This is a genomic window from Xanthomonas translucens pv. undulosa, assembly GCF_017301775.1.
Lineage (GTDB): Bacteria > Pseudomonadota > Gammaproteobacteria > Xanthomonadales > Xanthomonadaceae > Xanthomonas_A > Xanthomonas_A translucens.
Genome location: NZ_CP063993.1, coordinates 4,405,027 through 4,460,620 on the forward strand (window position 1 = coordinate 4,405,027; position 55,594 = coordinate 4,460,620).

Here is a 55,594-nt window from a genome sequence, read left to right on the forward strand (position 1 = left end):
AGGGTGTAGGCGTAGTCGGGCAGGTCGTGTGTCAGCTGCATGATGGCACCGGCAAGCTGATCAGCCGCGCGGCAGCACGATCTGGCGGTCTTCCTTGGCCGGGCGGTACAGGATCGCGGTGTGGCCGATGCGCTGCACCAGCACGCTGTGCGATTGCTCCACCAGGCTGGCGATGCTCGCGTCGCGGGCCTCGCGGTCGTCGCCGCCGACCTTCACCTTGACCAGCTCGTGGCGCTCCAGCACCTCGTCCAGTTCGGCCAGGAAGGCCGGCGTGACGCCCTTGCCGCCAATCTGCAACAGGGGTTTGAGGTCGTGTGCCAGGCCGCGCAGGAAGCGGTTCTGGGACGGAGTCAGGCTGATCGACATGCAGGCGAGAACAGGGTTGCCAAGGGCGATCAGGGTATCATGGCCGCCCACCCCGACCGCGCTCCCATGGCAACCCGCAGCAAAAGCAGCCAACGCTGGCTCCGCGAACATTTCGCCGACCCCTTCGTGAAGAAGGCTCAGGCCGAAGGCATGCGGTCGCGTGCCGCCTACAAGCTGGAAGAGCTGCTGCAGCGCGACAAGCTGCTCAAGCCGGACATGCTGGTGGTCGATCTCGGCGCCGCGCCGGGCGGCTGGTCGCAGCAGGTGCGCAAGTCGCTGGGCGAGCGTGGACGGGTGCTGGCGCTGGACATCCTGGAGATGCCGCCGCTGGCCGGCGTGGAGTTCCTTCACGGCGACTTCAGGGAAGAGGAGGTGCTATCGCAGTTCGAGGCTATGCTCGGCGACAACCGGGTAGACCTTGTGCTGTCGGATATGGCCCCCAATAAAAGCGGCATGGATGCGGTGGACCAGCCGCGGATGATGCACTTGGCCGAATTGGCGATGGCGTTCGCCGATAGCCACCTCAAACCGGGCGGGGCGTTCCTGATCAAGCTGTTCCAGGGCGTCGGGTCCGATGATTACATCCGCCAGATGCGCCGCCGTTACGAAAAGGTGTCCATCCGCAAACCGGCCGCATCGCGCAAGCGCTCGCCGGAGGTCTATGTCCTCGGACAGGGCAAGCGTGCCCAGATCAAGTAAGCTGAAACCGTCGCATCACGCATCGAGAAAGAGTTGAAGGGACACCGGAGCCAATGAGGATGAACGACTTGACCAAGAATCTGTTGCTGTGGGTAGTCGTCGCCGTCGTGCTGATGGTGGTGTTCCAGAGCTTCTCCCCACGGCTGGCCGGCGGTCCCGGCAACGACACCGTGACCTATACCCAGTTCCTGAAGGAAGTGGACGGCGGACGGGTGAAGACGGTCGATTTCACCGACGACACCGGGCTTTCGGTGACCGCCATCCGCTTCAAGCGCAACGACGGCAGCGAGAGCATGGTCTACGGGCCGCGCGACGACAAGCTGGTCGACGTGCTGTACAGCAAGAACGTTGAGATGACCCGGCAGAAGCCGGCCAACGGCCCGAGCTTCTGGTCGCTGGTGCTGAACTTCCTGCCGGTCATCCTGATCATCGGCTTCTGGCTGTTCATCATGCGTCAGATGCAGGGCGGCGGTGGCGGCGCCAAGGGCGCGATGTCGTTTGGCAAGTCGCGCGCCAAGCTGCAGGGCGAGGACCAGATCAAGATCACCTTCGCCGACGTCGCCGGCTGCGACGAGGCCAAGGAGGAAGTCAGCGAGCTGGTCGATTTCCTGCGCGATCCGACCAAGTTCACCAAGCTCGGCGGCAAGATCCCGCGCGGCGTGCTGATGGTCGGCCCGCCCGGCACCGGTAAGACGCTGCTGGCCAAGGCCATCGCCGGCGAGGCCAAGGTGCCGTTCTTCAGCATTTCCGGTTCCGACTTCGTCGAGATGTTCGTCGGCGTCGGCGCCAGCCGCGTGCGCGACATGTTCGAGCAGGCCAAGAAGCACGCGCCGTGCATCATCTTCATCGACGAAATCGATGCGGTCGGCCGTCACCGTGGCGCCGGCCTGGGTGGCGGCCACGACGAGCGCGAGCAGACCCTGAACCAGTTGCTGGTGGAGATGGACGGGTTCGAGGGCGGCGAAGGCGTGATCGTGATTGCCGCGACCAACCGCCCCGACGTGCTCGACCCGGCGCTGCTGCGTCCGGGCCGTTTCGATCGCCAGGTGGTGGTGGGCCTGCCGGACGTGCGCGGCCGCGAGCAGATCCTGAAGGTGCACATGCGCAAGCTGCCGCTGGCCGACGATGTCGAGCCGATGGTGATCGCGCGCGGCACCCCGGGCTTCTCCGGCGCCGACCTGGCCAACCTGTGCAACGAGGCGGCGCTGTTCGCCGCGCGCGAGACGGTCAAGGAGGTCCGCATGGACCACTTCGACCGCGCCCGCGACAAAATCCTCATGGGCTCCGAGCGCCGCTCGATGGCGATGAGCGAGGAAGAGAAGACGCTCACCGCCTACCACGAGGCCGGCCATGCCATCGTCGGCCGCCTGGTGCCGGAGCACGATCCGGTCTACAAGGTCACCATCATCCCGCGCGGGCGGGCGCTGGGCGTGACCATGTACCTGCCGGAAGGCGACAAGTACTCGATCAACCGGGTCGCGATCCAGTCGCAGCTGTGCTCGCTGTACGGCGGCCGCGTCGCCGAAGAGCTGATCTTCGGCACCGATAAGGTCACCACCGGCGCCTCCAACGACATCGAGCGCGCCACCAAGATGGCGCGCAACATGGTCACCAAGTGGGGCCTGTCCGACGAGCTGGGGCCGATCGCCTACGGCGAGGAAGACGACGAAGTGTTCCTGGGCCGTTCGGTGACCCAGCACAAGAGCGTGTCCGACGATACCGCGCGCCGCATCGACGAAGTGGTGCGTTCGATCCTCGACAAGGCCTATGCCAAGACCACGCATATCCTGACCGAGAACCTGGACAAGCTGCACGTGATGGCCAAGTTGCTGCTGGAGTACGAAACCATCGACGTGCCGCAGATCGACGCGATCATGGAAGGCCGCGATCCGCCGCCGCCGATGGGCTGGAACAAGTCCGGCAAGGACGGCGGCAACGACAAGGGCAGTTCGCGCCCGCTGCCGCCGATCACCGGGCCGGCCGAGCAGCTGTAAGCGCGCGCTCGGTTCGATCAGAAAGCCAGGGAGCGATCCCTGGCTTTTTTGTTGCCGGTGCTTTTGTAGATCCGGCGGTGCAGGGCAGGCAGCCGGAGCAGGGGTCGCATCGCTGCGGCCGACCATTTGGACGCAGCGCGCCGCCACGTCGTCGTAGGCACTGCGACTGGGCGACAATGGCGCTCCGTCATCACCGTCCGCTGCCCATGCCATCGCTCGCTCGTCCATCGCTGCTGCCACTCGCTAACGCCGTCGTCGCCACGACGCTTCGCGCTGCAGCCCCGGTTGCAACCAAGGACACCCGCAGCCTCCCCATGTACCGCGGCAACACGCAGGAGCAGCACTGATGTTCGAGACCTCGCCGAGCCTGGACTGTGGCGGACGCCGCCTGTTGCTGGATCGTCCGCGGGTGATGGGCATCGTCAACGTCACCCCCGACTCGTTTTCCGACGGCGGTGCGCATGCGACGGTGGAGGCGGCCGTGGCACACGGCCTGCGCCTGGTGGAGGAGGGCGCCGACCTGCTCGACATCGGCGGCGAATCGACCCGTCCCGGCGCTACCCTGGTGTCGGTGGAAGAAGAATTGCGCCGCGTCATCCCGGTGATCGAGCGGCTGGCGGCGCAGACCGCGGTGCCGCTGAGCGTGGACACCTTCAAGCCGGAAGTGATGCGCGCGGCGGTCGCCGCCGGCGCCGGCATGATCAACGACATCCAGGCCCTGCGCCGTCCCGGCGCACTGGACGCGGCGGCGGAACTGCGGGTGCCGGTGGTGCTGATGCACATGCCCGACGACGCCTATACCGCCGGCAGCGCGCCGCACTACGATGACGTGGTCGGCGAGGTGCACCGGTTTCTGGCCGAGCGCCTCTTCGCCGCGGAAATGGCCGGCATCGACAAGCGCCGCCTGCTGGTCGATCCGGGTTTCGGGTTCGGCAAGGGCACCGCCGACAATCTGCAGTTGCTGGCGCAGCTCTCGCGCCTGGTCGAACTGGGCGTGCCGGTGCTGGCCGGTCTGTCGCGCAAGCGCAGCATCGGCGAACTGACCGGGCGCACCGCGCCGGAGCAGCGCGTGGCCGGCTCGGTGGCGGCGCACCTGCTGGCGGCGCAGCGCGGTGCGCTGCTGCTGCGCGTGCACGACGTCGCCGCCACGGTCGACGCGCTGAAGGTCTGGAATGCGCTGGCGGCGGTGCCGCTGCCGCGCAGCGGCGCCGCGCCCGCCGCGCTCCGCTGGCCGGACGAGGACTGATGCCGGCCGACCGGCGCCCGCGCGCCCTCGCGCTGATGGGGCCGACCGCGTCCGGCAAGACCGCCGCGGCCATCGCCCTGGCCGAGCGCTACGGCGGCGAGATCGTCAGCGTCGATTCGGCGCTGGTGTACCGCGGCCTGAACATCGGCGCGGCCAAGCCCGACGCCGCGCAACTGGCGCGCGTGCCGCACCATCTGCTGGACCTGCGCGATCCGTGGCAACCCTATTCGGCCGCCGAATTCGCGTTGGACGCGCGTGCCGCGCTGGATGCGATCGTCGCCCGCGGCCGCCTGCCGATCCTGGCCGGCGGCACCGGCCTGTATTTCCAGGCATTGCTGGAAGGCCTGGCGCCGATGCCGCCGGCCGATCCGCAACTGCGCGCGGCGCTGGGCGCGCGTGCGCAGGCCGAAGGCTGGGCGGCGCTGCACGCGCAGCTGCAGCAGGTCGATCCGCTGGCCGCGCGGCGGATCCGGCCCGGCGATGCGCAGCGCATCCAGCGTGCGCTGGAAGTGTTCCAGCTCAGCGGCCGCCCGATCAGCGAGTGGCAGGCGCAGCCCGGGCCGCCGCGACTGCCGTTGCGGGTACTGAAACTGGTGCTGGCGCCGCCCGACCGCGCGCTGCTGCACCGGCGCATCGAACTGCGCTTCGACGCGATGCTGGCGCAGGGCTTCCTCGACGAGGTGCGCGCGCTGCGCGCCTTGCCGGCGCTGCGCCAGGTGGCGCGGCCGCTGGAGCTGCCGGCGGTGCGCGCTGTCAGCTACCGCCAGGCTTGGGAACACCTGGACGGCGCCAGCGATGCGGCGACGTTTCGCGATCGCGCGATCTTCGCTACTCGCCAGCTGGCCAAGCGCCAACTGACCTGGCTGCGCGGGGAACTGGACGCGCGCTGGTTTGACCCCGAATGCGACGGCGCGCGCCTGGATGCCGCAGTAGCGGACTTTCTTCGCTGATTTGGCTACACGCCGCGCTGTGCTGGAGCCCGCGGTTGTGTAACATCGACGGTCCGGGCCACGGCAGGGGAGCTGCAGTGCCGTCCCGGGCACATAAAAACAATAAACGGGAGTGAAGCATGTCCAAGGGGCAATCCTTACAGGATCCTTTCCTGAACGCGCTGCGTCGCGAACGGGTGCCGGTGTCGGTGTATCTGGTCAACGGCATCAAGCTGCAGGGTACCATCGAGTCCTTCGACCAGTTCGTGGTGCTGTTGCGCAACACCGTGAGCCAGATGGTCTACAAACACGCCATTTCCACCGTGGTGCCGGCGCGCAACGTGCGCGTCGGACCGGGCGGTGGCTATGTGCAGCAGAACGAGGGTGGCAGTGCGGACGATGACGAAGCCGAGTAGCACGCTGTTGAAGACCGGAGCCGCGGGTGTTTGATCGTTCCCGCCGCGGCGAACACGCACTGCTGATCCAACCCTATGCCGGTGGACCGTTGGAGGACGACGTGCTGGAGGAGTTCGCCGACCTGGCGCGCTCCGCCGGCGCCAGCATCGCCGCCACGCTGACCGCGCGCATCGACAAGCCCAGCCCGTCGACGCTGATCGGCAGCGGCAAGCTGGAAGAGGTCAAGGCCGTGGCCGAGGCCAGCGGCGCCGACCTGATCCTGGTCAACCATGCCTTGAGTCCGGGCCAGGAGCGCAACCTGGAAAAGTACCTGGAGCGGCGCGTGATCGACCGCACCGGGCTGATCCTGGACATCTTCGCGCAACGCGCGCGCAGCCACGAGGGCAAGCTGCAGGTCGAGCTGGCGCAGCTGCGCCACATGGCCACGCGGCTGATACGCGGCTGGACCCATCTGGAGCGCCAGCGCGGCGGTTCGATCGGCCTGCGCGGCCCCGGCGAAACCCAGCTGGAAACCGATCGCCGGTTGCTGCAGAAGCGCGTTGAACAGTTGCAGAAGCGGCTGGAAAAGGTCGAGGTGCAGCACACCCAGATGCGCCGTGCGCGGGTGCGCAGCGAACTGCCGCGGATCGCGGTGGTCGGCTATACCAATGCCGGCAAATCGACCCTGTTCAATGCCTTGACTGGCGCCGAGGCCTACGCCGCGGACAAGCTGTTCGCGACGCTGGACCCGACCGTGCGCCGCATCGCGCTGCCCGGTGGCAATGCGATGCTTGCCGACACCGTCGGCTTCGTGCGCAACCTGCCGCACGAACTGGTCGCCGCGTTCCGCTCGACCCTGTCCGAGGCGCGCGAAGCCGACTTCCTGCTGCACGTGGTCGATGCTGCCGATCCGCTGCGCGAAGAGCGCATCGCCCAGGTCGACGAGGTATTGCACGCGGTCGGCGCCGGCGATCTGCCACAGCTGCTGGTGTTCAACAAGATCGACCGCATCGAAGGCGCCGACGTGCGCCACGATGCACAGGATGGCGTGCCGGATGAGGCGCGCCGCGAGCGGGTGTGGATTTCGGCGCGCGACGAACGCGGCCTGGCACTGCTGCAGGGCGTGCTCGGCCAGCGGCTGGGACTGCAGCACGTGCAGGGCAGCCTGCGCCTGCCGCCCAGCGCCGGGCGCCTGCGCTCGCAGCTGCACCAACTGCAGGTGATCCGCAGCGAGCAGGCCGACGAAGACGGTTGGCTGCTGCAGGTGGACATCCCGATCACCGAGGCCGAACGCCTGGCCGCCAGCGCCGACGGCGCGCCGATCCGCACGCTGCTGCCGCCGCGCGAGGAAGAGGAGTGGCAACGGCGTTAGCTGCCGCGTGCGATGACGCTGTCGCCACCGTCGCCTGGGCATCTCCTACTCAGGCGCATATAGCTTGCGCAGGTGCTGTAGGAGCGGCTTCAGCCGCGACAGACCGTACCGGTAACGCCCGTCGCGGCTGAAGCCGCTCCTACAGATGGCGTCCTCTCAATCGGCGAGTCGCTGCTCTTCATCGATGCGGCACGAAGCCAACGCTGGCGCAGCGATGCAAGCTAGGCTGTATCTGACGCACCGGCGACAGCACAGCCACCCCGCTTGCACCACCATCGCTGAAGCCACGCCTCGCCCCACGGCGCGCAAGCGCGACAGCTGTGGCGAATTGGGCTACAAAGCGCATTGGTTTCCCGAGCAGCGCCATGACCGTCCCTACCGATCCGCAACTCCTGCAACTCGCCACTGCGCTCAGCGACCAGTTGCGCACCACGCGCGAGCGCCTGGTCACCGCCGAGAGCTGCAGCGGCGGCTGGATCGCCAAGGCGATGACCGACATCGCCGGCTCCTCGGACTGGTTCGACTGCGGCATGGTCGCCTACAGCTACGAAGCCAAGCAGGCGTTGCTCGGGGTGCGTCCGCAGACCCTGGAGCAGCATGGCGCGGTCAGCCGCGAGACCGTGATCGAGATGGTGTCCGGCGCATTGGTCAATTCCGGTGCCAGCATCGCGGTGGCGGTGACCGGCATCGCCGGCCCCGGTGGCGGTTCCGCCGACAAGCCGGTCGGTACAGTGTGGGTCGGCTGGAAGCGGCGCGGCGGCTATGCCAGCGCACAGCTGTTCACCTTCGACGGCGACCGCGACGCGGTGCGCCGGCAGACCGTGGCCGCGGCGTTGCACGGACTCGGCGCGCTGCTGTGAACACTCTCGAGCGCTAGATGGCGACCGCGATGTGGGAGGCGCTGAGCACGGTCCGCGACCTGGGGCGCTTGCAGGAAATTGCCTCGGTGCTGATCCGCTACGGCTTCGGCGACGTGGTCCGCCGTATCGGCATGGCCGAGGTGCTGGAACGCGCCGGGCGCCTGCTGCACTGGCATAACGCCGAAGAAATGCTGCGCATGTCGGCGCCGCAGCGGGTGCGGCGCGCGCTGCAGGATCTCGGCCCGACCTTCGTCAAGCTCGGCCAGGTGCTGGCCACGCGCGTGGACCTGCTGCCGCCGGAGTGGATCGATGAACTGGGCGAACTGCAGAACGCGGCGCCGGCGCTGCCCTACGAGCAGATCCTGCCGCAACTGATCGAGGCGTTGGGCGAGGCACCGTCGGCGATCTTCGCCCAGGTCGAGCAAGCGCCGCTGGCCGCCGCCTCGCTGGCGCAGACCCATCGCGCCTGGCTGCACGACGGCACCCCGGTAGTGATGAAGGTGCGCCGTCCCGGCATCCGCGACGTGATCGAGGCCGACCTGCGGCTGCTGGCGCGTCTCGCCGAGATCGTCGAGGCGCGCGCGGTCGACCTCAAGCGCTACCACCCGGCGGAGGTGGTGCACCAGTTCACCGTGTCGCTGCGGCGTGAGCTGGATTTCGCCGGCGAGTGCCGCAACGCCGAGCGCATCGCGGCCAATTTCCAGGGCCACGACGAGATCCTGATCCCGCGCATGCACTGGCAATGGACCTGCGAAACCCTCAACGTGCAGGACTTCGTCGCCGGTATCGGCGGGCGCGACCTGGCAGGCGTGGATGCCGCCGGCCTGGACCGCCGCCAGCTGGCCCGCGTCGGTGCCGAGATCGTGCTGAAGATGGTGCTCGAGGACGGCTGTTTCCACGCCGATCCGCATCCGGGCAACATCTTCTACCTGCCGGGCGAGCGCATCGCGGTGATCGATTTCGGCATGGTCGGGCGCATCTCCGAGCAGCGCCGTTACCAGGTCGTGCAGCTGCTGCACGGCCTGGTCACGCAGGAAGCCGAAGCGGTCACCGACGTGCTGCTGGAATGGACCGATGGCGATGCGGAGATCGACGAGGCGCGGCTGCAGCTGGAGATCACCGGTTTCGTTGATCAGTACCGCGGCGTGCCGTTGAAGGAGTTGCGGGTCGGCGCGATGCTCGGCGACGTCACCGCCATCCTGCGCCAGCACGCGCTGGCGCTGCCGGCCGATCTGGCGCTGATGATCAAGACCTTCCTGATCCTGGAAGGGGTAGGGCGCCAGCTCGATCCGGATTTCGACATGGCCGGTGCCGCGGCCCCTTACCTGGAGCGGGTGATGCTGCAGCGCTTCGCCCCGCGGGCGATGGCCAAGCGCGGCCGGCGCACCATGCTCGGCGCGCTGGAACTGCTCGGCGACCTGCCGCGCGACACCCGCCGGCTGCTACAGGCGGCGCGGCGCGGACGGCTGCAACTCAACGTCGAGACGACGTCGCTGAAAGGCTTCGGCGACCAGGTCAACCGCGCCGCGAATCGGCTGACCATGGGCATCGTCACCGCCGCGCTGATCATCGGTTCCTCGATCGTGATGAACAGCGTCGGCGGCGTCTCCAGCCGCTGGCTGCTGGCGATCGGCGTGGGCGGCTTCATCGGCGCGGCGCTGTCGGGCGTGTGGATACTGATCTCGATCTGGCGCAGCGGCCGCTGAGCGGAGCGCTTGTCGCTGCCAGCGAAGTCCGGTGTGCGGGTGCGTGGCAGCCAGGTCCGGCAGGGGCGCGGCGGTCCGCGGAACGGCAGCCGTCCTTGATGCGATCACACAGTGGTTGCTCATTCCCGTTTTTAGTAGTATTACTACTAACCATGGAACTGACCGAAACCCAGCAAGCGATCCTCGACCTGATCGCCCAGCGTATCGAGCACGACGGCGCACCGCCGTCGCAGACCGAGATCGCCCGCGCCTTTGGCTTCAAGGGCGTCCGTGCCGCGCAATACCACCTGGAAGCCCTGGAGCAGGCCGGCGCGATCCGTCGCGTGCCGGGCCAGGCACGCGGCATCCGCCTGGTGGCCGGCGCGGCCGCACCGGCGCCGGCGCCGCAGGTGGACAGCGCCGACATCCTGCGCCTGCCGGTGCTGGGGCGGGTCGCTGCCGGCCTGCCGATCGGCGCGGACATCGGTTCGGACGATTTCGTTGTGCTGGACCGGGTGTTCTTCTCGCCGGCACCGGACTACCTGCTGAAGGTGCAGGGCGACTCGATGCGCGACGAAGGCATCTTCGACGGCGACCTGATCGGCGTGCACCGCACCCGCGACGCCCGTTCCGGGCAGATCGTGGTGGCGCGGATCGACGAGGAGATCACGGTCAAGCTGCTGAAGATCGGCAAGGACCGCATCCGCCTGCTGCCGCGCAACCCGGATTACGCGGCGATCGAAGTGCTGCCGGACCAGGATTTCGCCATCGAAGGCCTGTACTGCGGCCTGCTGCGCCCCAACCGCTGATTTTGGAGAATGCACTACACCGCAGGCCGGATTTTCCCGACCCGCGACATCGCTGTTCGCCGCTGCTGTAGACCTGCCCGGACGAATTATTTTTTCTTTGCCCCGCACTGTCTCAGCCCGTGCGATACCTGGCCGCTAAATTGAACCTACCCCGCAAATCACCCTCATCTCCGAAGGACACCAAAATGGACGAGAACAAGAAGCGCGCGCTCGCTGCCGCTCTGAGCCAGATCGAGAAGCAGTTCGGCAAGGGTTCGGTGATGCGGATGGGCGATCGCATCATCGAGGCCGTCGAGGTGATTCCGACCGGCTCGCTGATGCTGGATATCGCGCTGGGCATCGGCGGCTTGCCGAAGGGCCGCGTCGTCGAGATCTACGGTCCGGAATCCTCGGGCAAGACCACGCTGACCCTGCAGGCCATCGCCGAGTGCCAGAAGAAGGGCGGTACCGCGGCGTTCATCGATGCCGAGCATGCGCTGGACCCGATCTATGCCGGCAAGCTCGGCGTCAACGTTGACGAACTGCTGCTGTCGCAGCCGGATACCGGCGAGCAGGCGCTGGAAATCGCCGACATGCTGGTGCGTTCGGGCTCGGTCGACATCGTGGTGGTCGACTCGGTCGCCGCGCTGACCCCGAAGGCCGAAATCGAAGGCGAGATGGGCGACCAGCTGCCGGGCCTGCAGGCCCGCCTGATGAGCCAGGCGCTACGCAAGCTGACCGGCAACATCAAGCGCTCCAACACGCTGGTGGTGTTCATCAACCAGCTGCGCATGAAGATCGGCGTGATGATGCCCGGCCAGAGCCCGGAAGTGACCACCGGCGGCAACGCGCTGAAGTTCTACGCCTCGGTGCGCCTGGACATCCGCCGCATCGGCGCGATCAAGAAGGGCGACGAGATCATCGGCAATCAGACCAAGATCAAGGTTGTCAAGAACAAGCTGGCGCCCCCGTTCAAGCAGGTCATCACCGAGATCCTGTACGGCGAGGGCATCAGCCGCGAAGGCGAGCTGATCGACATGGGCGTGGAAGCCAAGCTGGTCGAGAAGGCCGGTGCCTGGTACAGCTACGGCAGCGAGCGCATCGGCCAGGGCAAGGACAATTCGCGCCAGTACCTGCGCGACAACCCGCAGGTGGCGGCGAAGCTGGAAAGCGAGCTGCGCGAGAAGTTTCAGCCGACGGAAGTCGCGCCGAGCGCGGCTGAAGCCGAGGATGCCGACGCAGACGCCGAGGCGTGATGGTCTTCTGCCGGGGGAGCGGTGGAGTCAGTGCCGCTCGTCTCCCTCGGTAGTCTTGAGCAAGCCAGGAGGGCAGGTGCCAGGGACGGCACATTGACGATCGTGGCGGGGTGAGCCTGCATGGGTGACGACGAACAACACGCACAGGAACCGCGCCGGCGCCGCCGGCAGCCGGAACAGACGCCATTGCAGCAGGCCTTGGGCCTGCTTGTGCGTCGCGAACATTCGCGCAAGGAACTGACCCGCAAATTGCGGGCCCGCGGCGTGGAGCCGGACGCCGCCGCTACCGCTGTGGAGCGCCTGGCGGGCGAGGGCTGGCAGGACGATGGCCGCTTTGCCGAACTGCTGGTGCGCAGTCGCGCCAATACCGGCTACGGACCCTTGCACATACGCGCCGAACTGGGCACCCATGGCCTGGACAGCGAGGCCACCGCTACCGCGATGGCGGCATTCGACGGTGACTGGAGCGAAAACGCCCGCGATCTGGTGCAGCGACGCTTCGGCGCGGCTGGACCGGTGGACCTGCCGCAGCGGCGCAAGGCCGCCAATTTGCTGGCGCGACGCGGTTTCGATGGCGACAGCATCCGCGCGGCCACGCGCTACGAGCCGGAGGACTGAGCGGGCCGGGCCTGCTAACCTTGGTGGATTGTCTTGTCCGGTTTCGGCACGCCCTGATCTTGAGGGAGTACGCCCGGACATCCATTCGCTCGTCTATAGCCAGCCCATGAACGCACCCGCCAAATTCTCCACCTCCCAGATCCGCAGCGACTTCCTCGAATTCTTCAACGGGAAGGGCCACACCATCGTGCCGTCCGCGCCGCTGGTGCCGGGCAACGACCCGACGCTGCTGTTCACCAATTCCGGTATGGTGCAGTTCAAGGACGTGTTCCTCGGTGCCGAGAAGCGCAGCTACGTGCGTGCGGCCGACGTGCAGCGCTGCCTGCGCGCCGGCGGCAAGCACAACGACCTGGATGCGGTCGGCTATACCGCGCGCCATCACACCTTCTTCGAAATGCTGGGCAACTGGTCGTTCGGCGACTACTTCAAAAAAGAGGCGATCGCCTGGGCCTGGGAGCTGCTGACCCAGGTCTGGAAGCTGCCCGCCGAACGCCTGCTTGTCACCGTCTACCACACCGACGAGCAGGCCTATGAGCTGTGGCGCGACATGATCGGGGTGCCGCCAGAGCGGATCGTGCGCATCGGCGACAACAAAGGCGCGCCGTACGCCTCCGACAACTTCTGGCAGATGGCCGACACCGGCCCGTGCGGTCCGTGCACCGAGATCTTCTACGACCACGGCGCGCATATCGCCGGCGGCCCCCCGGGTTCCCCGGACGAGGACGGCGACCGCTTCATCGAGATCTGGAACCTGGTGTTCATGCAGTTCGACCGCCAGTCCGACGGCACCCTGGTGCCGCTGCCGGCGCCGTGCGTGGACACCGGCATGGGCCTGGAGCGCCTGGCCGCGATCCTGCAGCACGTGCACAGCAACTACGAGATCGACCTGTTCCAGACGCTGATCCGCCACGCCTCCCAGCTGACAGGCATGGCCGACCTGGAAAACAAGTCGCTGCGCGTGATCGCCGACCACATTCGCGCCTGCTCGTTCCTGATCGTCGATGGCGTGCTGCCGTCCAACGAAGGCCGCGGCTACGTGCTGCGCCGGATCATCCGCCGCGCCCTGCGCCATGGCTGGATGCTCGGCGTGCGCCAGCCGTTCTTCCACAAGATGGCCGCTACCCTGTCCGACCTGATGGGCCAAGCCTATCCGGAACTGCCGGCGGGGCTGTCCACCGTGCAGCGGGCGCTGCAGGCCGAAGAGGAGCGCTTTGCCGAGACCCTGGATTCGGGCATGAAGATCTTCGACGAGATCGCCGCCCGCGCCAGCGGCAGCATCCCTGGTGCGGACGCGTTCCGCCTGTACGACACCTATGGCTTCCCGGTCGATCTCACCGCCGACATCGCCCGCGAGCGCGGCATGGACGTCGACATGGCGGGCTTCGAAAGCGCGATGGAGCGCCAGCGCGAGACCGCGCGCGCGGCCGGCAAGTTCGGCGGCGGCACCACCTTGCCGGCCGATCTGGTGGCGCAGCTGGTGCCCACCGTGTTCCTGGGCTACGACGCGCTGCAGGCCGATGCGTTGAAGGTGGTCGCGCTGTTGAAGGACGGGCGCCCGGTCGAATCGATCGAGGCCGGCGATGCGGCGATCGTACTGCTCGACCGCACCCCGTTCTACGCCGAATCCGGCGGCCAGGTCGGCGACCTGGGCCAGTTGAGCGCAGACAGCGTGCTGTTCCAGGTCGAGGAGACGCAGAAGTTCGCCGGCCAGTTCCATGGCCATGTCGGCCAACTGCGCAGCGGCCGCCTGCAGGTCGGCGCCACGCTGTCGGCGCAGGTCGACAGCGATCGCCGCGGCGCCACCATCCTCAACCATTCCGCCACGCACCTGCTGCATGCCGCGTTGCGCGAGGTGCTGGGCACCCACGTGCAGCAGAAGGGCTCGCTGGTCGCGCCGGACCGGCTGCGCTTCGACTTCTCGCACTTCCAGCCGATGAGCGCCGCCGAACTGGCGGTGATCGAGCGCAAGGTCAATGCGCAGGTGCGCGCCAACCACGCGGTTGAAGTGCACCACATGGGCATGCAGGAAGCGCTGGATTTCGGCGCGATGGCGCTGTTCGGCGAAAAATACGGCGAACGCGTGCGCGTGTTGAAGATGGGCGATTACTCCACCGAACTGTGCGGCGGCACGCACGTGGCGCGCACCGGCGACATCGGCCTGTTCAAGATCACCAGCGAGGGCGGCGTCTCCGCCGGCGTACGCCGCATCGAGGCGGTGACCGGGCAGGGCGCCCTCGATCATGTGGCGGCCGAAGAGGCCAAGCTGCACGAGGCGGCCGAACTGGTCGGCGGCAGCGCCGTTGACGTGGTCGAGAAGATTCGCCAGCTGGGCGACAGGCACAAGCGCCTGGAGCGCGAGCTGGAGGCGCTGAAGGCCAAGCTGGCGTCCGGCGCCACCGCCGACCTGGCCGCCGCGGCGGTCCAGGTGGCCGGGGTGAAGGTGCTCGCGGTGCGTCTGGAAGGCTTCGACGCCAAGGCCTTGCGCGAGGCGATGGACCGCCTGAAGCAGCAGCTGGGCGACAGCGTGATCGTGCTGGCCGGGGCCAGCGAGGGCAAGGCGGCCCTGGTTGCCGGGGTGAATGGCAGCCCAATGGGCCGGGTCAAGGCCGGGGAACTGCTGGGCCATATCGCCGGTCAGATCTCGGGCAAGGGCGGCGGCCGCCCGGACCTGGCCCAGGGTGGTGGCGAGGACGGGCCCGCCCTTGCGCTTGCGCTCGAGGGCGTGCCTGCCTGGGTCAAGCAACATCTCCCCTGAACACGAACTCGCGCCGCCTTGCTGGCAGGGCGCGGCTTCCCTTAACATCGATCTTCTTTTGTTCCCTTTCGTGATGGGGCGGCCCATGTCGGGACGCCGTACCAGTGGGAATTACCGGTTCCCTGGAGAATTTTAAAAATGTTGATCCTGACTCGCCGGGTAGGCGAAACCTTGATGATCGGCGATTCGGTCACCGTGACAGTGCTCGGGGTCAAGGGCAATCAAGTGCGTATTGGCATTACCGCACCGAAGGATGTCCCAGTGCATCGCGAAGAAATCTATCAGCGCATCCAGCGTGGCGACGAGCCGACGTCGCATGGCGGCCATGACGATCAATCTTCCGATTGATGCGTCGAAAGGGTTTACCTGAGGCCCTACAAACCGTTATCCTTCGCGCCCGGTCGCGGAATATCCGCAACGCATAAATCCGGAGTGATGCCCGAGCGGCTGAAGGGGCTCCCCTGCTAAGGGAGTATAGGGTCAAAAGCTCTATCGAGGGTTCGAATCCCTCTCACTCCGCCATTGTCAAGAAACCGCCCGCAAATCAACGATTTGTGGGCGTTTTTCTTTTCCCGCGCCTTGGACACTTGCTTGGACACTTCCATGCGAGTAGCGCACTACCTCACGCGCGGCGAGACCGGTCGCTACTACGTTCGTTTGCGCATTCCTGCGGATCTGCAGGCGCGCTTCGGGCGCAAGGTCGTCAAGCGCAGCACCGGCACGGCCTGCGATCGCGCCGCGCTTGGCTACGCGTTGCTGATGCAGCAGCGCTATGCTCGAGCCTTCGCAGCCATCAGGAACGGCAGCATGGGGTCGGAGCTGGATGAGCTCTTGAGGAGCCTGGAGGGCACGTCGTCGCTCGAACTGATCCTCAAGGACGTGAAGCTGCCGGGCGGGGCCTCGTTCGGGCAGGTGGAGATCAACGACGACAAGGACCTGTCGCTGTTCCGGCAACTGGCCGCGCAGCACTCGGTGCCCGCGCCGGCGCCATTCCCGGCGCTCAGGGTCGTCAAGCCCATCAGCGAGGCTCGCTCCGCTGGTCTGACCCTCGCCGCCGCGCGCGACAAGTATCTGGTCAGCATCCAGGGCAAGAACACCGCCAAGACCATCGTTCAGAAAACCCGGGCCATGAAGGACCTGGAGGTCTTCGTGGCGAGCCAGCGCAAGGGCAAGGGCAAGCGCCCGGTGATGCTGAAGGAGCTGACGCGGACCGACTTCTCGGAGTGGTTTTTGCACGAGACCGCGCAGAAGCGGGTCATCACCTACATCACGAACCGGTTCTCGGCCTGCGCAGACTTCATCAAGTGGGCCCAGACGGCCGGGCATTACCCGCAGGGCGACAACCCTGCGTCCGGGCACGCCTCCGTGCCCAGGCAGCTGAAGAAGCAGCGGGCAAAGAGCCATGGTTCGCAGGCGTTCACGCCTGACCAGGTCAAGCGCATCTTCGACCCGGAGAACTTCAAGCAGTTGAAGGGCGAAGCGGCCCGGTGGCTCCCGCTCATTTTGCTCTACACCGGCGCCCGGTCCAACGAGGTGGCCAGGCTGGAGCTGGAGGACTGCAGGGAGGAGGGCGGCATCCCAATCTTCCACTTCACCTGAATGGGCGAGGACAAGAGCCTCAGAGCTTCCCTAGTCGCTCATAGTGCTGCAAGGCGCCGAGGTATGCGTCCCTGCTCAGCTGCGAGCGTTGTCGCGCGCCTTGCCGACTTCGCTCTGGATCTTGCCGGCGCCATTCTGAAGTTTGCCTTCGACTTCCTTCAGCTTATTGCCGGTGACCTTGCCGACAACTTCTTTGACGGTACCCTTGATCTGGTTCTTGGCGCCTTCAGTGCGATTCTTGTCCATCGTTGACTCCGCGAGTAAGTGAATGCCCTTGAGCGGGCACCGCCACGCTGCGCGCAGTGCGGTATGTCTTGAGTGAAGATCGGTCGCATTCGAGAGCGACGTTTAAGCGCTGGAAAGTTTGAGTGCCGAGGCGATGCTCCAATCCCGTGCAGTTGCAGTGTGCGACTGTGCGCCAGCACGTCGTGACGATCAGACGCTCTGGGCCATGATGGGCGGGCCTCGAGAGCTGCCATGACGATGGGTTTGGCCGATTCCTGGACGTGCTCGAACTCTTCGGCGCTGAGCGGGTTGTGGACGCCGCTCTGGTCCATTCCCAGCACCAGCAGGGCGGTGACCTGGCCGTCGCGATCTGCAGGGCTGCTGTTGTCGTAGACGTACAGGATGGCCAGGTGCGGAATCAGTTCGATCAGGTTGGCGCGCGAGGCGTCGTCGCGATTCTCGGCATGGCGCGCGCTCTGCCTTGCGCGCGCCATACGAGGCGGGTGATTGCAAACGGGCGCCGGGGCGTCTGTCTTTCCCGGCGGCTGCGTCCTGCGCCGCACTTGCCCAAGTCGCATCGCGACGACCGACTCCCGGCTTGCGGATCGTCAACCGGGCTGCGGCGGCTGGTACTCGAACACGCTGACGCTGCGCGGCGGCGCCAGGAAGTCGCTGGCGCCTGCTGGCATCGTGTCGGCCTGCAATGTCTCGTCGGTGGACAGCACCAGCTTCCAGTGCAGGGCCTCCTCGGCCGACGGCAGGACGAAGTTCACGCCTTCGTGGTAGGCGTTGATGACGATGAGCAGCGTGTCGTCGTTGGCCAGCTCCTTGACTCCGGAGGTCTGCGCCTTGCCTTCCAGCACCAGTCCGATCGCACGCGCGCCGGCCTCGGTCCAGTGGGCTTCTTCCATCTCCGTGCCGCCGGGATTGAGCCAGGTGAGGTCGCGCACGCCGGCTTCTTCGTTGTACTGGCCGTTGAGGAAGCGCCCGCGGGCCAGGATCGGGTAGCGCTTGCGCAAGGCGCTCAGCGCTTTGACGAAGTCGGTCAGTCGGCCCTCGGTGGGGTCGTTGTCCCAGTCGAGCCAGGTGATCTCGTTGTCCTGGCAATAGGTGTTGTTGTTGCCGCCCTGGGTCTGCGCGCGCTCGTCGCCGGCCAGCAGCATCGGCGTGCCTTGCGCCAGCAGCAGCGTGGCCAGCAGGTTCTTGCTCTGCCGCTCGCGCAGTTGCAGGATGTCGGCGTCGTCGCTGGCGTCTTCTGCGCCGTAGTTGCAGGAGCCGTCGTTGTTGGAGCCGTCGCGGTTGTCTTCGCCGTTGGCGTCGTTGTGCTTGTCGTTGTAGCTGACCAGGTCGCGCAGGGTGAAGCCGTCGTGCGCGGTGATGAAGTTGAGCGAGGCCCACGGGCGGCGGCCGCGGCGATCGAACAGGTCGGCCGAGCCGGTGAAGCGGGTCGCGAACTCGGCCAGCATGCCGTCGTCGCCCTTCCAGAAGGCGCGGGCATTGTCGCGGAACTTGTCGTTCCACTCCGACCAACCCGGCGGGAAGTGGCCGACCTGGTAGCCGCCCGGGCCGCAGTCCCAGGGCTCGGCGATCAACTTCACTTCCGACAGCAGCGGATCCTGGTTGCAGGCGTCCAGGAAGCCGCCGCGCTGGTCGAAGCCGGTGGGTTCGCGGCCCAGGATGGTGGCAAGGTCGAAGCGGAAGCCGTCCACGTGCATCTCGCCGGCCCAGTAGCGCAGCGAGTCGTTGACGAGCTGGATCACCCGCGAGTTGCTCAGGTTCAAGGTGTTGCCGGTGCCGGTGTCGTTGATGTAGTAGCGTTTGTCCTCGGCCAGGCGGTAATAGCTGGCGTTGTCGATGCCGCGGAACGACAGGGTCGGGCCGAGTTCGCTGCCTTCGGCGGTGTGGTTGTAGACCACGTCGAGGATGACCTCCAGGCCCTGGCGGTGCATGGCCTTGACCATGTCGCGGAACTCGTCGCGCTGGCCGCTGGCCAGGTAGCGCGACTTGATCGCGAAGAAGCCCAGCGTGTTGTAGCCCCAGTAGTTGCGCAGGCCCTTGTCGAGCAGGTGCTGGTCATCGAGGTAGGCATGCACCGGCAGCAGTTCCACTGCGCTGACGCCCAGCTCCTTGATGTAGCGCAGCACCGGTTCCTGGGCCAGTCCGGCGCAGGTGCCGCGCAGTTCCTGCGGCACCTGCGGGTGGCGCATGGTGTAGCCGCGCACGTGCGTCTCGTACACCAGGGTGTCGCTCCACGGGGTCTGCAGGCGCGCGTCGTCGCCCCAGTCGTAGGTGTCTTTGACCACCACGCACTTGGGCATGAACGGCGCGCTGTCGCGTTCGTCGAAGCTAAGGTCGCCATCCGGGTGGCCGACGGTGTAGCCATAGAGTTCGTCGGCCCAGATCAGGTCGCCCTCGATTTCGCGGGCGTAGGGATCCAGCAGCAGCTTGTTGGGATTGAAGCGGTGGCCCTCGCCGGGCGCATACGGGCCGTGCACGCGGTAGCCATAGCGCTGGCCGGGTTGCACGTCGGGCAGGTAGCCGTGCCAGATCTCATTGGTGTACTCAGGCAGGTCCAGCCGCGTTTCCGCGCCGGAGTCGTCGAACAGGCATAGCTCCACGCGCGTGGCGTGCGCGGAGAACAGGGCGAAGTTGGTGCCCTGGCCGTCGAACATGGCGCCACGGGGGAAGGGACGTCCTTGACGGATGCGTGAGGGAGTGGCGTAGACGGCGCTGGCGGGGTGTCGCATCGGGGCAGGGCTCTCGGCCGGCATGCCGGCATGGGGAAAAGAGCGCAAGCATTGACGCGGGTGCCGTGCAGGACGCGTCATGGCCTTCCGAGGGAGGCGTGAGGAGTGCGCGGTACGGCGCCGAATCCGCTGCGATGCGTGGCGCGGACGCATGAGTGGGGTGGGTGGCCGATGCTGCATCGTGGAGCGTGCGGATCCGCTGCGCCAATGCGAAGCATCCGCCATCGGGCGGATGCTTCGTGTGCGGTCTGTGTGGCGGCAGCGCTCGGGCTGGCGCCGCGGTTCAGCGCGGCAGGTCGAACAGCAGGAATTCCGTATCCTGCGCGTCGGCGAAGTGCAGTTCGGCCTCGTCGACGCTCTGCGCTGCGTCGCCGGCTTGCAGTGCCTGGCCATTGACCGTCAGCGCACCGCGGATGACCTGCACGTAGGCGCCGCGTCCGCTGGCCAGCGGGTAGGCGATGCGCTCGGCGCCGTCCAGGATCGCCGCATAGATCCGCGCATCCTGGTGGATCCGCACCGCGCCGTCCTCGCCCTGCGGCGCGGCGATCAGGCGCAGCTGGCCGCGCTTAGTCTGCGCGGTGAAGTGCTTTTCCTCGTAGCCGGGGGCGATCCCGGCACGTTCCGGCAGCAGCCAGATCTGCAGGAAGTGCAGCGGCTCGCTGACAGAGTGGTTGAACTCGCTGTGGGTCACGCCGGAGCCGGCGCTCATGCGCTGCACGTCGCCGTAGCGCAGCACCGAGCCGTTGCCCATGCTGTCCCTGTGCTCCAGCGCGCCGTCGAGCACGTAGGAGAGGATTTCCATGTCGCGGTGCGCATGGGTGCCGAAGCCCTGGCCCGGTTGCACCCGGTCCTCGTTGATCACCCGCAGCGGCCCGACGCCCATGTGGCGCGGGTCGTGGTAGTGGCCGAAGGAGAAGGTGTGGCGCGAGGACAGCCAGCCGTGCTCGGCGCGGCCGCGGCTATCGCTGGTGCGGATCTGCAACATGGGAAGCTCCCGGTAGTGGCGGTATGTGCAAGTGGATCGATAGGCAGAACGGTCGCGATATCCGCTTGATTCCGTAGCTGCCTTGGGGTTATGACGAGTATCCGCGCTGTCGCCGGGTTTGAAAAACGGATAGATTCGGTGCCTATCATCGAAAAATTCGAATGCTCATGATCAGCCTCGACGCGCTGCAGATCATCGACGCCATTGATCGCCGCGGCTCGTTCTCGGCGGCCGGCAAGGCGCTGTACAAGGTGCCGTCCACGATTTCCTACACGGTGGCCAAGCTGGAGCAGGACCTGGGCGTGCAGTTGTTCGAGCGCCTGGGGCCGAAGGTGGCGCTCACCGCGGCCGGGGCCGAGCTGTTGCGCGAGGGCCGGCACCTGCTGCGCGCGGCCGCCGATCTTGAACTGCGCGTGCGCCGCGTCGCCTCCGGCTGGGAGACCGAGTTCGCGCTGGGTCTGGATTCGCTGTTCGCGCCGGACTGCCTGGCCGAGGACATCGCCGCGTTCTATGCGGTCGCCGACCGGACCCGGCTGCGGATCGTGCAGGAATCGCTGTCCGGCACCTGGGAGGCGCTGCTGGACCGGCGCGTGGACTTGCTGCTGGGCGCGGCCGGGGAGGGACCCAGCGGCGGTGGCTATGTCGCCGAAGCGTTCGGCACGCTGGCGTTCGTGTTCGTGGTCGCGCCCACCCATCCGCTGGCGCAGGCGGCCGAGCCGCTCGGCCGCAGCCAGCTGGCCGAGCATCGTGCGATCGCGGTTGCCGATTCGGCGCGGCGGCTGCTGCCGCGCACGGTCGGGCTGCTGTTCGGCCAGGACGCGCTGACCGTGCCGGACATGCGCAGCAAGTACCTGCTGCAATTGGCCGGGCTGGGTTTCGGTTTCCTGCCCGAACCCTATGCGCGGGCGGCGCTGGCGTGCGGCGCGCTGCTGCGCAAGCAGGTCGAGGAGCCGAAGCCGGACGAGGTGTTCCAGCTGGCGTGGCGCAGCGGCGAGGAAGGCGCGGCGCTGGCCTGGTGGCGCACGCGCATGCGCCAGCCCGGTGTGTTCGAGGCGTGGCTGGCGCAGTTGCAGGCGCGATTGGACTGAGGGTGGTCGGGTCTGTTCCGCCGGTGCTGCGGCGTTGTACGCGCCGGGCGTCGCGACCGGGAGGATAATGCCGCATCCTTTCTTCCCCCAGGCGCAGGCACGGCCATGCAGGAACTGATCGCGCGTTACGGCCTGGGTCTGGTCTTCGTCAATGTGCTGGCCTTGTCGCTGGGCCTGCCGGTGCCGGCATTGCCGACCCTGATCCTGGTCGGTGCGACCTATGCCGTGCTCCACGGCAGCGCGGTGTGGAGCGGGTTGCTGGCCGCGTTGTCGGTCTCGATCGTGGCCAGCCTGATCGGCGACCTGGTCTGGTTCGGCGCCGGCCGCCGCTACGGCAACCGCACGCTGCAGTCGCTGTGCAGGCTGTCGCTGTCGCGCGATACCTGCATGAAGCAGACCGAGCGCTTCTACACGCGCTGGGGCGTGCGCGTGCTGGCAGTGGCCAAGTTCATCCCTGGTCTGTCGATGGTGTCGGTGCCGATGGCCGGGGCGATGCGGGTGCGGCCAGGCCAGTTCCTGCGCTACGACGCGCTGGGAGCGGCGCTGTGGGCGGGGTGCGGGCTGCTGCTGGGCCTGGCGTTCGCCGACCAGGTGCACGACGTGCTGGACTGGCTGAGCCTGCTCGGCACGCGTGCGGTGTTGCTGCTGGCGGGCTTGCTCGTGCTCTATATCGGCTATCGCGCGTGGCGCCGGCATGCGTTGCTGAAGTCGATGGAGACGTTGCGCATCAACGTCGACGAACTGTACGCGTTGATGCAGGGCGAGGCGGTGCCGGTGCTGCTGGACATCCGCGCGCCGGGCTATCGGGCGATCGAGCCGTTCGCGATTCCCGGTGCGCTGGAGGTGGACGATCGCCGCATCGACGCCATCGTCGCGGCGTTGCCGCGCGATCGCAAGATCGTCATCTATTGCGCCTGCCCGAACGAGGTGTCGGCGGCGGTGCTAGCCACGCGCCTGCGCCAGCGTCACTACGAGGATGTGCTGCCGCTGCGCGGCGGGCTGCACGCGTGGCGTGCGGCGGGCTATGCGGTGATCGAGCTGGACGGCGGCGCGGCGGCGCAGGTGGACGGCGTCGGCGGCAAGGTCGCCGCGTAAAGGTGCACGCGCGCAAGCCGCGGTCAGGGGCAAACGGAAGGCAAAAAAAACGACAAGCGCAGGCTTGTCGTTTTGCATCTGACTGGTGCGCCCGGAGAGATTCGAACTCCCGACCGCCTGGTTCGTAGCCAGGTACTCTATCCAACTGAGCTACGGGCGCGTTGTCAGGCGCGGGATTATTCCCGAGTTCTGCAGATTCGTCTACAGCGGCGTGCGCCGATGCGCCGCCGGGCTGCGCGCCACGTTGCGCGCGCACGCCTGCAAATAGCCGGCGAACACGCAAAAAAAAACGACAAACCGGGTTTGTCGTTTTTTTTTATCTGACTGGTGCGCCCGGAGAGATTCGAACTCCCGACCGCCTGGTTCGTAGCCAGGTACTCTATCCAACTGAGCTACGGGCGCGTCGTCAGGAGCGGAATTATTACCGAGTCCCCCGGACCCGTCAATGCCCTTGGCGGAAAAAATTCAGCCGGCGCTGCCGGGCAGGGCCTGCGCCACGGCTGGCGGCCGTTGCATCCAGGCGAAAGGGGCGGCCGCGGCGCCCAGCTGTGCCGCATCCGTGAGTGCAGCTCAAGCGTGCGCGGCGCCAGCTTTCGCAGCAGGGCGCGCAGCGGGGTTTCCGGTGCCATCCAGATCGCGCGCCGCGGCTACGCCGAGCGGGGCAGCCACAGCAGCGCCTGGCGCGGCGCCGCGTGCATGCTCACGCGTGGCGCGCGGCGCCGAAGTGGTCCAGCACCACCACCTCGCTGCGGCCGGGACGGTAGCCGCCCTGTAGCGCACGCGCGACGTAGTCGATCGCCGCTTCGCAGGCCACCGGCAGCGCCAGGCCCTGACACAGTTGCGCGGCGATCGCGGCGGCGAGGGTGCAGCCGGTGCCGTGGGCCTGCAGTGCCAGGCGCACATGGCTGAATTCGCTGCGGCTGACGCCGTCGTCGTAGCGGTCGATCACCCGATGGCCTTCGTCCAGGTGGCCGCCCTTGAGCAGCACCGCCTGCGCGCCGGCGTCGAGCAGCGCGGCGGTGGCGTGCTCGGCATCCTCGCCGTTCTCGATCGTGCGTCCCAGCAGCAGCTGCGCTTCCGGGGCGTTCGGGGTGACCAGCGTCGCCAGCGGGAGCAGCCGATGGCGCAGCGCATCCAGCGCGTCGTCCTCGAGCAGCTTGGCGCCGCTGGTGGCGACCATCACCGGGTCCAGCACCACGAACGGCGGGCGGTACTGCTCCAGCGCATCGGCGACCAAGTGGATCACCGCGGCATTGGCGAGCATGCCGAGCTTGACCGCGCCGATGTCGAAATCGGCAAAGCAGGCGTCGATCTGCGCGCGCAGGAACGGCAACGGCGGCACGTGCACCGCGGCGACCCCGCGGGTGTGCTGCGCGGTCAGTGCGGCCACCGCCGACAGGCCGTGCACGCGATGCGCGGCGAAGGTCTTCAGGTCGGCCTGGATGCCGGCACCGCCACCGGAATCGGTACCGGCGATGCTCAGTGCGGAAACAACGGTGGGTTCGCTCATGCGTCGATTGTGCAGCGCCTGCGGCGGCTTGGCGACCGCCCGTCAGCGCTCGCGGACCTGCAAACACCGGGACGGCGGGGCGATCCGATGCGCCTGCAACCGCCGCTGCCCGGCCCCGCGCCGATTGCCTGTCTCTTTATCACATCAACGCCGTCATTCCCGTGGCCAGCCGGAAGCCTGCGACTCGCTCCTGTAGCACTTGCCAACCATGCCATAGAGTGACCCAGCCCGGACGCCCGGTGCGCTTGGTATCGGTAAATCCACCCAGCCGTGCAACCGCAAGACACGCCCATCGTGCAGTCGGCGGCGTCAGCGGGGGCGCCGTCTTCTTGACTGTCAGCCACAACACCCTCCATTCCTCGGCTCCCAGTATCTGGTCACAAGGCAAGGCCGCTTGCACTTCTTCCTTGTCCGCTCGGCTTGGCAACTGCTCACGCAGTTGCAGCAATCTCACCGCCACGAACGCCGTGATCACCTGCATCCGTTCCAAGTTCTGCGCACTGTGCTGGCGCAGTCGCTCCACTCCCACGCCGCTCTTCCAGGCCTTGTGGTATTCCTCGATCCGCCAACGCAACTCGTAATACCCCACGATCTGCTTGACTTGCTTTACCGTCTCCACCGGTTCGCTGGTCAGCAGCACCCAGTTCAGCGGTTCATGCTCACTACCGGCAGGCTCACGCACCAGCACCACGTTGACCGGCAGCGACACCGCCTGCTTGCCACGATCTGCCGGTGGCTTCACCTCCAGGCGGCGACCGCACACCTGTACCCGGGCCTTGCGCGCCGCGCGCCCGCCACGCTGGGTCACCTCCACCGTCGCTTCGTACTGCCACCTCTGCTCGCCAGACAAGCCGCCAAACAGGGGCTGCCCGCCCTGCGCCAAGCCTCGATCCGATTGCGCCCGGACCACATACCGCTGCGCCTGCCCATGCTTGTAACGCAAGTACTCGTATACGTCTCATCCACAAACATCGTTCACCATGATTCAGTCAAATCATGGCGTTGCAGCATATCGCCACTCAAAGATGTGATAAGGAGACAGCGCCGATTGCGGGGGAGGCGTTCGCCGCTGCGCCGAGCGCAGCCCGGTTGGCTGATGCGATCGTTCGGCTGAACGCGCGGTCGCGCAAGCGCGGTGCATGGCCATGCCCGGACAGGCTGGGATCGGCCTGGGCAGGCTTTGCTTCCATCGCGCGCGTTTCGCATCGGGCAGGACAGGTGCGGTGGGCCTGGACTACTGTCCTCGTTAGGCGCCCGGGTCGGGCGCGAGGAGGCGAAACGTGCGAAAAATCAATCCCCAACGGGCAGCAGTACCAGCAACGCACACCAGCGAGGCGCCGGGATCGGACCCGGCGGCGCCTGCAGCGTCCGCTGTACCAACGACATTGGCCGGCATTGGCGATCTGGGCGCGCGGCCGCGCCTCCCTCTTGAGGCTGCCGCGGTCGCGGCGGGGCAGGAGTCGTCCGGCCCACAGGGTGTGGTGAAGACGCAGCGCGGCCCCGGCTACGAACTGAACCCTAAGCAGGTGGGGGACATTGCCAGCGACATTGCCAGCCTCAACGGCGGCAAGCAGGCGCTGCAAGCGGTCGAGGAGCTGCTGCCGCGGCTGAAGCGCGATCATGGTCTGAGCACCGAGTAGGTGGTGGCTATCGCCAGCCACGACGGCGGCAAGTAGGCGCTGCAAGCGGTCGAGGAACTGCTGCCGCGGCTGAAGCACGATCATGGTCTGAGCACCGAGCAGGTGGTGGCCATCGCCAGCTACTGCGGCGGCAAGCAGGCGCTGCTAGCGGTGGAGGCGTTGCTGGCCGAGTTGCTGGGGTATGGGTTGAGCCGCGTGCAAGTGGTGTCCATCGCCAGCCAAGCGGGCGGCAGGCTCGCGCTGCAAGACGTGCAGGCGCAGTTGTCCGATCCGCAGCCGGGGCTGCTGCATTTGGCGCCGATCACCTGGCCGCCCTGGCCTGTATCGGCGGACGCCCTGCGCTGGAGGCGGTCAAGCACGGCCTGCCGCGCGAGGCCGCGCTGACCCGGCGGCAGCAGGCGCAGATGCCGGAGCCCACGGCGCACAACGTGCCCGATGCCAGGCGGGTAGTGAAGGTGGTGGGATTCTTCCAATGCCATCGCGCGCCGCTGCACGCCTTCAACGAGGCGTTGACCACGTTCAAGCTGAGCCGGCCGGCGCTGCTGCAATTGCTGCAGCGGGTCGGGGTCGCGGAACTGGAAGCGATCGGCGGCACGATTCCCGATGCCTCCCAGCGCTGGGAGCGGATTGTCAGAAACCTGGGCGTGAGCAGGGCCGCCGCCGCGCAGGCGCCATCGGAGCCGTCCTCGCCTACGTTGGCCGCGGCCTTGGAACGCATCCTGGAGGCGTCCAGCACGGTGCGGTCTCCCAGTCCGGTGGCGCAGGCGTCCACATCGAGCGGCCGCCGTAAACGCGCCTTGCCCGACGTTGCCGCGGACACGCCGCCGGCACGGCCATCCTGGCGCCGTTCGGCCGGCTCCGCTTTGGCCTCCGGATTGCAGGACATGCTCGGCTCGCTGCTCAGTTGGGGACAGCGCCGCAAACGGACTCACTTCGCCGACGGCCTGCTCGATCCTGGAACGCCGCCGCTCGAGTTCCTGCGGCAGTGTGGCGACCGGAACGATCCGCTGCGCTTGCAACCGCCAGCGCCCGCCGCTGCGCTGGTGGCCGATGAGGCGTTTTCGCCGCTGCGGCAAGAGGATTTCGACTGGCTGATGCAATTTTTAGGCTGAACCGCAGCTGGCCCGGCTGGCGCGCGTGGCGCAGTGCCCTGGCATGCAATGCATGCGATCTCCCGCCCCGGCGAGGGTGCGTCCGGTGCCGGGGGCCTGCCGGGCCGGCGCGCTTAGCGCTCGCGGCGCCGGTAGTGGGCCTGTACGGTGTAGGTCGTCCCGACCAGACCGGTCAGCAGCGCTGGCGCGAGCAATGCATCGAAGCCGACATGGCGGTAGGCCCAGGCGCCGAGCACGCCGCCGAGCAGGAAGCCGCCGATGATCAGCAGGCTCAGGCGGATGCGCCGCCGCGGCAGCGGCAGGCCGCGCAGGGCCTGGCCCAGGCCGATGCCCAGGTCGGTGAACATGCCGGTCAGGTGGGTGGTGCGCACCACTGCGCCGCTGTAGGTGGTGGTCATCGCGTTCTGCAGCCCGCAGGCGCTGGCGGCGAATAGTGCGCCGAGCAGTTGTTGCTGCTTGAACGCCTGCATCGCCGCCAGCAGGAGCAATGCTTCCAAGGCAAGCGCCACGCCGTAGCGGCGGCCCAGGCGCAGGCGGCTGTCCTGCACCACGATGCCGCTGAGCACGGCGCCGCCGAGGAAGGCCAGGACCACGCCGAGCAGTTGGCCGATCACGCGCAGGTCGCCATCGGCCAGCGCCGCGCCGAGCAGGGTGGTGGTGCCGGTCAGGTGGGTCACCGCCTGGTGCTCGAAGCCTAGGTAGCCGACCACGTTGACCATGCCGGCGACGCAGGCCAGGGCGCCGGCAAACGCCCAGGCCCAGCGCGGCAGTTCGACGTTCATGCGCCGCGGCGCCGCCGCCGCGCGGCGCGCGACGGGCTGGGCGAGGACGGCCGGCGCATGGGGTACGGCCTACTTCGCGTCGTTGACGGCGATCTCGGAGAAGGTGCCGCTGACAGGATCGAAGACCGCGCCCCAGAAGCCGCTGCCGCCGCCGCACACGCGCACCGCATCGACGCTGGGATCCACGTCCCTGTCGTCATGCGGCTTGAACGCGTTGACGTAGATCGCGTGTTTGCCGCGGTAGAGGATGCCGACGTACTGGCGGTCGGCACTGGCCGGAGCGGCAATGGTCGGCTGCAGTTGCGGAAGGCGTGCTTCCAGCTGTGCGATCTGCTCGATCGTCGGCACCCAGTAGCCGCTCAGCACGCCGCCCTGGCGCGCCGGGCTATCACGCGAACAGGTATCGAGCACCTCGGCAGCGGCGCTGTTGCGGGTGACGATCCACGATTGCCCGACCTTGATCGCGGTCGGCACGCTGGCCGGCCCGCGCGCGGTGCTGCATGCGCCGAGCAGGGCCAGTGCCAGGACTGCTCCGCCGAGGCGGCGTGCGTTGGCGGCGTTCATAGCACCTCCGAGGCGTAGTCGGCCAGGCGCGAGCGCTCGCCGCGGCGCAGGGTGACGTGCGCGCTGTGCGGCCAGGCCTTGAACCGGTCCACCGCATAGGTCAGGCCCGAGGTGGTCTCGGTCAGGTACGGCGTGTCGATCTGCTCGACGTTGCCCAGGCACACAATCTTGGTGCCGGGGCCGGCGCGGGTAATCAGCGTCTTCATCTGTTTTGGGGTCAGGTTCTGTGCTTCGTCAAGGATCAGGTAGCGCGACAGGAAGGTACGCCCGCGCATGAAGTTCATCGAGCGGATCTTGATCCGGCTGGCCAGCAGGTCGTTGGTCGCCGCACGGCCCCAGGCGCCGCCTTCCTGGTTATGGGTCATCACTTCCAGGTTGTCGGTCAGCGCGCCCATCCACGGCGTCATCTTCTCTTCCTCGGTGCCGGGCAGGAAACCGATGTCCTCGCCGACGCTGACCGTGGCGCGGGTCATGATGATCTCGCGGTAGCGCTGCTGGTCCATGGTCTGCGCCAGGCCCGCCGCCAGCGCCAGCAGGGTCTTGCCGGTGCCGGCAGTGCCGAGCAGGGTGACGAAGTCGATCTCCGGGTCCATCAGCGCGTTGAGCGCGAAGTTCTGCTCGCGGTTGCGTGCGGTGATGCCCCACACCGCGTGCTGACCGCTGCGGAAATCGTCGACCAGGGCCAGCGTCGCCTTGCGCTCGCCGCTGACCTTGACCACGCGCAGTTCCACTTCGTCGTCGCCGGGCAGGTACAGGTACTGGTTCGGATACCAGTCCTCGTCGTTGGCCAGCGCGATCTCGTAGCAGGTGCGGCCCTTGTCGCTCCAGCTGCGCAGGTCCTGGTTGTGCTTCTGCCAGAAATCCTCCGGCAGCTCGATCGCGCCGGTGTACAGCAGGCTGAAATCGTCGAGCGCGCGGTCGTTCTCGTAATCCTCGGCGATCAGGCCGCTGATCGCCGCCTTGATCCGCAGGTTGATGTCCTTGGACACCAGGATCACCGGGGTTTCCGGGCCTTCCTCGCGCAGCGCCAGCACTGCGGCCAGGATCTTGTTGTCCGGTGCCACGGTGCCGAAGCTGCGCCCGGGCTCGACCGGGCGGATCTGGAAGTACAGCCGGCCGATGCTGCCGCTGCTCTTGAGCTGGATGCCCTGCGGATGGCTGAGCGGGATGCCCGACTCGATCTGCTCGGCGCCGGCGCCCTCGATCAGCTCGTTGAGAAAACGGCTCACCTGGCGCGCGTTGCGGCTGACTTCGGACATGCCCTTCTTGGCGTTGTCCAGCTCCTCGATCACCTGCATCGGCAGGAACACGTCGTGCTCCTCGAACTTGAACAGCGCGGTCGGGTCGTGCATCAGCACGTTGGTATCCAGCACGTAGATGCGCTTGCCTCGGGTCATCGTGGATTCCTGGGAATGGGACAGGGAAAGACCATCACCGCCTGCGCAGGGCAGGGTGATGCGACGTGCGGGAAGCGCGAATGATCACTGCTGGGCGGCGGCCTGCAGCGCGTCGAACACGGCCTGGGCGTGGCCGGGAACCTTGACCTTGCGCCAGCTGCGCAGCAGCCGGCCCGAAGGCGAGATCAGGAAGGTGCTGCGCTCGATGCCCAGCACCTGGCGGCCGTACATGTTCTTTTCCTTGATCACGTCGAACGCGCGGCACAGGGCCTCGTCTGCGTCGCTGACCAGCGGGAAGCGGAAACCCTGCTTGGCGCAGAAATTGTCGTGCGATTTCAGCGAATCGCGCGAGACGCCGAGCACGGCGGCATCGGCCTGCTCGAACTGCGGCAGCAGCGCATTGAAGTCGATGCCCTCGGTGGTGCAGCCGGGGGTGCTGTCCTTCGGATAGAAATACAGCACCAGCCAGCGGCCGGCGTAATCGCCGAGCGTGGCGCTGGTGCCGCCGGACAAGGCCAGCGGCAATGCCAGCGTGGTGCGATCCAGGGTGTCGCCGTCTTTCATGGGGTATCCTCCGCGTGCATCGCCATCATCTGCGTTCGACTGCGTCGATGTCCAGCGCGGATCAGAACTTCATCGGGTCCATGATCGCGTCCAGGTTCAGGTGGTCGCAGAACTCGAGGAAATCGTCGCGCAGCGCGGCGATGTGCATGTTCGCCGGCACCCCGATGGTCACCTGCGCCGAGAACATCTCCGCGCCGGTCTGCATCGCGCGGTAGCGGGTGCTCTGCAGGTTCTCGATGGTGATGCCCTGGCGGTCGAAGAAATCCGCCAGCTGGAACAGGATGCCCGGCTTGTCGGCGGCGATGACCTCGACGATGTAGGGCAGCAGGTTGGATTGCGCCTGCTTGGCGCCGGTGCGATACCACACCAGCTTCATGCCTTCCTCGCGGTCGAGCCGGGTCAGCATGGCTTCGAGCTTGGCCACCGCGTCCCACGAGCCGGTTGCCAGTGCGGTCACCGACACGTCGCGGCCGACCGTGGCCAGGCGCGCATCGACGAGATTGCAGCCGCTGTCGGCGATGCGGCGCGTCACCGGCAATAGCGGCGATTCCGGATGCGTCGTATAGGCGTTGATCAGGAGGTGGTTTTCGGTCGGCGCGGGCCGGGGCGTGGTGTCTGTCAAAGGGGCTTCCGGCATTGCGTAGGATTGCGTAAGGCTGAACGGCGTCCGGGCGGTCGCTCGGCGCATTATGCAGCATACTTGCCCGTGCTTTCGGGCCGCAAGTAACATGCGGGACGAATCCCGTCCGTGCAGGCCGCACGCGGCCCTCTCATCCAGCGAGCATCAGGCATCTTGTCCCTCTCCGGCATCATCACCGCCCTGGCCACGCCCTTCCAGGGCAATGGCGACCTCGACCTCGACGCCTGGCAGCGGCTGCTCAAACGCCAGCTGGACGCCGGCGTGCAGGGCGTGGTGGTGGCGGGATCGACCGGCGAGGCGGCCACGCTGCTGGACGAGGAGTACGACCTGATCCTGCGTGAAGCGGCGCAGGTCATCGGCGCACGCGTGCCGCTGCTGGCCGGCACCGGCCTGTCCGGCACCGCCAGGACGGTCGCGCTGACCCGCCGTGCCGCCGCCAACGGCGCGCAGTACGCGCTGGTGGTGACGCCGCCGTACGTGCGCCCGACCCAGGCCGGCCTGCTCGCGCACTACCTGCAGGTGGCCGAGCACGGCGGCCTGCCGGTGGTGCTGTACAACGTGCCCGGGCGCACCGGCTGCGACCTGCTGTCGGACACGGTGGCGCACCTGGCGCAGCATCCGAACATCGTCGGCATCAAGGACGCCAGCAGCGATCCGCAGCGCATCGCCGCGTTGCTGGCCTTGCGCAGCGACGGCTTCGCCGTGCTCAGCGGCGACGACGGCAGCGCCGCGCAGGCCATGCTCGGCGGCTACGACGGGCTGATCTCGGTCGCCTCCAACGCCTTGCCGGCCTCCTACCGGCGCCTGTGCGACCTGGCGCGTGCGCGCCAGGCCGAGCCGGCGCAGGCCTGGGATGCGCGGCTGCAGCCGTTCCACGCCTTCTGCGGCATCGAATCCAACCCGATCCCGGTCAAGGCGCTGCTGCAGCGCGCCGGCATCGGCCAGGGCCTGCGGCTACCGCTGCTGCCGCTGTCCGCGGCGCACCACGCCACGGCCGACCGTCTCGCCACCGACGCAGCCGCGTTGGAAGAACTATCCAGCCGCGAAACGCTCGCGGCCTGACCTCAGGAGATTTATCGATGCGTGCTTCCGTTCCCTACGTCCGCGTGCTGTCGGCCGCCGTGCTGGCGACCACCATGGTCGCGGCCACCAGCGGGTGCAGCTGGTTCCACAAGGGCAAGCCGCGCGGCGACTATGCGCTGGCCCCCGAAATGCGTCCGCTGGAAGTGCCGCCGGACCTGACCGCCCCGGACACCTCGGCGGCGATGAAGGTGCCGGCGCTGGCGTCGGCCACGCAGCGCCCCGGCGCCAGCAGCGCGCCGGGCCAGGCTCCGGCGGCGTCGAACAGCGGCTTCGTGGTGCCGGGCGCGCGCGACCAGGTGTTCGGCCAGGTCGGCGACGCGCTGGGCGGCATCGCCGGCGTCACCATCGCCAGCCGCGCGCAGGTGCTGGGTTCCTACGACGTGGCTTACGAAGGCAGCAACTTCCTGGTGCGCGTGGTCGCGGTGGAAGCCGGGGTCTACGTGTCGGCGGTCGATCCGCGCGGCATGCCGGCCAGCGGCGATGCCCCGGTCAAGCTGATCGCGGCGCTGAAGGCCAAGCTCGGCCATTGAGCCGGTGGTGCCGGCCGGCGTTCGCGCCGGCCGTTGCGATAAACAGACACGGGCGCCGCAGGGCGCCCGTGTCGTTTTGGGGAAAGGTGCTGGCGCCGGCGAGTGCGCCGGATGATGCGGTTCCAGGAATCCCTTGTAGGAGCGGCTTCAGCCGCGACAGGCTTGACCGATGCTGCCTGTCGCGGCTGAAGCCGCTCCTACAAAAAACTGCTCGCGCGGCTTGGTGGGGGTTGCCTCGACGGCGTTGCGCGCCGCTTACTTCAGCAGCAGCGGCAGCTTGTTCGGCTTGCCGTCCCACTCTGCGGCGTCGGGCAGCGGTTCCTGGCGCGTGGTCAGCACCGGCCAGGCCTTGGCCAGCTCGGCATTGAGCGCGACGAAGCCTTCCTGGCCGGCGGGCACGTCGTCCTCGGGGTAGATCGCGTTGGCCGGGCACTCCGGCTCGCACAGGGTGCAGTCGATGCACTCGTCCGGATCGATCACCATGAAATTGGGACCCATGTGGAAACAATCCACGGGACACACTTCCACGCAGTCGGTGTATTTGCACTTGATGCAGTTTTCGGTGACGACAAAAGGCATGGTTCGATCCGGCGGTTAAGCGCGCAATTCTAAAGCAGTCGGCGCCGCCGCGTGGGGAATGCGCGCGGCCGGCCGCGCCGGATCAGTGGCCGATGCCGCCGCGGCGTTGCGCCAGGCGGTACAGGCCGTGCGCGGCCAGGTCTTCGGGGTGGCTGCGGACCTGGCTGCCCAAGGCGCGCAGCGCATGCGCGTAGCGGTCGAGCAGGCCGCTGCCGCCGATCAGGTGCACGCTCGGCGCCAGCGGCAGGCGCGCGCGCAGTTCGTGGCCGATCAGCAGGCCGGACAGGTAGGACGGCGCGGCGGCCGCGCTCAGCCGCTCGAACAGGCCCAGGCTGCGCACCCCGAACAGATGGTGCAGCAGGCCGCCGGGCGCGCCGCTGCGCTGCAGGCCGGCGTCGAAGCCGGCGCCGTCGAACTGCGCGTCGTCGGCGTCCATCAGCCGTGCCAGCAGGCTGTGCTGTCGCAGCAGCGCGTACAGCTCGCCGGTCATCATCGTCGCCAGGGCGGCGATGCGGCCGTATTCCAGATCGACCCATTTGCTGTGGGTGCCGGGCAGGCACACGCTGTGGCGGCCGGCGCCCTGCGGCTCCTGCGCCAGGATCTCGATCAGCCCGATCAACTGGGTTTCCTCGCCGCGCATCACGTCCGGCACCGCCTCGGTGCTGCTGGCCACGCCAGGCACGAACCACAGCGTGCGTCCCGGCAGCGCCGGGTCCTGCAGCGGCTGCATCGCCGCGGCCAGCGCGTCGGCGTCGGCCGGGCAGGTCGCGTAAGGCAGTTCGATCCAGCCGTTGCGGCTGCCGATCATGCCGCACAGCGCCACGTCGCCGGGCCAGCCGTCGATCAGCGCGGCCAGGGTCGCAGCGAAGCGGCCCTGGCAGGCGCCGATGCCCTGGTCGCTGCGGCGCTGCTCGAGGACGCGGCCGTCGGCTGCGAGCCGGTAGCCGCGCAGGCTGCTGGTGCCCCAATCGATGGCGATCATGCGCTGGCGATGCGTCCTTCGGGCAGGCCGGCGATGCCGACCGCGGCGGCGAACAGGCCGCCGGCCTGCGGGGTGCGCGCCAGTTCGGCGTCGGCATGGTCCATGCGCGAGGTGCTCAGGTACAGGGTGCGGCCGTCGGCGCCGCCCAGCGCCGGGCAGGTGGGATGCTTGACCGGCAGCGCGACGCTGCGCTCGACGCTGCCGTCGGGCCGGTAGCGGACCACGCGCCAGGCGCGCCATTGCGCGTTCCACAGGTGGCCTTCGGCATCGATGATGGCGCCGTCGGGTTCGGCGCCGGGGTGGTCCACGTCCGCGAACACGCGGCTGTTGCCGGTCTGGGCGTTGGCGGCGTCGTAGTCGCAGCACAGGATCTGCGGGCGCACCGAATCGCAGTAGTACAGGGTGCGGCCGTCGGCGCTGAAACAGATCGCGTTGGGGATCGCCACGCCGGGCAGCGGCAGGCGGCGCAGGCCGTGACGTGCGGACCACTGGTAGACGCTGCCGACCGGGGCCTGGTCGGCACGTTCGCTCATGGTGCCGAACACGAAGTTGCCGTGGCGGTCGGCGCGGCCGTCGTTGGCGCGGGTGTCGTCGCGCTCCGGCTCCAGGTCGGCCAGCTTGTGCAGCGGCAGGTCGGTGGCGTCGGCGGCGCTGGCGTCCGGATCGGCCGCGTACACGCCCTTGGCCAAGGCCAGCAGCAGGCGGCCGTCGTCGAACAGGCCCAGGCAGCCGGGGCGGTCGGGCAGGGTCCAGTGGCGGCTGGCGCCGCTGGCCGGGTCGTGGCGCCACAGCTGGCGTCCGTCGATATCGACCCAGAACAGCACTTGCCGGCGTTCGCACCAGACCACGCCTTCGCCGTGGGTGCAGCGGCTGTCCACGGCCAGCGTGGCGGTATGCGGGGGGGCGGGGGCGGCGCTCATGGGCTCACTCACCATTCGGCGATGCTGCCGTCGGCATGGCGCCAGACCGGGTTGTGCCAGTCGGGCGGGTTTTCGTTGGCATGGCGCAGGCGCTCCTCGTCGATTTCCACGCCCAGGCCGGGCTTGGGCAGGGCGGCGATGCTGCCGCTGTCGTCGCAGGCGAAGTCTTCCTTGTTGATCACGTAGTCGAGCAGGTCGGCGCCTTCGTTGTAGTGGATGCCGATGCTCTGTTCCTGCAGCACCGCGTTGTGCGAGACGAAATCCACCTGCAGGCAGGCGGCCAGCGCGACCGGGCCGAGCGGGCAGTGCGGGGCCAGGCCGACATCGTAGGCGTCGGCCATGCTGGCGATCTTCAGGCATTCGGTGATGCCGCCGGCATGCGACAGGTCCGGCTGCAGCAGCGACAGGCCGCCGGCCTGCAGCACCGGCTTGAAGTCGAAGCGCGAGTACATGCGTTCGCCGGCCGCCAGCGGGATCGGCGTGGACGCGGCCAGGCGCGGATAGTATTCGGCCAGTTCCGGCAGCACCGGTTCCTCGACGAACAGCGGCTTGAACGGCTCCAGTTCGCGCAGCAGCACGCGCGCCATCGGCGCGGCGACGCGGCCGTGGAAATCGATGCCGAAGTCGATGCTGGTGCCGAACGCCTCGCGGATCTGCGCGACCTTGGCCACCGCCGCATCGACCGCGCGCGGCCCGTCGATCAGCTTCATTTCCTCGGTGCCGTTGAACTTGAAGGTGTCGAAGCCCAGCTCGCGGTAGCTCTGGATCTGCGCGATGGTGGCCGACGGGCGGTCGCCGCCGACCCAGCGGTAGGTCTTCATGCGCTCGCGCACCAGCCCGCCGAGCAGTTCGTACACCGGCACGCCCAGCGCCTTGCCCTTGATGTCCCACAGCGCCTGGTCGATGCCGGCAATGGCGCTCATCAGGATCGGCCCGCCGCGGTAGAAGCCGCTGCGGTACAGCACTTGCCAGAGGTCGTTGATCCGCGCCGGATCCTTGCCGATCAGGTAGTCGCTCAGCTCGTGCACCGCGGCATCGACGCTGCGCGCGCGGCCTTCGATGACCGGTTCGCCCCAGCCGGTAATGCCTTCGTCGGTTTCGATCTTCAGGAACAACCAGCGCGGCGCGGCGTGGTAGGTGGTGAGGCGAACGATCTTCATGCGTGGTCCAGATAGGCTTGGCGGAAGGCGGCGGCCTGCGCCCGGGTCTGCGCCAGCGCCTGCCCCGGCCGGTACAGTTCGCCGCCGATGCCGGCGCCGATCGCGCCGGCGGCCAGGTAGTCGCGCAGGGTGTCGGTGCTGACCCCGCCGACCACGAACAGCGGCACCGTCGGCGGCAGCACCGCGCGCAGCGCGCGCAGGTGGCCAGGGCCGTAGGTGGCGGCGGGGAACAGCTTGAGCATCTGGGCGCCGGCGTCGAGCGCGTCGAAGGCTTCGGTGGCGGTGGCGAATCCGGCCACCACCTGCAGGCCGCGCGCGACCGCGTGGCGGATCACCGGCGGGCGGGTGTTCGGGGTGACGATGAAGCGCGCGCCGAGGTCGGCGAGGGTGTCGACGTCGACGATCTTCAGCACCGTGCCGCCGCCGATCCAGCAGCGCTGGCCGAACGCCTGCACCGCCGCGCCGATGCTGTCGGCCCAGCGCGGCGAGTTGAGCGGGATCTCGATCGCGTCGTAGCCGGCCTCGGCCAGCGCGCCGACATGGTCCAGCGCGTCGTCGGGGGTGAGGCCGCGCAGGATCGCGATCAGGGGAAACTGGAACGGGGAGACGGCGGACATCAGCTTACCTGGCAACGGGCATGGAGCGAGGGGCGTCCACCGCGACGCGACCAGTGTGCGGCCGCAAGGGCACGCCGCTGCGCGGCCGTCCCGTTGGCGACGCGCGGGCGGGCGCCATCGACCGGTGCGCTGGCGGAGCGTCCTGCTGATCTACGCTGGCGCGACGCGCCGGCGCCTTCACGAGGCGGTGTGACGGTGGGATGGCGTCGCGGCCGGAGTCGCGACTGGACAATAGGCTGCGCGCGCGAAGATATGCTCGGCAAATGAAATTTTAGACATATGCTATTCCGGTTGTGAATACGCATCTTCTTTACCTGGACGCCTTCCGCTGATGACCGCTCCCGCCAATCCCTGGTTCAACGCCGCACGCCTGAAGACCCGCCATCTGCTGCTGCTGCTGCAGCTGCACGAGCACCGTTCTGTGCTGCGCGCGGCCGAGGCGGCGAGTATGACCCAGCCGGCGGCCTCCAAGCTGCTGGCGGAAATGGAGGATCTGCTCGGGGTCAAGCTGTTCGAGCGGCATGCGCGCGGGGTGGAGCCGACCTGGTACGGGCAGGTGCTGATCCGCCGCGCGCGCGCGGCGATGTCGGAGATTGGCCGTGCGCAGGAGGAGATTGCGGCGCTGCGCGAGGGGCGTATGGGTCAGGTCTCGATCGGCACCGTGGTCAATCCCGGCACCAACCTGGTGCCGCAGGCGATCGCCGAGGTCAAGCGCGAGTTCCCTGGAATCCTGGTGCGGGTGGCGATGGACTACAGCCGGCCGCTGGTGGCCAAGCTGCTGGACGGCCAGCTCGACATCGTGATCGGGCGCATCCTCGGCCCGCATGGCGGCGATGAGCTGGAGTTCGAACCGCTGGCCGACGAGCCGCATTCGGCGGTGGCGCGCGCCGGGCATCCGCTGTCGGCGCGCGCCGACCTGCGCCATGCCGACCTGGTGCGCTACGGCTGGGTGCTGCCGCCGACCGACAGCGTGCTGCGCGCGCGCCTGGATGCGATGTTCCTGGAGCACGGCGTGCCGCCCCCCCAGAACGTCATCGAAACCTCGTCGCTGCCGGTGCTGACCAGCTTGTTGCGCGGCAGCGACCTGCTGGCGGCGTTGCCGGCCGACGCGGTGGCGCCGTACGTACAGGCCAAGCTGTTGGCCGTGTTGCCGATCGCACTGGGGGTGCGGATGGAGTCGTTCGGCATCATCCGCCGCCGCGACTACATGCTGCCGCCGGGTGCCGAACGCATCCTGCTGGCGCTGCGCAACGCGGCCAAGCGCCTGTATCCGGAGCGCCCGCCGGGCTGAGCGGGATAGCGCGGCGGCGGCCGCGTCTTCCTGCTTCGCGCCAGGAGCTATTGGGCGCACTGCGTGCCGTGCGTCGGTAGCTGTCGGCCTGCATCGCCCAGCGTTGCTTGCGCGCGACCCGAGGTGTTTTGGTTAGGCCTTACTATTTGCCTTCCAGCTAGTCGAAAAACATATGGCTGTGCGTGATTTCTTTATTTGATTAAGGAAGCTCTGAACAAGCCACGGATCCAAGAGGCGTGATCGGACGAGGCTGGTTGACCGGCAAATGGATGCACGTATTTCCCCTCATCCAGGCCATTTCAGGCCGTCACCTGCCGAACAACCCCATCCTTTTCAGTTCGCAGGCACACCTTCCCCGTTATCGCCAGCAAGCGCCTGCGCGCCATCCATAGGTTCGACAACGCAAACAGCACGTTCATCCGCCCCGGTATACCCGGCATCGGCGTAGACCTCGCGCTCCTGGCCGTGCAGCAGCTTCTGCGCCTGCGTCACATCGGCCACGTTCGCCGCGGTCGACACCACCGTGTGCACCAGGCCCGAGTCCCGATCCACCCCGATGTGCGCCTTCATCCCGAAGAACCACTGCTGGCCTTTCTTGGTCTGGAGCGCCCGGAACGCTTCCTGGTGCGCAAGCTCTGCCGCGATTTCCTGGTCGCCGCTGCCGATATCGAATGGCTGCAGGCCTCGGGCAACTACGTCAACCTGCGCGTGCGCAGCCACGACTACCCGCTGCGCAGCACCATGGCCGCGATCGAGGCCAGGCTCGACCCGGCCGTGTTCGTGCGCATCCACCGCAGTTACATGGTCAACCTGGGCTGCGTGGTCTCGATCGAGCCGCTGGAGGCCGGCGAGGCGCGCGTGCACCTGCGCGACGGCCGCCATGTGCCGTGCAGCCGCCGCTACCGCGCCGCCTTGCGCGCGGCGGCCGGGGAGGGCGAGGCGGCGGTCGCCGAGTGATCGCCGCGCTGCCCGGCCCGGGCGGCGCCGCGCGCGCGCTGTGGCGCGGCGGCCGGAATTGCTAGAATCGCGCTCTTGTTTGCCGTTTGCCGGAATGCCGCCATGATCGAACTCAATCCCATTCGCCATCGCATCGCCGATCTGTCCGAGCGGGTGCTGTCGCTTCGGGGGTTTCTTTGACTACGACGTCAAAAAAGAACGCCTAGAGGAAGTCACCCGGGAGCTTGAGAGCCCCGATGTCTGGAACGACCCCGAGCGCGCGCAGAGCCTGGGCCGCGAACGCGCCAACCTGGAGAAGACCGTCGGCGGCATCGCCAGCGTGCTCGACGGGCTGAACGAGGCGCTGGAGTTCCTGGAACTGGCCGAGAGCGAGGACGACGAGGACACCGCACTGGCGGTGGTCGCCGATGTCGAGCGCTTCCAGGCGCACGTGGAGAAGCTGGAATTCCAGCGCATGTTCTCCGGGCAGATGGACGCCAGCAACGCCTTCGTCGACATCCAGGCCGGCGCCGGCGGCACCGAGGCCCAGGACTGGGCCGAGATCCTGCTGCGCATGTACCTGCGCTGGTGCGAGTCGCGCGGCTGGAAGACCGAACTGATGGAAGTCTCCGGCGGCGAAGTCGCGGGGATCAAGTCGGCCACGGTGCGCGTGGAAGGCGATTTCGCCTATGGCTGGCTGAAGACCGAGACCGGCGTGCACCGGCTGGTGCGCAAGTCGCCGTTCGATTCGGACAACCGCCGCCACACCAGCTTCACCTCGGTGTTCGTGTCGCCGGAAGTGGACGACAACATCGACATCGAGATCAATCCGGCCGACCTGCGCACCGATGTCTACCGCTCCTCCGGCGCCGGCGGCCAGCACGTCAACAAGACCGAGTCGGCGGTGCGCATCACGCATATCCCGACCAACATCGTGGTCGCCTGCCAGACCGGGCGCAGCCAGCACCAGAACCGCGACAACGCGATGAAGATGCTCGCCGCCAAGCTGTACGAGCTGGAGATCCAGAAGCGCAACGCCGAGCGCGACGCGGTCGAGGCGACCAAGTCGGACATCGGCTGGGGCAGCCAGATCCGCAACTACGTGCTCGACCAGAGCCGGATCAAGGACCTGCGCACCGGCATCGAACGCACCGACACGCAAAAAGTGCTCGACGGCGACCTGGACGAATTCGTCGAGGCCAGCCTCAAGTCCGGACTGGAAGTCGGCGCAAAACGCAGCGACGCCTGAACCGGCGGCCTGCGCCCACCGTGGCGCAGGCCGGCCCCGCGGCACGTCATCCGCATCTGCTGCATCCTCTCCCTTCTTCTCCGCGTAACTATTCCCATGACAGAGCAGACCCCCGCGCCGTCCCTTCCCGTCGACGAAAACGGCCTCATCGCCGAACGCCGCGCCAAGCTGGGAGCGCTGCGCGCGCAGGGCGTTGCCTATCCGAACGATTTCCGCCGCCACGATTTCGCCGGCGACCTGCAGGCCGAGTTCGCCGATGCCGAGCGATGGACCCCCGAGGCGCTGGAGGCCGAGGGCCGCAACCTGAGTCTGGCCGGGCGGTTGCTGGCCAAGCGGGTGATGGGCAAGGCCAGCTTCGTGCAGCTGCAGGACGAGTCCGGGCGCATCCAGCTGTTCCTGCAGGCCAATGCGCTGGGCCCGGCCTACGACGCGTTCAAGGGCTGGGACATCGGCGACATCATCGGCGTGGAAGGCGGGCTGACCCGCACCAAGACCGGCGAGCTGTCGGTGCGCGCCAGCGCGCTGCGGCTGCTGACCAAGGCGCTGCGCCCGCTGCCCGACAAGTGGCACGGCCTGTCCGACGTGGAGCAGCGCTACCGCCAGCGCTACGTGGACCTGATCGTGTCGCCGGAGGCGCGCGAGGTGTTCGTCAAGCGCTCCAAGATCATCCGCGCGATGCGCGCCTGGCTGGACGCGCGCCGCTTCCTGGAAGTGGAGACGCCGATGATGCATTACATCCCCGGCGGCGCCACCGCCAAGCCGTTCACCACCCACCACAACGCGCTGGACATGGACCTGTACCTGCGCGTGGCGCCGGAGCTGTACCTCAAGCGGCTGGTGGTCGGCGGCCTGGAACGGGTCTACGAGATCAATCGCAATTTCCGCAACGAAGGCGTCAGCACCCGGCACAATCCCGAATTCACCATGATGGAGCTGTACGAGGCTTACGCCACGTACCATGAGGTGATGGACCTGACCGAGAGCGTGATCCGCGATGTGGCCCAGGAGGTGCTCGGCACCACCCAGGTGCACTGGGACGGCGCCGACATCGACCTGGCCCCGGCGTTCCGCCGCTGGCGCATGGACGAGGCGGTCCGCCACCACAACCCCCAGATCAGCGCCGCCGACTGCACCGACCGCGACGCGCTGCTGCGCCACTGCGAGCGGCTGAAGATCCGCACCAAGCCGTCCTACGGCTGGGGCAAGCTGCTGCTTGAGATCTTCGAGGCGACCGTGGAACACACCCTGATCCAGCCAACCTTCATCACCGACCACCCGGTCGAGGTGTCGCCGCTGGCCCGTTCCAGCGACACCGAACCGGGCTATACCGACCGCTTCGAACTGTTCGTCAACGGCAAGGAGATCGCCAACGGCTTCTCCGAACTGAATGATCCCGAAGACCAGGCGGCACGGTTCCAGGTCCAGGTGGCGGCGAAGGAGGGCGGCGACGACGAGGCCATGCACTTCGACGCCGACTATATCCGTGCGTTGGAGGTCGGCCTGCCGCCCACCGGCGGCCTGGGCATCGGCATCGACCGTCTGGTCATGTTGCTGACCGGCAGCAGTTCGATCCGTGACGTGCTGCTGTTCCCGTACATGCGTCCGGAGGCTTAATCTAGCCGCAGGGTGGCGGTAGAGCCTTGGCGTGGGGTTCTCGTATCGGGCGTCGGCAAGCAAGTGGTTGGCAAGCAAGCGGAAGTGAGGCGGTTGAGTCGGCGCGGCCGGCGCCGGAGCGTTTCCCGTTGTTGTCCCAGCAACCCGATGCCCATGGGCGAGAGGATCGCAGATGCAAGATGCCAGCATGAGCCTGTCAGGAGTATCCTCCAGCAGCGACCGCCCGGACTGGGCGCAGGGGGCGGACAATCGCTTGAACATCGTCATCGTCGACGATCAGACGTCCGCGCGCACGATGCTGCGCCACGTGATCGAGGACATCGCCCCGGAGCTCACCGTTCGCGACTTCGGCGACTCGCAGGCCGCACTGGCCTGGTGCGAGGCCGGCAAGGTCGACCTGTTGCTGCTCGATTACCGCATGCCCGGCATGGACGGGCTGGAGTTCGCGCGGCGGCTGCGGCGGCTGCCCAAGCACCGCGACATTCCGATCATCCTGATCACCGTGGTCGGCGACGAGCCGATCCGCCAGGCCGCGCTGGAAGCCGGGATCATCGACTTCCTGGTCAAGCCGATCCGCCCGCGCGAACTGCGCGCGCGCTGCCACAACCTGCTGCAGTTGCGGCTGCAGAGCGAAAACATCAAGCAGCGCGCGATGTCGCTGGAGCAGCGCCTGCTGGCGAGCATGCGCGAGGTCGAGGAGCGCGAGCGGGAGACCCTGTCGCGGCTGGCGCGGGCGATCGAGTACCGCGACGCCGGAACCAGCGCCTACCTGGAGCGGATGGCGCACGTGGCCGGCCTGATCGCCGAGCAGCTGGGCCTGTCCGAGGACGAGGTGCGGGTCATCGAGATGGCCGCGAGCCTGCACGACATGGGCAAGATCGCCATTCCCGATGCGGTGCTGCTCAAGCCCGGCAAGCTGAACGAGGAGGAGATGGCGGTGATGCGCATGCACCCGCGCATCGGCTACGAACTGCTCAGCGGCAGCCAGAACCGCTTCATCCAGGTCGGCGCGCTGATCGCACTGCGCCACCATGAGCGTTACGATGGCAGCGGATACCCCGACGGCCTGGTCGGCGACGCGATCCCCCTGGAGGCGCGGATCGTGGCGGTCGCCGACGTCTTCGACGCGCTGATCTCGCCGCGTCCCTACAAGGAAGCCTGGACCATGGATGCGACCCTCGCCTATCTCTACGCGCAACGCGGCCGTCTGTTCGACCCGCGCTGCGTGGACGCGCTGTTCCGCGGGCGCGAGCAGTTGCACATGATCTGCGAGAAGTTCTCGACAGCCTCGGTTCGGCCGGGGGTGTGAGATGATGTCAGCGATCGCCTGGTTACGACATCGGCTCGGGCAGTGCAAGGACACGGAGCACGCACAGGCATTGGTGCGCATCTTGCTGATCTCGATCATCCTGAGCTACGTTTTCTTGCCCGGTCCGCGCGCTACGCTGCCGCTGCGCCAGTACCTGGAAGTGGTCGCAGTCGTTGCGTCCGGATTGGTGCTTTCCTTTGGGGTGCTGCTGTGGTTGTTATGGCGGCCGGAACGTTCCGATTTGCGGCGGATCATCGGGATGATCGCCGACTATGGCCTGATCGCCTGCGCCATGGTGGGCATGGGCGAGCCGCTGGCCTGGATGTACGTGGTGGTGATGTGGGTGACGGTGGGCAACGGGTTGCGCTATGGCACCGGCTACCTGTATCTGGCGGTCGCGATGGGGGGGCTCAGCTTCGGCACGACGGTGCTGGTCACACCTTACTGGCGTGAAAATATCCGTTTAGGCATCGGTCTGCTGATCGGTCTTTTGGCTGTCCCCTTGTACGTTTCCGGACTGCTTCGACAGCTGACCAGCGCAACCAAGGAGGCACAGCGCGCCAATGGGGCGAAGAGCCGATTTCTGGCCAACATGAGCCACGAATTTCGGACTCCACTCAATGGCCTATCCGGCATGACCGAACTGTTGTCCGCGACGAAGCTGGACGCCGAGCAACGCGAATGTGTGAGCACGATTCAGGCATCTGCCCGCAGTCTGTTGTCGCTGGTCGAGGAAGTGCTGGATATCTCCGCGATTGAGGCCGGAAAGGTCCGAATCAACAAAAGCGAGTTTTCGCTTCGTGAAAGCGTAGATCAGATCGGATTGATCCTGCAGCCGCAAGCGCGTTCCAAAGCGATCGGTTACCACGTCGAGATCGGACCCGACGTGCCGGATCGTTTGTCCGGAGATGTGGGTCACCTGCGTCAAATTTTGTTGAATCTGGCTGGGAATGCCGTCAAGTTCACCGAGCTGGGCCGCATAGACATTCGTGTGCGTCTGTTGAAGATCGAGAGTGGCCTCACATGGCTCAGTTTCGACATTGTCGATACCGGGATCGGCGTGCCTGTGTCGATGCGCTCGCGGCTGTTCGACGCGTTCGAGCAGGCCGATGTGGGCCTGGCTCGTCGCTACGAAGGGACGGGGTTGGGGACGACGATCGCCAAAGGACTGGTCGAGTCGATGGGCGGAAGCATCGGCTATCAGGAAAATCCGCCTTGTGGCAGCCGTTTCTGGTTTGATCTTCCATTCGAGGCAAGTGGATTTGCCTCGCTGGCGGGGGATGCGCAGATATCTGCGATGCCGTCCGAGGACCTTCAGCAGACCGGTAATGTCATCGCGTTCTCGGACCCGTTCCTGCGCCACCGCGCGCGGGTTCGCGGGATGCGCATTCTGGTCGCCGACGACCATGCCGCCAACCGTATGGTGCTGCAGCGCATGCTGCAGAAGGCTGGGCACCGTGCGATCTGCGTCGATGGCGCCGAGGCGGTGCTTGATGCGTTGGCCGAAAGCGAATTCGACGCGGTGATCGTCGATCTGCACATGCCGGGCATGAGCGGACTGGACATGCTCAAGCAGCTGTGGGTAATGCAGGCCGGCGGGCCGCGCACGCCGGTGGTGGTGCTCAGTGCCGATGTCACCCCGGAGTCGATTCAGCGCTGCGAGCAGGCCGGAGCGCATACCTTTCTGGCCAAGCCGGTGGTGGCGAATCGATTGCTGGACACGCTCACCGACATCGCTACCGACGGCAGACTGCGTGGCACCAATGAGACATTGGGGCGTCCGGTCGCCTCATCGATCGAAGGCGTGCTGGATCCGTCCGTTCTCGACGAACTGGCCGGACTCGGCATAGGCGATGGCTTCGAACGCGAATTCATTTCGCAATGCCTCAACGATGCCGAGGGTTGTCTCGGCGGCATGCAGGTGGCTGGGGATGCCGAGCACTGGGAACGTCTGCGCGAGCACGCGCATGCGATCAAGGGCGTGGCAAGCAATCTGGGGCTGGTGAAGCTGGCCAACCTGGGCGGTGAATTGATGCAGATGGCCGAATGGCAGATGCGCAGCGAGTGGCGGCAACGGCTGATGGCGCTCAACGCCAGTCTGACCCAAGGCCGCGAGGCACTTGAGTTTCGTGCGCGTCGAAGCGCGGCATCCGATGGGAGCGAAATTCGCTAGTGCCCCTCCCTGGTGGAGCCCAGCACTAGGCTGGGCCGGCCCTCTGGCCACTGGCATCCATGCTGATCAGGCGGCTACATCCTGTAAACGACGGGTCTGCGCGCGTACCAGCCGATCCATCGTGCGTAGCGATTTTTCGTCCAGAGCCAAGGCGGAATCCACCCATACCTCGGTGATGGCCTTCAACTCTTGTAGGGATACGGGTTGCGCGAGATTGCGTGCTGCATTCATTGCCAGATACGAATGCCGGTTGCGTCGCTGATTGCGGATAAGCTCGCTTACTGCGGCTGCTCCTTGGTTCCTTGGAACCAGTACATCGACTATTCCCATCGCATGCATCTGTTCGCTGCTGTAGAGATTTCCTTCCAGGATGATTTTCTCAGCAAGCTGTGGCGGCATTCGCTTGCATAGGAACGAGTACGCGCCCATGCCGGGAAACAGCCCAAACATCACCTCCGGTAGGCCCATCGTCACGCCTTCTTCGGCAACGATGGTATGACAGGCCAGAGCAATCTCCAGGCCGCCGCCCAGTGCATCGCCTTGCACGAGTGCGATCGTACGCACGTCTCCAGCTAATCCCCGAGACAGTTGATGGACGCCAGTCACGCACCGATATGCGTAGTTGAGTAACTGGTTGCGGTCTTGTCTACGGATCAGGTCGGAAAAAAGCGCAAGATCGCCGCCTAAGTTGAAGACGTTGGCATCGGAAGCGATCACCAGATGCTTCAGCGAAAGTTTTTGCTGCTGCAGCTCATGGCTTGTGAGGGCGCTGAGTGCGGCCAATACATCGTCGAGCATCTGGCTCTGGAAGCAAGGATGAGTACCGGGTTGTCGGCCTGCATGCATGTATAGCCAATGGTTGTCGTTGGCGCCGTCCGAATCGACGCGGATGGTGGAATAGGAGCGGGAACGGGGTAGCGTGTCGATCATGCTCATGGCAGGGTTCTCGGAAGAATCGCCCGCGGAGAGGACGTGGCGCAGCGGGCGAGTGCGTTTCCACCCGGGCGATGCTACACCTGGCCTTTGCTCTCGGTATTTGCTTTACTGACGGTCGCCGCGGGGGCTGGGTTGCCCCTTGCGTGTCTGGACCGCTACGCCTGGTTATCGCGCAATTCCCGCCGCAGGATCTTGCCGACGTTGGTCTTGGGCAGTTCCTTGCGGAACTCGACGATGCGCGGATGCTTGTAGCCGGTCAGGTTGGCGCGGGCGTGGGCCTTGACGTCCTCGGCGGTGAGGTTGGGGTCCTTCTTGACGATGACCACCTTGACCACTTCGCCGGACTTCTCGTCCGGCACCCCGACCGCGGCCACTTCCAGCACGCCGGGCATCATCGCGATCACGTCCTCGACCTCGTTCGGGTACACGTTGAAGCCGGAGACCAGGATCATGTCCTTCTTGCGGTCGACGATGTAGAAGAAGCCCTGCGGATCCATCCGCGCCATATCGCCGGTGTGCAGCCAGCCGTCGGCATCGATGGCGCCGGCGGTTTCCTCGGGGCGGCGCCAGTAGCCCTTCATCACCTGCGGACCCTGGATGCACAGTTCGCCGACCTCGCCGGGCGCCAGGATCTGGCCCTGGTCGTCCTTGACGCAGGCGTCGGTGGACGGGATCGGCAGGCCAATGGCGCCGTTGTAGTCCTGCAGCGTCAGCGGGTTGATGCAGGCGGCAGGCGAGGTCTCGGTCAGGCCGTAGGCCTCGACCAGGGTCACCCCGGTCACCTGCTTCCAGCGCTCGGCCACGGCGCGCTGCACCGCCATGCCGCCGCCCAGGGTGAACTTCAGGGTCGAGAAATCCACCTTGTCGAAGCCGGGCGTATTGAGCAGGCCGTTGAACAGGGTGTTGACCCCGGTGAAGGCGGTGAAGCGGGTCTTCTGCAACTCCTTGACGAAACCGGGCATGTCGCGCGGATTGCTGATCAGGTGGTTGAGGCCGCCGAGCTTCATGAACACCAGGCCGTTCGCGGTCAGCGCGAAGATGTGGTAGAGCGGCAGCGCGGTGATGATGACTTCCTTGCCTTCCTCCAGCTTGCCGGTCGCCGCGATCCAGGCGCCGGCCTGCAGCATGTTGGCGACCATATTGCGGTGAGTCAGCATCGCGCCCTTGGACACCCCGGTGGTGCCGCCGGTGTATTGCAGGAAGGCGATGTCGTCCGGCTCGATGTTCAGCAGCGGCAGCGTGTGCCGCCGGCCCAGGGTCAGCGTGTCGCGGAAGCGCACCGCGTTGGGGATGGCGTAATCGGGAACCAGCTTCTTGATGTACTTCAGCACGAAGTTGACCAACGGGCCCTTCGGGAAGCCGAGCATGTCGCCCAGGCCGGTGGTGATGACCTGCTTGAGCTGCGTGTCGGCCAGCACGTCCTGCACGGTCTTGCCGAAGTTGTCGATCACCACGATCGCGCTGGCGCCGGAGTCGACCAGCTGGTGGCGCAGTTCGCGCGGCGTGTACAGCGGGTTGACGTTGACCACGGTCATGCCGGCCAGCAGCACGCCAAAGGTGGCGATCGGGTACTGCAGGCAGTTGGGCATCATCAGCGCAACGCGGTCGCCCTTCTTGAGTTGCAGTTCGCCCAGCAGGTAGGCGGCGAAATGCCTGGCCAGTTCGCCGGCCTCGCGGTAGGTCAGGGTCTTGCCGAAGTTGCAGTAGGCCGGACGGTCGCCGAACTTGGCGACGGAGGTTTCGAAGACGGCGGCGACGGATCGGTATTCATCGACATCGATCTCGGCGGGAATGCTGGCCGGATAACTCTGCAACCACGGACGTTCCTGACTCATGTACTCCCCCCTGGTATGGAATGCTGCGGCACGCCGACGCAACACTGCGGCATGGCGAGTGGCAGCATACCGTTCCGCATGGAAAAGACGAAACCGAGAGGCAATCCGATGCGTCAGGCGTGCGCGTGGGGATGCGGATGCGCGCTGCTCCTGGCCTTGCGCGGCTGCCAGCGCGATTCGGCGGAACCGCGGCTGCGCAAGGACATCGCCATTATGCAGCAGGCGCTGGAGAAACATCGCCTGCGCGATGCGATGGCGGTGCTGGCAGACGATTTCGCGGGCGAGGCGGGGATCGTGCTGCGCTGCACAACCTGTTGCGCGCGCAATTCCTGGTCAATGGCCGGATCGGCATGAGCAACGGGCCACTGTCGATCCAACTGCGGGGCGACAACCGCCAGCATCGAAAGGCAAGGGCTCCGTTCGGAAAACGCGGTGCCTTCAATCTATCGGTGTGGCAGCAAAGACCCGTACTTGGAAACGCGATGCCGATGCGCCAGCGGCGTGCACGAACGGCGATGCGTGCCCGCGCGAGCGCGACGGCGCGCGCAGGACACGCGCCGTCGCGACCTCAGGCCGCCTTGCGTGCCGCCAGCTGGCGCAGCACGTACTGCAGCAGGCCGCCGTGCTTGAAGTACTCCACTTCCTTCGGCGTCAGCAGCAGCACCTTGACCTGGAACTGCTTGACGCTGCCGTCGGCCTTCTTCGCATCGACCGTGGCGCGCTTGCTGGCGCCGTCCTGCAATCCGCTGATGTCCAACACCTCCGAACCGTCCAGGCCCAGCGACTGCGCGTTCTCGTTGTCCAGGAACTGCAGCGGCAGCACGCCCATGCCGACCAGATTGGAGCGGTGGATGCGCTCGAAGCTCTCGGCGATCACCGCCTTGACCCCAAGCAGGTTGGTGCCCTTGGCCGCCCAGTCGCGCGAGGAGCCGGTGCCGTACTCTTTGCCGGCGATCACCACCAGCGGCACGCCGTCGGCCTTGTACTGCATCGCCGCGTCGTAGATCGCCAGCTTCTGCGGCTGCGTGCCGTCCGGCCCGCGGTAAAGCGTGGTGCCGCCTTCCTCGCCGCCGAACATCAGGTTCTTGATGCGGATGTTGGCGAAGGTGCCGCGCACCATCACGTCGTCGTTGCCGCGGCGGCTGCCGTAGCTGTTGAAGTCGGCCGGCTGCACGCCGTGTTCCTGCAGGAAGCGGCCCGCCGGCGAGTCCTTTTTGATGTTGCCGGCCGGGGAGATGTGGTCGGTGGTGATCGAGTCGCCGAACAAGCCGAGCACGCGCGCGCCGTGCACGTCGTTGACGCTGCCGACCTGCATGGTCATGCCGTCGAAGTAGGGCGGGTTCTTGATGTAGGTGGACGCCGCGTCCCAGGCGTACAGCTCGCCGTCGGGCGAGGCGATGGCGGCCCAGCGGCTGTCGCCCTTGAACACGTCGGCATAGTTCTGCTTGAACATTTCCGGGCCGACGGTGGCGGCGATGGTGTCGCCGATTTCCTTGTTGCTCGGCCAGATGTCGCGCAAATACACCGGTTGGCCGTCGCTGCCGGTGCCGAGCGGGTCGCGGCTCAGGTCGATGTCGGTGGTGCCGGCGATGGCGTAGGCGACCACCAGCGGCGGCGAGGCCAGGTAGTTCATCTTCACTTCCGGGTGCACGCGGCCTTCGAAGTTGCGGTTGCCCGACAGTACCGAGGCCACCACCAGGTCGTCCTTGGCGATCGCCGCGGACACGTCGTCCGGCAGCGGGCCGGAATTGCCGATACAGGTGGTGCAGCCGTAGCCGACCACGTAGAAGCCGAGGCGTTCCAGGTCGTCCATGACCCCGGCCTTCTTCAGGTAGTCGGTGACCACCAGCGAGCCCGGCCCGAGCGAGGTCTTGACCCACGGCTGCGCCTTCAGGCCCTTGGCCACGGCGTTGCGCGCCAGCAACCCGGCGCCGAGCATCACCGCCGGATTGGAGGTGTTGGTGCAGGAGGTGATCGCGGCGATCACCACCGAGCCGTCGCGCAGCTGCCAGCCGGCGCCGCTGTCTTCGCCGGTCTCGGCCTGCGAGGCCTTGGCGCCGACCGCGGTGCCGCCGCCGCCTTCGTTCTTGAGCCGGTCTTCCTGCTTGAGGTCGCTATGGCGCTTGTGGCGCGCTTCGGCGAAGGGCACCAGGCTGTCGCGGAAATTGCGCTGCATGTCTTCCAGCAGCACCCGGTCCTGCGGCCGCTTGGGGCCGGCCAGCGATGGCTTGACCTGGCCCATGTCCAGTTCCAGCGTGGCGCTGTAGTCGGCCTGCGCGGTGTCGGCGTCGTGCCACAGGCCCTGCGCCTTGGCGTAGGCCTCGACCAGCGCGATCTGCTCCTCGCTGCGCCCGGACAGGCGCAGGTAGGTCAGCGATTCGGCATCGACCGGGAAGATGCCGCAGGTGGCGCCGTACTCCGGCGCCATGTTGCCGATGGTGGCGCGATCGGCCAGCGGCAGGTGCTGCAGTCCCTCGCCGAAGAATTCGACGAACTTGCCGACCACGCCGTGCTTGCGCAGCATCTGCGTCACCGTCAGTACCAGGTCGGTGGCGGTGGCGCCTTCGGGCAGCCTGCCGGTCAGCTTGAAGCCGACCACCTGCGGGATCAGCATCGACGAGGGCTGGCCGAGCATCGCCGCTTCCGCTTCGATGCCGCCCACGCCCCAGCCGAGCACGCCGATGCCGTTGATCATGGTGGTATGGCTGTCGGTGCCGAATACCGTGTCCGGATAGGCGATTGCTTCGCCGTCGCGCTCGCCGGTCATCACCACCCGCGCCAGGTGCTCCAGGTTGACCTGGTGCACGATGCCGGTGTTCGGCGGCACCACCTTGAAGTTGTCGAATGCCTTCTGGCCCCAGCGCAGGAAGCCGTAGCGTTCCTGGTTGCGCTGGAATTCGATCTTGCCGTTGAGATCGAGCGCATCGGCCTTGCCGAACACGTCCACCTGCACCGAATGGTCGATCACCAGTTCCGAGGGGATCAGCGGATTGATCTGCTCCGGGCGCCCGCCAAGCTTGACCACCGCATCGCGCATCGCGGCCAGATCGACCACGCACGGCACGCCGGTGAAGTCCTGCAGCACCACCCGCGCCGGCATGAATGCGATCTCGGTGTCGGGCTCCGCCTTGGGATCCCACTTCGCCACCGCTTCGATGTGGTCCTTGCCGACGCTGACGCCGCCGTCCTCGTGGCGCAGCAGGTTTTCCAGCAGGATCTTCAGCGAGTAGGGCAGGCGGGAGATGTCGAAGCGCTCGGCGAGCTTGGGCAGGCTGTAGTAGGCGTAGCGTTTGCCGTTGACCTCGAGCGAGGTGCGGGTGGAAAAGGAATCGCTCATCACGGAACTCCTATGGCGTCGCGGCTGTAGGGACGGCACTCAGTCTGACCGATTCAGTGTGTACGGATGGTGTGACCGGCGCTGTATGCAGGCTTGAGTATGACGCCTGAAGTATGTAAAATTCGTACATACCTTGTGGAGCCTGCCCATGGAAGCCACCGTCGCCGAGCGCGGTCAGATCACCTTGCCCAAGGCCGTGCGCGACGCGCTGGGCCTGAGCAAGGGCACCATCCTGAAGGTGGAACTGGACGGCGGCCGCATCATCCTGCGCAAGAGCGTGGACGATGCGATCTCGCGCGCCCGCGGCCGCTTCAAGCTCGACGGCTTCGCGAGCACCGACGAGGCGATGCGCGCGATCCGCGGCCGCGCGCCGGGCGATCCGTTCGAACCCGCCGCCAAGCCATGATCGCGATCGACTCGTCGGTGCTGGTGGACCTGCTGGCCGACGGTCCGCAGGCCGACGCCACCGAAGCCTGCCTGCGCCAGTGCCTGAGCACCGGCCCGGTGGTGGTGTGCGACATCGTCCTGGCCGAGGTGTGCGGCGCGCTACGCGATGGTGCCGAGGCGCTGTCGGTGCTGGAGGACATGAGCATCCGCTTCAATGCGCTGGAAGCAAAGTCGGCGTTGCGCGCCGGCGAGATGCAGCGCCGTTTCCGCGCCCGCGGCGGCCAGCGCGAGCGGGTGGTGGCCGATTTCCTGATCGGCGCCCACGCGCTGCTGCAATGCGATGGCCTGATCACCCACGACGACGGATTTTTCCGCGACTACTTCAAGGGCCTGAAGATCATCAGGCCCAAGCCGTCCGCCTGACGCCGCCCCTTCGTTTACCGCTTACCGCTCACCCCTACCGAAATTTCCGGAGAACCCGCATGTTGGAAGCCTACCGCCACCACGTCGCAGAGCGCGCCGCGCTCGGTATCCCGCCGCTGCCGCTGAGCGCGCAGCAGACCGCCGAGGTCGTCGAGCTGCTGAAGCACCCGCCCGCCGGCGAAGAGTTGTTCCTGGTCGAGCTGCTGAGCCAGCGCGTGCCGGCCGGCGTCGACGACGCGGCCAAGGTCAAGGCTTCCTACCTTGCCGCGCTCGCCTTCGGCAGCGAGCAGTGCGCGCTGATCTCGCCCAAGCGCGCCACCGAACTGCTGGGCACCATGCTCGGTGGCTACAACATCCACCCGCTGATCGAGCTGCTGGACAACGCCGAGCTCGGCGCGGTCGCCGCCGAAGGCCTGAAGCACACGTTGCTGATCTTCGATGCGTTCCACGATGTGCAGGAAAAGGCCGAAGCCGGCAATGCGCACGCCAAGGCGGTGCTGCAGAGCTGGGCCGATGCCGAATGGTTCACCAGCAAGCCGGAAGTGCCGCAGAGCCTGACCGTCAGCGTGTTCAAGGTGCCGGGCGAGACCAATACCGACGACCTGTCGCCGGCGCCGGACGCGACCACGCGCCCGGACATCCCGCTGCACGCGCTGGCGATGCTGAAGAACAAGCGCGACGGTGCGGCGTTCGTGCCGGAAGAGGACGGCAAGCGCGGTCCGATCCAGGCGATCGCCGACCTCAAGGCCAAGGGCCACCTGGTCGCCTATGTCGGCGACGTGGTCGGCACCGGGTCCTCGCGCAAGTCGGCGACCAACTCGGTGCTGTGGTGGACCGGCGAGGACATTCCCTTCATTCCGAACAAGCGTTTCGGCGGCGTGTGCCTGGGTTCGAAGATTGCGCCGATCTTCTACAACACCATGGAAGACGCCGGTGCGCTGCCGATCGAGCTGGACGTGTCGCAGATGGAGCACGGCGACGTCGTCGAGCTGCGCCCGTACGACGGCAAAGCGCTGAAGAACGGGCAGGTGATCGCCGAGTTCGCGATGAAGTCGGACGTGCTGTTCGACGAAGTGCGCGCCGGCGGCCGCATCCCGTTGATCGTCGGCCGCGGCCTGACCGCCAAGGCGCGCGAGTTCCTCGGCCTGCCGGCCTCGGACCTGTTCCGCCTGCCGATGGTGCCGCCGGATACCGGCAAGGGCTTTTCGCTGGCGCAGAAGATGGTCGGCCGCGCCTGCGGTTTGCCGGAAGGCGAGGGCATGCGTCCGGGCACCTATTGCGAGCCGAAGATGACCTCGGTGGGCTCGCAGGACACCACCGGGCCGATGACCCGCGACGAGCTGAAGGACCTGGCCTGCCTGGGCTTTTCCGCCGACCTGGTGATGCAGTCGTTCTGCCACACCGCCGCGTATCCGAAGCCGGTGGACGTCAAGACCCACCACAGCCTGCCGGAGTTCATCTCCACCCGCGGCGGCGTGTCGCTGCGTCCGGGCGACGGCGTGATCCACAGCTGGCTCAACCGCATGCTGCTGCCCGACACGGTCGGCACCGGCGGCGACTCGCACACCCGTTTCCCGATCGGCATCTCGTTCCCGGCCGGCTCCGGCCTGGTCGCGTTCGCCGCCGCCACCGGGGTCATGCCGCTGGACATGCCGGAGAGCGTGCTGGTGCGCTTCAAGGGCGAGATGCAGCCGGGCGTGACCTTGCGCGACCTGGTCAACGCGATCCCGCTGTACGCGATCAAGGACGGCCTGCTGACCGTGGCCAAGCAGGGCAAGAAGAACATCTTCTCCGGCCGCATCCTCGAAATCGAAGGCTTGCCGAACCTGAAGGTGGAGCAGGCGTTCGAGCTGTCCGACGCCTCGGCCGAACGTTCGGCCGCCGGTTGCTCGGTGCGCCTGGACAAGGCGCCGATCATCGAATACCTGACCAGCAACATCACCCTGCTGCGCTGGATGATCGCCGAGGGCTACGCCGATGCGCGCACCCTGGGCCGGCGCATCAAGAAGATGGAAGAGTGGCTGGCCGATCCGCAGCTGCTCGAGCCGGACGCCGATGCCGAGTACGCCGCGGTGATCGAGATCGACCTGGCCGACATCCACGAGCCGATCGTGGCTTGCCCGAACGATCCGGACGACGTCAAGACGCTGTCCGAGGTCGCCGGCGCGGCGATCGACGAGGTGTTCATCGGGTCGTGCATGACCAACATCGGCCACTTCCGCGCCGCGGCCAAGCTGCTGGAAGGCAAGCGCGACATTCCGACCCGGCTGTGGGTCGCGCCGCCGACCAAGATGGACGCCTCCGAGCTGACCAAGGAAGGCCACTACGGCACCTTTGGCGCGGCCGGCGCGCGCATGGAAATGCCGGGCTGCTCGCTGTGCATGGGCAACCAGGCGCAGGCGCGCGAAGGCGCCACGGTGTTCTCCACCTCCACCCGCAACTTCCCCAACCGCCTGGGCCGCAACACCAACGTGTACCTGGGCTCGGCGGAACTGGCGGCGATCTGCTCGCGCCTGGGCCGCATCCCGACCAAGGACGAGTACATGGCCGACGTGGGCGTGATCAAGACCAGCGGCGAGCAGATCTACCGCTACATGAACTTCGATCGGATCCAGGAATACCAGGACGTGGCCGATACGGTTTCCGCCTGATTCAAGGCGGTTCGATGTGCTGTCGTTCCATGGCGGCAACGCGAAGTGCAGGCTGCCTCAGGTTGATCGCGGTGAAGCCCATTTCGATGTCGTGGCTGTGCGGCGGCAAGTGTAGCTCGGCGGTCAGCGGCACGCTGTGGCCGCCGACGTCGAGCGACTGGATCCGCACCGGCGCGCCTGCGCGCGGCGCAGGCCGAGCGCGAGCGGATCGATCTGCGCGAAGCCGGAGATCAGCGGGAAGCACAGTTTGCCGTCGGCATCGCGCAGGCATGCCGGCTGGCCACCGCCGTTGGTTAGCGCATCACGCCTTCGCTGCCGGCCGACCACAGCCGCCTTGCTGCACCGGCTGGCTCAGGCTGACGCTGCCGGGCAAGCCGGGCAGGCGCTGCGGCGTGCCGTTCTCGCCGCCGGCGCCGACCGCAATGGCGTACACGCCGTGGCCGCTGGCGACCAGCAGCGTGTGCTTGGCGCTGCGCTATAGGGCGCGGATCGGCAACTGGTCCGGCCATTGCGCGATCAGCCGCAGCGCGTTGCTGCGGCAGGCGTCGCTGTCGCGCGTCGGGCGGCAGAGAGCCGGCGCGGCCATCGACGGTGCCGATCCACAGTGGTGGGTGGAGAAGCGGCGCACGCCCTCTGGATAGGCAAGCGGCAGCGTCTGCGCGGCGAGCGC

General features: G+C 67.3%; 53 protein-coding genes, 3 tRNA genes and 2 pseudogenes (2 of these 58 running past the window's edge). 32 read left to right on the forward strand and 26 right to left on the reverse strand.

The annotated features are described in order from the left end of the window. Together ISN38_RS18850 and yhbY are read right to left on the reverse strand one after the other, a co-directional pair. Positions 1–41, reverse strand: the 5' portion of a protein-coding gene (locus ISN38_RS18850; RefSeq protein WP_003471330.1) for an Mth938-like domain-containing protein. Its footprint begins 334 nt before the window's first position; 41 of the gene's 375 nt are visible here — the first part of the coding sequence; the start codon lies at positions 39–41; its stop codon lies off the left edge, out of view. Positions 42–60: 19 nt separating this feature from the next. Continuing rightward, the gene (gene yhbY / locus ISN38_RS18855) at positions 61–366 is read right to left on the reverse strand and encodes a ribosome assembly RNA-binding protein YhbY (RefSeq protein ID WP_003471333.1); all 306 of its coding nucleotides are present in this window, start codon (positions 364–366) and stop codon (positions 61–63) included. Positions 367–432: 66 nt separating this feature from the next. On the opposite strand from yhbY, the gene rlmE reads away from it, so the two are divergent. From rlmE to ISN38_RS18930, 15 genes are all read left to right on the forward strand, one after another. Further along, on the forward strand, positions 433–1,065 hold the full coding sequence (gene rlmE, locus ISN38_RS18860; RefSeq protein WP_038230485.1) for a 23S rRNA (uridine(2552)-2'-O)-methyltransferase RlmE: 633 nt from the start codon (positions 433–435) through the stop codon (positions 1,063–1,065). A 59-nt stretch (positions 1,066–1,124) separates the two neighbouring features. Beyond that, on the forward strand, positions 1,125–3,059 hold the full coding sequence (gene ftsH / locus ISN38_RS18865) for an ATP-dependent zinc metalloprotease FtsH (RefSeq protein ID WP_003471337.1): 1,935 nt from the start codon (positions 1,125–1,127) through the stop codon (positions 3,057–3,059). A gap of 346 nt (positions 3,060–3,405) precedes the next feature. After that, entirely contained in the window at positions 3,406–4,305 is a 900-nt protein-coding gene (gene folP, locus ISN38_RS18870; RefSeq protein WP_047324990.1) for a dihydropteroate synthase, read from the forward strand. Then, entirely contained in the window at positions 4,305–5,255 is a 951-nt protein-coding gene (gene miaA / locus ISN38_RS18875) for a tRNA (adenosine(37)-N6)-dimethylallyltransferase MiaA (protein WP_047324989.1), read from the forward strand. Before folP ends, miaA begins: the two co-directional genes overlap by 1 nt. Before the next feature lie 119 nt (positions 5,256–5,374). After that, a complete protein-coding gene (gene hfq / locus ISN38_RS18880) occupies positions 5,375–5,650 on the forward strand; it encodes an RNA chaperone Hfq (protein ID WP_003471569.1) in 276 nt (91 codons plus the stop codon). Between the two features lie 26 nt (positions 5,651–5,676). After that, a complete protein-coding gene (gene hflX, locus ISN38_RS18885) occupies positions 5,677–7,002 on the forward strand; it encodes a ribosome rescue GTPase HflX (protein ID WP_206711975.1) in 1,326 nt (441 codons plus the stop codon). 365 nt (positions 7,003–7,367) lie between these two features. Next, a complete protein-coding gene (locus ISN38_RS18890; protein WP_003471573.1) occupies positions 7,368–7,862 on the forward strand; it encodes a CinA family protein in 495 nt (164 codons plus the stop codon). Positions 7,863–7,891: 29 nt separating this feature from the next. Beyond that, positions 7,892–9,568 (forward strand): ABC1 kinase family protein, encoded by a 1,677-nt coding sequence (locus ISN38_RS18895; protein WP_003471575.1) that lies wholly within the window; start codon positions 7,892–7,894, stop codon positions 9,566–9,568. 152 nt (positions 9,569–9,720) lie between these two features. Beyond that, on the forward strand, positions 9,721–10,356 hold the full coding sequence (gene lexA, locus ISN38_RS18900; protein WP_003471576.1) for a transcriptional repressor LexA: 636 nt from the start codon (positions 9,721–9,723) through the stop codon (positions 10,354–10,356). Positions 10,357–10,541: 185 nt separating this feature from the next. Further along, positions 10,542–11,591 carry a recombinase RecA gene (recA, locus tag ISN38_RS18905; RefSeq protein WP_003471577.1) on the forward strand — a complete coding sequence of 350 codons (1,050 nt, stop codon included), beginning with the start codon at positions 10,542–10,544 and terminating at the stop codon, positions 11,589–11,591. A gap of 120 nt (positions 11,592–11,711) precedes the next feature. Next, on the forward strand, positions 11,712–12,209 hold the full coding sequence (gene recX / locus ISN38_RS18910; protein ID WP_003471579.1) for a recombination regulator RecX: 498 nt from the start codon (positions 11,712–11,714) through the stop codon (positions 12,207–12,209). A 106-nt stretch (positions 12,210–12,315) separates the two neighbouring features. Beyond that, positions 12,316–14,964 (forward strand): alanine--tRNA ligase, encoded by a 2,649-nt coding sequence (gene alaS, locus ISN38_RS18915; protein ID WP_058359156.1) that lies wholly within the window; start codon positions 12,316–12,318, stop codon positions 14,962–14,964. A 138-nt stretch (positions 14,965–15,102) separates the two neighbouring features. Further along, the gene (csrA, locus tag ISN38_RS18920) at positions 15,103–15,312 is read left to right on the forward strand and encodes a carbon storage regulator CsrA (RefSeq protein WP_003471584.1); all 210 of its coding nucleotides are present in this window, start codon (positions 15,103–15,105) and stop codon (positions 15,310–15,312) included. A gap of 81 nt (positions 15,313–15,393) precedes the next feature. After that, a tRNA-Ser gene (locus ISN38_RS18925) sits at positions 15,394–15,486 on the forward strand. Between the two features lie 69 nt (positions 15,487–15,555). Beyond that, positions 15,556–16,563, forward strand: a complete 1,008-nt coding sequence (locus ISN38_RS18930; protein ID WP_241753969.1) for a DUF6538 domain-containing protein — start codon at positions 15,556–15,558, stop codon at positions 16,561–16,563. Between the two features lie 75 nt (positions 16,564–16,638). On the opposite strand, the gene ISN38_RS18935 is transcribed toward ISN38_RS18930, so the two are convergent. From ISN38_RS18935 to ISN38_RS18945, 3 genes are all read right to left on the reverse strand, one after another. After that, positions 16,639–16,809, reverse strand: a complete 171-nt coding sequence (locus tag ISN38_RS18935) for a CsbD family protein (protein WP_003471586.1) — start codon at positions 16,807–16,809, stop codon at positions 16,639–16,641. Between the two features lie 587 nt (positions 16,810–17,396). After that, complete coding sequence (glgX, locus tag ISN38_RS18940; protein WP_003471587.1) at positions 17,397–19,535, reverse strand: glycogen debranching protein GlgX; 2,139 nt, start codon at positions 19,533–19,535, stop codon at positions 17,397–17,399. 283 nt (positions 19,536–19,818) lie between these two features. Then, positions 19,819–20,520, reverse strand: coding sequence for a pirin family protein (locus ISN38_RS18945; RefSeq protein ID WP_003471588.1), 702 nt, complete (start codon positions 20,518–20,520; stop codon positions 19,819–19,821). Positions 20,521–20,681: 161 nt separating this feature from the next. Here ISN38_RS18945 and ISN38_RS18950 point away from each other — a divergent pair, with 161 nt between their 5' ends. Next, complete coding sequence (locus tag ISN38_RS18950) at positions 20,682–21,608, forward strand: LysR substrate-binding domain-containing protein (protein ID WP_003471589.1); 927 nt, start codon at positions 20,682–20,684, stop codon at positions 21,606–21,608. A gap of 105 nt (positions 21,609–21,713) precedes the next feature. Continuing rightward, on the forward strand, positions 21,714–22,703 hold the full coding sequence (locus ISN38_RS18955; RefSeq protein ID WP_047324984.1) for a DedA family protein/thiosulfate sulfurtransferase GlpE: 990 nt from the start codon (positions 21,714–21,716) through the stop codon (positions 22,701–22,703). Between the two features lie 83 nt (positions 22,704–22,786). Here ISN38_RS18955 and ISN38_RS18960 read toward each other — a convergent pair. The 4 genes from ISN38_RS18960 to ISN38_RS18975 all read right to left on the reverse strand — a co-directional run bounded on the left by ISN38_RS18960 (position 22,787) and on the right by ISN38_RS18975 (position 25,156). Then, positions 22,787–22,863: transfer RNA gene (locus ISN38_RS18960), tRNA-Arg, on the reverse strand. Between the two features lie 165 nt (positions 22,864–23,028). Next, positions 23,029–23,105: transfer RNA gene (locus tag ISN38_RS18965), tRNA-Arg, on the reverse strand. A gap of 298 nt (positions 23,106–23,403) precedes the next feature. Further along, on the reverse strand, positions 23,404–24,213 hold the full coding sequence (gene thiD / locus ISN38_RS18970; protein ID WP_003471593.1) for a bifunctional hydroxymethylpyrimidine kinase/phosphomethylpyrimidine kinase: 810 nt from the start codon (positions 24,211–24,213) through the stop codon (positions 23,404–23,406). A gap of 139 nt (positions 24,214–24,352) precedes the next feature. Beyond that, on the reverse strand, positions 24,353–25,156 hold the full coding sequence (locus tag ISN38_RS18975; protein ID WP_081316129.1) for an IS4 family transposase: 804 nt from the start codon (positions 25,154–25,156) through the stop codon (positions 24,353–24,355). A gap of 337 nt (positions 25,157–25,493) precedes the next feature. Here ISN38_RS18975 and ISN38_RS18980 point away from each other — a divergent pair, with 337 nt between their 5' ends. The 3 genes from ISN38_RS18980 to ISN38_RS18995 all read left to right on the forward strand — a co-directional run bounded on the left by ISN38_RS18980 (position 25,494) and on the right by ISN38_RS18995 (position 26,965). Next, positions 25,494–25,853, forward strand: coding sequence for a TAL effector repeat-containing protein (locus ISN38_RS18980; RefSeq protein ID WP_139115878.1), 360 nt, complete (start codon positions 25,494–25,496; stop codon positions 25,851–25,853). Positions 25,854–25,958: 105 nt separating this feature from the next. Beyond that, positions 25,959–26,237 carry a hypothetical protein gene (locus tag ISN38_RS18990; RefSeq protein WP_141696016.1) on the forward strand — a complete coding sequence of 93 codons (279 nt, stop codon included), beginning with the start codon at positions 25,959–25,961 and terminating at the stop codon, positions 26,235–26,237. A 20-nt stretch (positions 26,238–26,257) separates the two neighbouring features. Beyond that, a complete protein-coding gene (locus tag ISN38_RS18995) occupies positions 26,258–26,965 on the forward strand; it encodes a hypothetical protein (protein ID WP_003471610.1) in 708 nt (235 codons plus the stop codon). A 113-nt stretch (positions 26,966–27,078) separates the two neighbouring features. On the opposite strand, the gene ISN38_RS19000 is transcribed toward ISN38_RS18995, so the two are convergent. The 5 genes from ISN38_RS19000 to ISN38_RS19020 all read right to left on the reverse strand — a co-directional run bounded on the left by ISN38_RS19000 (position 27,079) and on the right by ISN38_RS19020 (position 30,909). Continuing rightward, on the reverse strand, positions 27,079–27,747 hold the full coding sequence (locus ISN38_RS19000; protein WP_003471611.1) for a YoaK family protein: 669 nt from the start codon (positions 27,745–27,747) through the stop codon (positions 27,079–27,081). A gap of 69 nt (positions 27,748–27,816) precedes the next feature. Beyond that, entirely contained in the window at positions 27,817–28,311 is a 495-nt protein-coding gene (locus ISN38_RS19005; protein ID WP_003471614.1) for a hypothetical protein, read from the reverse strand. After that, the gene (locus ISN38_RS19010; protein WP_206711976.1) at positions 28,308–29,708 is read right to left on the reverse strand and encodes a PhoH family protein; all 1,401 of its coding nucleotides are present in this window, start codon (positions 29,706–29,708) and stop codon (positions 28,308–28,310) included. Before ISN38_RS19010 ends, ISN38_RS19005 begins: the two co-directional genes overlap by 4 nt. Positions 29,709–29,792: 84 nt before the next feature. Further along, positions 29,793–30,272: a peroxiredoxin gene (locus ISN38_RS19015; RefSeq protein ID WP_003471618.1), complete on the reverse strand. Its 480-nt coding sequence runs from the start codon at positions 30,270–30,272 to the stop codon at positions 29,793–29,795. A gap of 61 nt (positions 30,273–30,333) precedes the next feature. Further along, positions 30,334–30,909, reverse strand: a complete 576-nt coding sequence (locus ISN38_RS19020; protein ID WP_003475101.1) for a glycine cleavage system transcriptional repressor — start codon at positions 30,907–30,909, stop codon at positions 30,334–30,336. A 156-nt stretch (positions 30,910–31,065) separates the two neighbouring features. Between ISN38_RS19020 and dapA the strand changes: the two genes are divergently transcribed. Then, on the forward strand, positions 31,066–31,974 hold the full coding sequence (gene dapA / locus ISN38_RS19025) for a 4-hydroxy-tetrahydrodipicolinate synthase (protein WP_047324982.1): 909 nt from the start codon (positions 31,066–31,068) through the stop codon (positions 31,972–31,974). 17 nt (positions 31,975–31,991) lie between these two features. Then, positions 31,992–32,525 carry a hypothetical protein gene (locus tag ISN38_RS19030; protein WP_003471624.1) on the forward strand — a complete coding sequence of 178 codons (534 nt, stop codon included), beginning with the start codon at positions 31,992–31,994 and terminating at the stop codon, positions 32,523–32,525. A gap of 255 nt (positions 32,526–32,780) precedes the next feature. Here the strand turns inward: ISN38_RS19030 and fdxA are convergent, their stop codons facing one another. From fdxA to ISN38_RS19055, 5 genes are all read right to left on the reverse strand, one after another. Beyond that, a complete protein-coding gene (gene fdxA, locus ISN38_RS19035; RefSeq protein ID WP_047324981.1) occupies positions 32,781–33,104 on the reverse strand; it encodes a ferredoxin FdxA in 324 nt (107 codons plus the stop codon). Between the two features lie 82 nt (positions 33,105–33,186). Beyond that, positions 33,187–34,086, reverse strand: coding sequence for a 2-dehydro-3-deoxygalactonokinase (locus tag ISN38_RS19040; RefSeq protein WP_058364126.1), 900 nt, complete (start codon positions 34,084–34,086; stop codon positions 33,187–33,189). Continuing rightward, positions 34,083–35,006 carry an SMP-30/gluconolactonase/LRE family protein gene (locus tag ISN38_RS19045; protein ID WP_003471630.1) on the reverse strand — a complete coding sequence of 308 codons (924 nt, stop codon included), beginning with the start codon at positions 35,004–35,006 and terminating at the stop codon, positions 34,083–34,085. Before ISN38_RS19045 ends, ISN38_RS19040 begins: the two co-directional genes overlap by 4 nt. An 8-nt stretch (positions 35,007–35,014) precedes the next feature. After that, entirely contained in the window at positions 35,015–36,166 is a 1,152-nt protein-coding gene (gene dgoD / locus ISN38_RS19050) for a galactonate dehydratase (protein ID WP_003471632.1), read from the reverse strand. Then, complete coding sequence (locus tag ISN38_RS19055; protein WP_003471634.1) at positions 36,163–36,783, reverse strand: 2-dehydro-3-deoxy-6-phosphogalactonate aldolase; 621 nt, start codon at positions 36,781–36,783, stop codon at positions 36,163–36,165. The genes dgoD and ISN38_RS19055 overlap by 4 nt, the downstream gene beginning before the upstream one ends. 331 nt (positions 36,784–37,114) lie before the next feature. Between ISN38_RS19055 and ISN38_RS19060 the strand changes: the two genes are divergently transcribed. Continuing rightward, positions 37,115–38,074 carry a LysR substrate-binding domain-containing protein gene (locus ISN38_RS19060; RefSeq protein ID WP_058364128.1) on the forward strand — a complete coding sequence of 320 codons (960 nt, stop codon included), beginning with the start codon at positions 37,115–37,117 and terminating at the stop codon, positions 38,072–38,074. Positions 38,075–38,485: 411 nt separating this feature from the next. Here the strand turns inward: ISN38_RS19060 and ISN38_RS20920 are convergent. Beyond that, a pseudogene (locus ISN38_RS20920) lies at positions 38,486–38,677 on the reverse strand (transposase); the annotation flags it as partial. Between ISN38_RS20920 and ISN38_RS19070 the strand changes: the two are divergent. The 5 genes and pseudogenes from ISN38_RS19070 to ISN38_RS19090 form a co-directional block, all read left to right on the forward strand. Next, positions 38,675–39,031: pseudogene (locus tag ISN38_RS19070) on the forward strand (LytTR family DNA-binding domain-containing protein); the annotation flags it as partial. The pseudogenes ISN38_RS20920 and ISN38_RS19070 overlap by 3 nt on opposite strands. A gap of 102 nt (positions 39,032–39,133) precedes the next feature. Then, positions 39,134–40,259 (forward strand): peptide chain release factor 2 gene (gene prfB, locus ISN38_RS19075; protein ID WP_108084989.1). Its coding sequence is split into 2 segments (ribosomal slippage): positions 39,134–39,208 and positions 39,210–40,259, totalling 1,125 coding nucleotides; the frame shifts between segments, so codons are not numbered across the junction. A 96-nt stretch (positions 40,260–40,355) separates the two neighbouring features. Continuing rightward, positions 40,356–41,873, forward strand: coding sequence for a lysine--tRNA ligase (lysS, locus tag ISN38_RS19080; protein WP_003465516.1), 1,518 nt, complete (start codon positions 40,356–40,358; stop codon positions 41,871–41,873). Positions 41,874–42,045: 172 nt separating this feature from the next. After that, positions 42,046–43,182, forward strand: coding sequence for a cyclic di-GMP phosphodiesterase response regulator RpfG (gene rpfG / locus ISN38_RS19085; RefSeq protein ID WP_003465518.1), 1,137 nt, complete (start codon positions 42,046–42,048; stop codon positions 43,180–43,182). A 1-nt stretch (position 43,183) separates the two neighbouring features. Next, a complete protein-coding gene (locus ISN38_RS19090) occupies positions 43,184–45,355 on the forward strand; it encodes a response regulator (RefSeq protein WP_206711977.1) in 2,172 nt (723 codons plus the stop codon). Positions 45,356–45,421: 66 nt separating this feature from the next. On the opposite strand, the gene ISN38_RS19095 is transcribed toward ISN38_RS19090, so the two are convergent. Next, complete coding sequence (locus tag ISN38_RS19095; RefSeq protein ID WP_058362390.1) at positions 45,422–46,291, reverse strand: crotonase/enoyl-CoA hydratase family protein; 870 nt, start codon at positions 46,289–46,291, stop codon at positions 45,422–45,424. Between the two features lie 155 nt (positions 46,292–46,446). After that, the gene (gene rpfB, locus ISN38_RS19100; RefSeq protein WP_206711978.1) at positions 46,447–48,126 is read right to left on the reverse strand and encodes a fatty acyl-CoA ligase RpfB; all 1,680 of its coding nucleotides are present in this window, start codon (positions 48,124–48,126) and stop codon (positions 46,447–46,449) included. Positions 48,127–48,204: 78 nt separating this feature from the next. Between rpfB and ISN38_RS19105 the strand changes: the two genes are divergently transcribed. Beyond that, positions 48,205–48,480 (forward strand): hypothetical protein, encoded by a 276-nt coding sequence (locus tag ISN38_RS19105; RefSeq protein ID WP_230811710.1) that lies wholly within the window; start codon positions 48,205–48,207, stop codon positions 48,478–48,480. Between the two features lie 214 nt (positions 48,481–48,694). Here ISN38_RS19105 and acnA read toward each other — a convergent pair whose 3' ends face one another. Beyond that, on the reverse strand, positions 48,695–51,463 hold the full coding sequence (gene acnA, locus ISN38_RS19110) for an aconitate hydratase AcnA (protein WP_058361355.1): 2,769 nt from the start codon (positions 51,461–51,463) through the stop codon (positions 48,695–48,697). Positions 51,464–51,611: 148 nt separating this feature from the next. On the opposite strand from acnA, the gene ISN38_RS19115 reads away from it, so the two are divergent. Genes ISN38_RS19115 through acnB form a run of 3 tightly spaced genes read left to right on the forward strand, consistent with a single transcriptional unit; the run spans position 51,612 to position 54,924 of the window. Continuing rightward, the gene (locus ISN38_RS19115; RefSeq protein WP_003465530.1) at positions 51,612–51,869 is read left to right on the forward strand and encodes an AbrB/MazE/SpoVT family DNA-binding domain-containing protein; all 258 of its coding nucleotides are present in this window, start codon (positions 51,612–51,614) and stop codon (positions 51,867–51,869) included. Further along, positions 51,866–52,273 (forward strand): type II toxin-antitoxin system VapC family toxin, encoded by a 408-nt coding sequence (locus tag ISN38_RS19120; RefSeq protein WP_003465531.1) that lies wholly within the window; start codon positions 51,866–51,868, stop codon positions 52,271–52,273. Before ISN38_RS19115 ends, ISN38_RS19120 begins: the two co-directional genes overlap by 4 nt. Positions 52,274–52,332: 59 nt before the next feature. Then, the gene (gene acnB / locus ISN38_RS19125) at positions 52,333–54,924 is read left to right on the forward strand and encodes a bifunctional aconitate hydratase 2/2-methylisocitrate dehydratase (protein ID WP_003465532.1); all 2,592 of its coding nucleotides are present in this window, start codon (positions 52,333–52,335) and stop codon (positions 54,922–54,924) included. Between the two features lies 1 nt (position 54,925). On the opposite strand, the gene ISN38_RS19130 is transcribed toward acnB, so the two are convergent. The 3 genes from ISN38_RS19130 to ISN38_RS19135 form a co-directional block, all read right to left on the reverse strand. Beyond that, a complete protein-coding gene (locus ISN38_RS19130; protein ID WP_155522237.1) occupies positions 54,926–55,093 on the reverse strand; it encodes a hypothetical protein in 168 nt (55 codons plus the stop codon). Between the two features lie 132 nt (positions 55,094–55,225). Then, positions 55,226–55,357, reverse strand: coding sequence for a hypothetical protein (locus ISN38_RS20640; RefSeq protein WP_261229442.1), 132 nt, complete (start codon positions 55,355–55,357; stop codon positions 55,226–55,228). 42 nt (positions 55,358–55,399) lie between these two features. After that, positions 55,400–55,594: the 3' portion of a hypothetical protein gene (locus ISN38_RS19135; protein ID WP_139115898.1), read on the reverse strand. It continues 87 nt past the right edge of the window; only the last 195 of its 282 coding nucleotides appear in the window; its start codon lies beyond the right edge, outside the window; the stop codon is at positions 55,400–55,402.

Excerpts from the sequence above, each read along its gene's own strand:
- rpfB (WP_206711978.1), bottom strand. The coding sequence starts at position 48,126 with ATGAGTCAGGAACGTCCGTGGTTGCAGAGTTATCCGGCCAGCATTCCC.
- ISN38_RS18890 (WP_003471573.1), top strand. The coding sequence starts at position 7,368 with ATGACCGTCCCTACCGATCCGCAACTCCTGCAACTCGCCACTGCGCTC.
- alaS (WP_058359156.1), top strand. The coding sequence starts at position 12,316 with ATGAACGCACCCGCCAAATTCTCCACCTCCCAGATCCGCAGCGACTTC.
- ISN38_RS19105 (WP_230811710.1), top strand. The coding sequence starts at position 48,205 with ATGGAAAAGACGAAACCGAGAGGCAATCCGATGCGTCAGGCGTGCGCG.
- ISN38_RS19090 (WP_206711977.1), top strand. The coding sequence starts at position 43,184 with ATGATGTCAGCGATCGCCTGGTTACGACATCGGCTCGGGCAGTGCAAG.
- glgX (WP_003471587.1), bottom strand. The coding sequence starts at position 19,535 with ATGCGACACCCCGCCAGCGCCGTCTACGCCACTCCCTCACGCATCCGT.
- ISN38_RS19045 (WP_003471630.1), bottom strand. The coding sequence starts at position 35,006 with ATGAGCGCCGCCCCCGCCCCCCCGCATACCGCCACGCTGGCCGTGGAC.
- rpfG (WP_003465518.1), top strand. The coding sequence starts at position 42,046 with ATGCAAGATGCCAGCATGAGCCTGTCAGGAGTATCCTCCAGCAGCGAC.
- thiD (WP_003471593.1), bottom strand. The coding sequence starts at position 24,213 with ATGAGCGAACCCACCGTTGTTTCCGCACTGAGCATCGCCGGTACCGAT.
- ISN38_RS19015 (WP_003471618.1), bottom strand. The coding sequence starts at position 30,272 with ATGAAAGACGGCGACACCCTGGATCGCACCACGCTGGCATTGCCGCTG.
- ISN38_RS19010 (WP_206711976.1), bottom strand. The coding sequence starts at position 29,708 with ATGACCCGAGGCAAGCGCATCTACGTGCTGGATACCAACGTGCTGATG.
- ISN38_RS19020 (WP_003475101.1), bottom strand. The coding sequence starts at position 30,909 with ATGCCGGAAGCCCCTTTGACAGACACCACGCCCCGGCCCGCGCCGACC.
- acnA (WP_058361355.1), bottom strand. The coding sequence starts at position 51,463 with ATGAGCGATTCCTTTTCCACCCGCACCTCGCTCGAGGTCAACGGCAAA.
- folP (WP_047324990.1), top strand. The coding sequence starts at position 3,406 with ATGTTCGAGACCTCGCCGAGCCTGGACTGTGGCGGACGCCGCCTGTTG.
- recX (WP_003471579.1), top strand. The coding sequence starts at position 11,712 with ATGGGTGACGACGAACAACACGCACAGGAACCGCGCCGGCGCCGCCGG.
- ISN38_RS18935 (WP_003471586.1), bottom strand. The coding sequence starts at position 16,809 with ATGGACAAGAATCGCACTGAAGGCGCCAAGAACCAGATCAAGGGTACC.
- ISN38_RS19115 (WP_003465530.1), top strand. The coding sequence starts at position 51,612 with ATGGAAGCCACCGTCGCCGAGCGCGGTCAGATCACCTTGCCCAAGGCC.
- ISN38_RS19000 (WP_003471611.1), bottom strand. The coding sequence starts at position 27,747 with ATGAACGTCGAACTGCCGCGCTGGGCCTGGGCGTTTGCCGGCGCCCTG.
- hfq (WP_003471569.1), top strand. The coding sequence starts at position 5,375 with ATGTCCAAGGGGCAATCCTTACAGGATCCTTTCCTGAACGCGCTGCGT.
- ISN38_RS19055 (WP_003471634.1), bottom strand. The coding sequence starts at position 36,783 with ATGTCCGCCGTCTCCCCGTTCCAGTTTCCCCTGATCGCGATCCTGCGC.
- recA (WP_003471577.1), top strand. The coding sequence starts at position 10,542 with ATGGACGAGAACAAGAAGCGCGCGCTCGCTGCCGCTCTGAGCCAGATC.
- ISN38_RS18995 (WP_003471610.1), top strand. The coding sequence starts at position 26,258 with ATGCCGGAGCCCACGGCGCACAACGTGCCCGATGCCAGGCGGGTAGTG.
- ISN38_RS19095 (WP_058362390.1), bottom strand. The coding sequence starts at position 46,291 with ATGAGCATGATCGACACGCTACCCCGTTCCCGCTCCTATTCCACCATC.
- ISN38_RS18955 (WP_047324984.1), top strand. The coding sequence starts at position 21,714 with ATGCAGGAACTGATCGCGCGTTACGGCCTGGGTCTGGTCTTCGTCAAT.
- yhbY (WP_003471333.1), bottom strand. The coding sequence starts at position 366 with ATGTCGATCAGCCTGACTCCGTCCCAGAACCGCTTCCTGCGCGGCCTG.
- lysS (WP_003465516.1), top strand. The coding sequence starts at position 40,356 with ATGACAGAGCAGACCCCCGCGCCGTCCCTTCCCGTCGACGAAAACGGC.
- csrA (WP_003471584.1), top strand. The coding sequence starts at position 15,103 with ATGTTGATCCTGACTCGCCGGGTAGGCGAAACCTTGATGATCGGCGAT.
- ISN38_RS19060 (WP_058364128.1), top strand. The coding sequence starts at position 37,115 with ATGACCGCTCCCGCCAATCCCTGGTTCAACGCCGCACGCCTGAAGACC.
- ISN38_RS18895 (WP_003471575.1), top strand. The coding sequence starts at position 7,892 with ATGTGGGAGGCGCTGAGCACGGTCCGCGACCTGGGGCGCTTGCAGGAA.
- rlmE (WP_038230485.1), top strand. The coding sequence starts at position 433 with ATGGCAACCCGCAGCAAAAGCAGCCAACGCTGGCTCCGCGAACATTTC.
- ISN38_RS18950 (WP_003471589.1), top strand. The coding sequence starts at position 20,682 with ATGCTCATGATCAGCCTCGACGCGCTGCAGATCATCGACGCCATTGAT.
- lexA (WP_003471576.1), top strand. The coding sequence starts at position 9,721 with ATGGAACTGACCGAAACCCAGCAAGCGATCCTCGACCTGATCGCCCAG.
- ISN38_RS18945 (WP_003471588.1), bottom strand. The coding sequence starts at position 20,520 with ATGTTGCAGATCCGCACCAGCGATAGCCGCGGCCGCGCCGAGCACGGC.
- miaA (WP_047324989.1), top strand. The coding sequence starts at position 4,305 with ATGCCGGCCGACCGGCGCCCGCGCGCCCTCGCGCTGATGGGGCCGACC.
- ISN38_RS19005 (WP_003471614.1), bottom strand. The coding sequence starts at position 28,311 with ATGAACGCCGCCAACGCACGCCGCCTCGGCGGAGCAGTCCTGGCACTG.
- fdxA (WP_047324981.1), bottom strand. The coding sequence starts at position 33,104 with ATGCCTTTTGTCGTCACCGAAAACTGCATCAAGTGCAAATACACCGAC.
- dgoD (WP_003471632.1), bottom strand. The coding sequence starts at position 36,166 with ATGAAGATCGTTCGCCTCACCACCTACCACGCCGCGCCGCGCTGGTTG.
- ISN38_RS19030 (WP_003471624.1), top strand. The coding sequence starts at position 31,992 with ATGCGTGCTTCCGTTCCCTACGTCCGCGTGCTGTCGGCCGCCGTGCTG.
- ftsH (WP_003471337.1), top strand. The coding sequence starts at position 1,125 with ATGAACGACTTGACCAAGAATCTGTTGCTGTGGGTAGTCGTCGCCGTC.
- ISN38_RS19120 (WP_003465531.1), top strand. The coding sequence starts at position 51,866 with ATGATCGCGATCGACTCGTCGGTGCTGGTGGACCTGCTGGCCGACGGT.
- acnB (WP_003465532.1), top strand. The coding sequence starts at position 52,333 with ATGTTGGAAGCCTACCGCCACCACGTCGCAGAGCGCGCCGCGCTCGGT.
- ISN38_RS19040 (WP_058364126.1), bottom strand. The coding sequence starts at position 34,086 with ATGATCGCCATCGATTGGGGCACCAGCAGCCTGCGCGGCTACCGGCTC.